Origin of the sequence: Henriciella litoralis (assembly GCF_002088935.1) — a bacterium.
Taxonomy (GTDB): Bacteria; Pseudomonadota; Alphaproteobacteria; order Caulobacterales; family Hyphomonadaceae; genus Henriciella; species Henriciella litoralis.
Genome location: NZ_NCSS01000006.1, coordinates 112,757 through 167,732 on the forward strand (window position 1 = coordinate 112,757; position 54,976 = coordinate 167,732).

Annotated in this window: 60 protein-coding genes (2 of these 60 cut by a window edge); 26 read left to right on the forward strand and 34 right to left on the reverse strand. The window is 59.3% G+C overall.

From position 1 onward, the window contains the following. From B8783_RS04170 to B8783_RS04190, 5 genes are all read right to left on the reverse strand, one after another. A protein-coding gene (locus B8783_RS04170; protein WP_084418527.1) for a replicative DNA helicase crosses the window boundary here: on the reverse strand, positions 1-1,318 show its 5' portion. Its footprint begins 170 nt before the window's first position; 1,318 of the gene's 1,488 nt are visible here — the first part of the coding sequence; the start codon lies at positions 1,316-1,318; its stop codon lies beyond the left edge, outside the window. Between the two features lie 196 nt (positions 1,319-1,514). Continuing rightward, positions 1,515-2,102 (reverse strand): 50S ribosomal protein L9, encoded by a 588-nt coding sequence (gene rplI / locus B8783_RS04175; RefSeq protein ID WP_084418528.1) that lies wholly within the window; start codon positions 2,100-2,102, stop codon positions 1,515-1,517. Positions 2,103-2,113: 11 nt separating this feature from the next. After that, the gene (gene rpsR / locus B8783_RS04180; RefSeq protein WP_084418529.1) at positions 2,114-2,386 is read right to left on the reverse strand and encodes a 30S ribosomal protein S18; all 273 of its coding nucleotides are present in this window, start codon (positions 2,384-2,386) and stop codon (positions 2,114-2,116) included. Positions 2,387-2,397: 11 nt separating this feature from the next. Then, a complete protein-coding gene (rpsF, locus tag B8783_RS04185) occupies positions 2,398-2,742 on the reverse strand; it encodes a 30S ribosomal protein S6 (RefSeq protein WP_084418530.1) in 345 nt (114 codons plus the stop codon). A gap of 160 nt (positions 2,743-2,902) precedes the next feature. Further along, positions 2,903-3,733: an isocitrate lyase/PEP mutase family protein gene (locus B8783_RS04190; protein WP_084418531.1), complete on the reverse strand. Its 831-nt coding sequence runs from the start codon at positions 3,731-3,733 to the stop codon at positions 2,903-2,905. A 141-nt stretch (positions 3,734-3,874) separates the two neighbouring features. Between B8783_RS04190 and fabD the strand changes: the two genes are divergently transcribed. From fabD to B8783_RS04230, 8 genes are all read left to right on the forward strand, one after another. Beyond that, positions 3,875-4,819, forward strand: coding sequence for an ACP S-malonyltransferase (fabD, locus tag B8783_RS04195; RefSeq protein ID WP_084418532.1), 945 nt, complete (start codon positions 3,875-3,877; stop codon positions 4,817-4,819). Between the two features lie 52 nt (positions 4,820-4,871). Then, positions 4,872-5,609: a 3-oxoacyl-[acyl-carrier-protein] reductase gene (fabG, locus tag B8783_RS04200; protein WP_084418533.1), complete on the forward strand. Its 738-nt coding sequence runs from the start codon at positions 4,872-4,874 to the stop codon at positions 5,607-5,609. 110 nt (positions 5,610-5,719) lie between these two features. Continuing rightward, a complete protein-coding gene (locus tag B8783_RS04205; protein WP_084418534.1) occupies positions 5,720-5,956 on the forward strand; it encodes an acyl carrier protein in 237 nt (78 codons plus the stop codon). An 11-nt stretch (positions 5,957-5,967) separates the two neighbouring features. Further along, positions 5,968-7,251, forward strand: coding sequence for a beta-ketoacyl-ACP synthase II (gene fabF / locus B8783_RS04210; protein WP_084418535.1), 1,284 nt, complete (start codon positions 5,968-5,970; stop codon positions 7,249-7,251). Between the two features lie 60 nt (positions 7,252-7,311). Continuing rightward, positions 7,312-8,355: an endolytic transglycosylase MltG gene (gene mltG / locus B8783_RS04215; protein WP_084418536.1), complete on the forward strand. Its 1,044-nt coding sequence runs from the start codon at positions 7,312-7,314 to the stop codon at positions 8,353-8,355. After that, a complete protein-coding gene (locus B8783_RS04220) occupies positions 8,352-9,242 on the forward strand; it encodes a YicC/YloC family endoribonuclease (RefSeq protein ID WP_084418537.1) in 891 nt (296 codons plus the stop codon). Before mltG ends, B8783_RS04220 begins: the two co-directional genes overlap by 4 nt. Further along, a complete protein-coding gene (gene gmk, locus B8783_RS04225) occupies positions 9,232-9,885 on the forward strand; it encodes a guanylate kinase (protein ID WP_084418538.1) in 654 nt (217 codons plus the stop codon). The genes B8783_RS04220 and gmk overlap by 11 nt, the downstream gene beginning before the upstream one ends. A gap of 79 nt (positions 9,886-9,964) precedes the next feature. Further along, positions 9,965-10,201 (forward strand): hypothetical protein, encoded by a 237-nt coding sequence (locus B8783_RS04230; protein WP_084418539.1) that lies wholly within the window; start codon positions 9,965-9,967, stop codon positions 10,199-10,201. Between the two features lie 13 nt (positions 10,202-10,214). Here the strand turns inward: B8783_RS04230 and rsmA are convergent, their stop codons facing one another. The 6 genes from rsmA to plsY all read right to left on the reverse strand — a co-directional run bounded on the left by rsmA (position 10,215) and on the right by plsY (position 17,498). After that, on the reverse strand, positions 10,215-11,048 hold the full coding sequence (rsmA, locus tag B8783_RS04235) for a 16S rRNA (adenine(1518)-N(6)/adenine(1519)-N(6))-dimethyltransferase RsmA (RefSeq protein WP_084418540.1): 834 nt from the start codon (positions 11,046-11,048) through the stop codon (positions 10,215-10,217). Further along, entirely contained in the window at positions 11,045-12,049 is a 1,005-nt protein-coding gene (gene pdxA, locus B8783_RS04240; protein ID WP_084418541.1) for a 4-hydroxythreonine-4-phosphate dehydrogenase PdxA, read from the reverse strand. The genes rsmA and pdxA overlap by 4 nt, the downstream gene beginning before the upstream one ends. 52 nt (positions 12,050-12,101) lie before the next feature. Beyond that, on the reverse strand, positions 12,102-13,358 hold the full coding sequence (locus tag B8783_RS04245; protein ID WP_084418542.1) for a peptidylprolyl isomerase: 1,257 nt from the start codon (positions 13,356-13,358) through the stop codon (positions 12,102-12,104). Positions 13,359-13,481: 123 nt separating this feature from the next. Continuing rightward, positions 13,482-15,683, reverse strand: a complete 2,202-nt coding sequence (locus tag B8783_RS04250; protein ID WP_084418543.1) for an LPS-assembly protein LptD — start codon at positions 15,681-15,683, stop codon at positions 13,482-13,484. Positions 15,684-15,816: 133 nt separating this feature from the next. After that, positions 15,817-16,890, reverse strand: coding sequence for a DNA-processing protein DprA (dprA, locus tag B8783_RS04255; RefSeq protein ID WP_084418544.1), 1,074 nt, complete (start codon positions 16,888-16,890; stop codon positions 15,817-15,819). Beyond that, a complete protein-coding gene (gene plsY, locus B8783_RS04260; protein WP_139792241.1) occupies positions 16,887-17,498 on the reverse strand; it encodes a glycerol-3-phosphate 1-O-acyltransferase PlsY in 612 nt (203 codons plus the stop codon). Before plsY ends, dprA begins: the two co-directional genes overlap by 4 nt. 170 nt (positions 17,499-17,668) lie before the next feature. Here plsY and B8783_RS04265 point away from each other — a divergent pair, with 170 nt between their 5' ends. Next, positions 17,669-18,250: a TetR/AcrR family transcriptional regulator gene (locus B8783_RS04265; protein ID WP_139792242.1), complete on the forward strand. Its 582-nt coding sequence runs from the start codon at positions 17,669-17,671 to the stop codon at positions 18,248-18,250. On the opposite strand, the gene pyrC is transcribed toward B8783_RS04265, so the two are convergent. The 4 genes from pyrC to ruvX form a co-directional block, all read right to left on the reverse strand. After that, positions 18,247-19,518 carry a dihydroorotase gene (pyrC, locus tag B8783_RS04270; protein ID WP_084418546.1) on the reverse strand — a complete coding sequence of 424 codons (1,272 nt, stop codon included), beginning with the start codon at positions 19,516-19,518 and terminating at the stop codon, positions 18,247-18,249. The two genes, B8783_RS04265 and pyrC, sit on opposite strands and share 4 nt — an antisense overlap. Continuing rightward, the gene (locus tag B8783_RS04275) at positions 19,515-20,462 is read right to left on the reverse strand and encodes an aspartate carbamoyltransferase catalytic subunit (protein WP_084418547.1); all 948 of its coding nucleotides are present in this window, start codon (positions 20,460-20,462) and stop codon (positions 19,515-19,517) included. The genes pyrC and B8783_RS04275 overlap by 4 nt, the downstream gene beginning before the upstream one ends. 67 nt (positions 20,463-20,529) lie before the next feature. Next, entirely contained in the window at positions 20,530-21,456 is a 927-nt protein-coding gene (locus tag B8783_RS04280) for an AEC family transporter (protein WP_084418548.1), read from the reverse strand. Then, entirely contained in the window at positions 21,453-21,911 is a 459-nt protein-coding gene (ruvX, locus tag B8783_RS04285) for a Holliday junction resolvase RuvX (RefSeq protein WP_084418549.1), read from the reverse strand. The genes B8783_RS04280 and ruvX overlap by 4 nt, the downstream gene beginning before the upstream one ends. Positions 21,912-21,988: 77 nt before the next feature. Between ruvX and gatC the strand changes: the two genes are divergently transcribed. Continuing rightward, a complete protein-coding gene (gatC, locus tag B8783_RS04290; RefSeq protein WP_084418550.1) occupies positions 21,989-22,276 on the forward strand; it encodes an Asp-tRNA(Asn)/Glu-tRNA(Gln) amidotransferase subunit GatC in 288 nt (95 codons plus the stop codon). A gap of 28 nt (positions 22,277-22,304) precedes the next feature. Here the strand turns inward: gatC and B8783_RS04295 are convergent, their stop codons facing one another. Then, on the reverse strand, positions 22,305-22,748 hold the full coding sequence (locus tag B8783_RS04295; protein ID WP_084418551.1) for a DUF6491 family protein: 444 nt from the start codon (positions 22,746-22,748) through the stop codon (positions 22,305-22,307). A 171-nt stretch (positions 22,749-22,919) separates the two neighbouring features. Between B8783_RS04295 and gatA the strand changes: the two genes are divergently transcribed. The 6 genes from gatA (at position 22,920) to B8783_RS04325 (ending at position 27,911) form a co-directional block, all read left to right on the forward strand. Beyond that, entirely contained in the window at positions 22,920-24,392 is a 1,473-nt protein-coding gene (gene gatA, locus B8783_RS04300) for an Asp-tRNA(Asn)/Glu-tRNA(Gln) amidotransferase subunit GatA (protein ID WP_084418552.1), read from the forward strand. A 9-nt stretch (positions 24,393-24,401) separates the two neighbouring features. Then, positions 24,402-24,671 (forward strand): hypothetical protein, encoded by a 270-nt coding sequence (locus B8783_RS04305; protein ID WP_084418553.1) that lies wholly within the window; start codon positions 24,402-24,404, stop codon positions 24,669-24,671. 48 nt (positions 24,672-24,719) lie between these two features. Beyond that, on the forward strand, positions 24,720-25,043 hold the full coding sequence (locus B8783_RS04310) for a hypothetical protein (protein WP_084418554.1): 324 nt from the start codon (positions 24,720-24,722) through the stop codon (positions 25,041-25,043). Positions 25,044-25,134: 91 nt separating this feature from the next. Continuing rightward, complete coding sequence (gene gatB / locus B8783_RS04315) at positions 25,135-26,646, forward strand: Asp-tRNA(Asn)/Glu-tRNA(Gln) amidotransferase subunit GatB (RefSeq protein WP_084418555.1); 1,512 nt, start codon at positions 25,135-25,137, stop codon at positions 26,644-26,646. Positions 26,647-26,736: 90 nt separating this feature from the next. Next, positions 26,737-27,384, forward strand: coding sequence for a carboxymuconolactone decarboxylase family protein (locus B8783_RS04320; protein ID WP_084418556.1), 648 nt, complete (start codon positions 26,737-26,739; stop codon positions 27,382-27,384). Further along, entirely contained in the window at positions 27,381-27,911 is a 531-nt protein-coding gene (locus B8783_RS04325) for a VOC family protein (protein ID WP_084418557.1), read from the forward strand. Before B8783_RS04320 ends, B8783_RS04325 begins: the two co-directional genes overlap by 4 nt. Here the strand turns inward: B8783_RS04325 and B8783_RS04330 are convergent. The 6 genes from B8783_RS04330 to B8783_RS04355 all read right to left on the reverse strand — a co-directional run bounded on the left by B8783_RS04330 (position 27,908) and on the right by B8783_RS04355 (position 32,647). Continuing rightward, the gene (locus tag B8783_RS04330; RefSeq protein ID WP_084418558.1) at positions 27,908-28,342 is read right to left on the reverse strand and encodes an HIT family protein; all 435 of its coding nucleotides are present in this window, start codon (positions 28,340-28,342) and stop codon (positions 27,908-27,910) included. The two genes, B8783_RS04325 and B8783_RS04330, sit on opposite strands and share 4 nt — an antisense overlap. Next, entirely contained in the window at positions 28,339-28,917 is a 579-nt protein-coding gene (locus tag B8783_RS04335) for a putative signal transducing protein (protein ID WP_084418559.1), read from the reverse strand. Before B8783_RS04335 ends, B8783_RS04330 begins: the two co-directional genes overlap by 4 nt. Further along, positions 28,914-30,080, reverse strand: a complete 1,167-nt coding sequence (locus tag B8783_RS04340) for a GNAT family N-acetyltransferase (protein WP_084418560.1) — start codon at positions 30,078-30,080, stop codon at positions 28,914-28,916. Before B8783_RS04340 ends, B8783_RS04335 begins: the two co-directional genes overlap by 4 nt. A gap of 15 nt (positions 30,081-30,095) precedes the next feature. Continuing rightward, positions 30,096-30,821 (reverse strand): glycerophosphodiester phosphodiesterase family protein, encoded by a 726-nt coding sequence (locus B8783_RS04345; protein WP_169711703.1) that lies wholly within the window; start codon positions 30,819-30,821, stop codon positions 30,096-30,098. 8 nt (positions 30,822-30,829) lie between these two features. After that, on the reverse strand, positions 30,830-31,291 hold the full coding sequence (locus B8783_RS04350) for a RidA family protein (RefSeq protein WP_084418562.1): 462 nt from the start codon (positions 31,289-31,291) through the stop codon (positions 30,830-30,832). Between the two features lie 81 nt (positions 31,292-31,372). Continuing rightward, positions 31,373-32,647 (reverse strand): DNA polymerase IV, encoded by a 1,275-nt coding sequence (locus B8783_RS04355; RefSeq protein WP_084418563.1) that lies wholly within the window; start codon positions 32,645-32,647, stop codon positions 31,373-31,375. A gap of 124 nt (positions 32,648-32,771) precedes the next feature. On the opposite strand from B8783_RS04355, the gene B8783_RS04360 reads away from it, so the two are divergent. Both B8783_RS04360 and B8783_RS04365 read left to right on the forward strand, forming a co-directional pair. Continuing rightward, complete coding sequence (locus tag B8783_RS04360) at positions 32,772-33,164, forward strand: response regulator (protein ID WP_084418564.1); 393 nt, start codon at positions 32,772-32,774, stop codon at positions 33,162-33,164. Continuing rightward, entirely contained in the window at positions 33,161-34,531 is a 1,371-nt protein-coding gene (locus tag B8783_RS04365; protein WP_084418565.1) for a PleD family two-component system response regulator, read from the forward strand. Before B8783_RS04360 ends, B8783_RS04365 begins: the two co-directional genes overlap by 4 nt. Here the strand turns inward: B8783_RS04365 and B8783_RS04370 are convergent. From B8783_RS04370 to B8783_RS04400, 8 genes are all read right to left on the reverse strand, one after another. Further along, positions 34,528-34,995: a universal stress protein gene (locus B8783_RS04370; protein ID WP_084418566.1), complete on the reverse strand. Its 468-nt coding sequence runs from the start codon at positions 34,993-34,995 to the stop codon at positions 34,528-34,530. The two genes, B8783_RS04365 and B8783_RS04370, sit on opposite strands and share 4 nt — an antisense overlap. A 133-nt stretch (positions 34,996-35,128) precedes the next feature. Then, positions 35,129-35,296 (reverse strand): 50S ribosomal protein L33, encoded by a 168-nt coding sequence (rpmG, locus tag B8783_RS04375; protein WP_084418567.1) that lies wholly within the window; start codon positions 35,294-35,296, stop codon positions 35,129-35,131. 96 nt (positions 35,297-35,392) lie between these two features. Further along, entirely contained in the window at positions 35,393-36,121 is a 729-nt protein-coding gene (locus B8783_RS04380; RefSeq protein ID WP_084418568.1) for an NUDIX hydrolase, read from the reverse strand. After that, positions 36,121-38,373: a ribonuclease R gene (gene rnr, locus B8783_RS04385; protein ID WP_084418569.1), complete on the reverse strand. Its 2,253-nt coding sequence runs from the start codon at positions 38,371-38,373 to the stop codon at positions 36,121-36,123. The genes B8783_RS04380 and rnr overlap by 1 nt, the downstream gene beginning before the upstream one ends. A 66-nt stretch (positions 38,374-38,439) precedes the next feature. Further along, the gene (locus tag B8783_RS18700; protein ID WP_267889644.1) at positions 38,440-38,574 is read right to left on the reverse strand and encodes a hypothetical protein; all 135 of its coding nucleotides are present in this window, start codon (positions 38,572-38,574) and stop codon (positions 38,440-38,442) included. A gap of 112 nt (positions 38,575-38,686) precedes the next feature. Beyond that, the gene (gene topA / locus B8783_RS04390) at positions 38,687-41,263 is read right to left on the reverse strand and encodes a type I DNA topoisomerase (RefSeq protein WP_084418570.1); all 2,577 of its coding nucleotides are present in this window, start codon (positions 41,261-41,263) and stop codon (positions 38,687-38,689) included. A 66-nt stretch (positions 41,264-41,329) separates the two neighbouring features. Next, a complete protein-coding gene (locus B8783_RS04395; RefSeq protein WP_084418571.1) occupies positions 41,330-42,448 on the reverse strand; it encodes an LptF/LptG family permease in 1,119 nt (372 codons plus the stop codon). Next, positions 42,448-43,554, reverse strand: a complete 1,107-nt coding sequence (locus tag B8783_RS04400) for an LptF/LptG family permease (protein ID WP_084418572.1) — start codon at positions 43,552-43,554, stop codon at positions 42,448-42,450. Before B8783_RS04400 ends, B8783_RS04395 begins: the two co-directional genes overlap by 1 nt. Before the next feature lie 94 nt (positions 43,555-43,648). On the opposite strand from B8783_RS04400, the gene B8783_RS04405 reads away from it, so the two are divergent. After that, positions 43,649-45,115 carry a leucyl aminopeptidase gene (locus B8783_RS04405; protein WP_084418573.1) on the forward strand — a complete coding sequence of 489 codons (1,467 nt, stop codon included), beginning with the start codon at positions 43,649-43,651 and terminating at the stop codon, positions 45,113-45,115. Between the two features lie 2 nt (positions 45,116-45,117). Further along, complete coding sequence (locus tag B8783_RS04410; protein ID WP_084418574.1) at positions 45,118-45,588, forward strand: DNA polymerase III subunit chi; 471 nt, start codon at positions 45,118-45,120, stop codon at positions 45,586-45,588. 1 nt (position 45,589) lies between these two features. Here the strand turns inward: B8783_RS04410 and B8783_RS04415 are convergent, their stop codons facing one another. After that, positions 45,590-45,775 carry a hypothetical protein gene (locus B8783_RS04415; protein WP_084418575.1) on the reverse strand — a complete coding sequence of 62 codons (186 nt, stop codon included), beginning with the start codon at positions 45,773-45,775 and terminating at the stop codon, positions 45,590-45,592. A gap of 131 nt (positions 45,776-45,906) precedes the next feature. Here B8783_RS04415 and ndk point away from each other — a divergent pair, with 131 nt between their 5' ends. Together ndk and B8783_RS04425 are read left to right on the forward strand one after the other, a co-directional pair. Continuing rightward, positions 45,907-46,329, forward strand: coding sequence for a nucleoside-diphosphate kinase (ndk, locus tag B8783_RS04420; protein ID WP_084418576.1), 423 nt, complete (start codon positions 45,907-45,909; stop codon positions 46,327-46,329). Positions 46,330-46,457: 128 nt separating this feature from the next. Beyond that, positions 46,458-46,898: a BLUF domain-containing protein gene (locus B8783_RS04425; RefSeq protein WP_084418577.1), complete on the forward strand. Its 441-nt coding sequence runs from the start codon at positions 46,458-46,460 to the stop codon at positions 46,896-46,898. Here B8783_RS04425 and purN read toward each other — a convergent pair. After that, a complete protein-coding gene (purN, locus tag B8783_RS04430; protein WP_084418578.1) occupies positions 46,876-47,469 on the reverse strand; it encodes a phosphoribosylglycinamide formyltransferase in 594 nt (197 codons plus the stop codon). The genes B8783_RS04425 and purN overlap by 23 nt on opposite strands. After that, positions 47,466-48,491, reverse strand: coding sequence for a phosphoribosylformylglycinamidine cyclo-ligase (gene purM / locus B8783_RS04435; RefSeq protein ID WP_084418579.1), 1,026 nt, complete (start codon positions 48,489-48,491; stop codon positions 47,466-47,468). Before purM ends, purN begins: the two co-directional genes overlap by 4 nt. Positions 48,492-48,602: 111 nt before the next feature. On the opposite strand from purM, the gene B8783_RS04440 reads away from it, so the two are divergent. From B8783_RS04440 to B8783_RS04455, 4 genes are read left to right on the forward strand one after another with little or no spacing between them, the layout of a single operon-like run. Then, positions 48,603-49,616, forward strand: a complete 1,014-nt coding sequence (locus B8783_RS04440) for a hypothetical protein (RefSeq protein ID WP_084418580.1) — start codon at positions 48,603-48,605, stop codon at positions 49,614-49,616. 11 nt (positions 49,617-49,627) lie between these two features. After that, the gene (locus B8783_RS04445; RefSeq protein ID WP_139792243.1) at positions 49,628-50,350 is read left to right on the forward strand and encodes an HdaA/DnaA family protein; all 723 of its coding nucleotides are present in this window, start codon (positions 49,628-49,630) and stop codon (positions 50,348-50,350) included. Beyond that, a complete protein-coding gene (locus B8783_RS04450) occupies positions 50,347-52,542 on the forward strand; it encodes an RNA degradosome polyphosphate kinase (protein WP_084418582.1) in 2,196 nt (731 codons plus the stop codon). Before B8783_RS04445 ends, B8783_RS04450 begins: the two co-directional genes overlap by 4 nt. Continuing rightward, positions 52,539-54,038: a Ppx/GppA phosphatase family protein gene (locus B8783_RS04455; RefSeq protein ID WP_084418583.1), complete on the forward strand. Its 1,500-nt coding sequence runs from the start codon at positions 52,539-52,541 to the stop codon at positions 54,036-54,038. The genes B8783_RS04450 and B8783_RS04455 overlap by 4 nt, the downstream gene beginning before the upstream one ends. 10 nt (positions 54,039-54,048) lie before the next feature. Here the strand turns inward: B8783_RS04455 and rnd are convergent, their stop codons facing one another. Then, positions 54,049-54,976: the 3' portion of a ribonuclease D gene (gene rnd, locus B8783_RS04460; RefSeq protein ID WP_084418584.1), read on the reverse strand. Its footprint extends 245 nt past the window's final position; only the last 928 of its 1,173 coding nucleotides appear in the window; the start codon falls outside the window, past its right edge; the stop codon is at positions 54,049-54,051.

Below are 54,976 nucleotides of genomic sequence, written 5' to 3' on the forward strand. Positions count from 1 at the left end.
CGGCTGATTGCGGGTCATCGCCGCCAGCCTGTGGCTCTGTCCGCTCCAGATAATAGGACTCGCGGTAGACGAACATGACGACGTCGGCGTCCTGCTCGATCGAGCCGGATTCACGAAGGTCAGAGAGCTGTGGGCGTTTGTCTTCGCGCTGCTCAACGGCCCGTGAGAGCTGCGACAGGGCGATGACCGGGACGTTGAGGTCCTTTGCGAGGGCTTTTAGCGCCATGGTGATCTGCGTGATCTCTTGCACGCGGCTGTCCGAGGACTTGCCGAGCGTGGAGGTGAGCAGCTGCAGATAGTCGATCACGATCATATCGAGGCCAACCGTGCGCTTCAGCCGGCGCGCGCGGGCCGAGAGCTGGCTGACCGAGATGCCGCCCTGATCATCAATGTAGAGCGGCAGGTTCTGTAGCTCTTCCGTCGCCTGGCGGATCTTCTCGAAGTCATGCTTGTCGAGATCACCCTGACGGATGCGGTGAGCGTTGATGCCGGTGCGCTCAGCGATGATCCGGGTAGCAAGCTGTTCGCACGACATTTCCAGCGAGAAGAAGGCCACAACGGCGCCGTCGACGGTTTTCTTCGAGCCGTCTTCCTGTACCTCGCGCTTGCAGGCATTCGCCGCGTTGAAGGCAATATTGGTGGCGAGCGTGGTCTTACCCATGGATGGGCGGCCAGCGAGAATGACGAGGTCTGACTTGTGAAAGCCGCCGAGTTTCTCGTCCAGCGCGTCGAGGTGCGCGGCGACGCCGGCGATCTTTCCATCCCGTTGATAGGCGGCCTCGGCCATCTGCAGCGACTCTTTGAGGGCCGCTGAGAAGCTGTGAAAGCCGCGCGAGGATGAGCCGCGGTCGGCAAGGTCAAAGAGCTGGCGCTCGGCAAGCTCAAGCTGGCGATCACCGCCTTCATCGGGCCCCGGCTTGAAGGCGCGTTGCTGCACGGTCGCGCCGATATCAATCAGCTCGCGGCGCATCGCGAAATCACGGATCATGTGGGCGTAGTCAGTGACCTCAGGGCCGAAGGCGGCTGAGTCCAGAAGCTCGGCGAGATAGGAGGCGCCACCGATCTCCTGCAGCTTGTCGGCCTTCTCGAAGTGCTCGCGCAGCGTGATCCCGTCGGCGACGCGGCCAGACTGGATCATGTTCGAGCAGACTTCGTAGATTTCCTGATGCGGGATCGAGTAGAAATCGGTCGGGCGCAGGAATTCAGCGACACGCTGGAACGCATTATTGTCGTAGAGAATCGCGCCCAGCACGCCAGCTTCTGCGGACAGGTTATGCGGGACCTCGACCGTGACCGGAGGATTGGACATGTCGTTCATGAGCGTCAAACCATTTTCTCTGAGCGGCCAAGCATACTCGCCTGATTCGCGAGATTGCAGGCTTGACTCTCAGTCTAGGTGAATTGGTCCACAGCTCAGTGGAGTTCTGTGGATAAACAGCAGGATCAGTGAACAGAAAAAGGCCGCACCCTTGCGAGTGCGGCCTTTTCAATTGTCTGCGATTGCAGGATGCGACCTAGTAGTCGCTGTCTCGCATTGCATCCATGGTTTCGGCATTGGCTTCAGCCAGTTCAGACGCCTGTTCGGCGGCTGCGCCTTGCTGTTCGGCCTGGATCGTCTCGATGACGTCCTCACCAGCAGCCTGACGTTCAGCTTCTTCCATTGAACGGGCAACGTTGACGGAGATGTTCACGAGAACTTCTGCGTGCAGACGAACGCCCATTTCGTAGACGCCGAGCGTCTTGATTGGCTGGTCGAGCTTGATCTGGCCGCGGCGGACCTTGAAGCCCTTTTCGGCCAGCGCATCAACGATGTCACGGGTCGAGACCGAACCATAAAGGTTGCCGACGTCGGAAGACTGACGGATGAGCGTCAGTTGAGCGCCGTCGAGATCGGATCCGCTTTGCTCTGCCTCACTACGGGCATCGGCGTTGCGCTTTTCGATCAGATCACGCTCAGCTGCGAAGCGGGCGCGATTGGTTTCGTTGGCGATCAGGGCCTTGCCGCGTGGCAGCAGGAAGTTACGGGCAAAGCCGTTCTTTACCGTGACTTCTTCGCCCAGCTCGCCAAGGTTTTCGACGCGTTCAAGAAGGATGATATCCATGTGGGTGTCTCCTACTTAACGGTGAATGGCAGAAGCGCGAGCATGCGGGCGCGTTTGATGGCGCGGGCAAGCTTACGCTGGTTCTTGACGTTCACAGCGGTGATCCGCGACGGGACAATCTTGCCCTTCTCGGAAATGTAGCGCTGCAGGAGTTTCACGTCCTTGTAATCAATCGCTGGCGCGCCTTCGCCCGAAAACGGGTCGACCTTGCGGCGGCGGTTGAAAGTCCGGCGGGCCGGAATGTTGGTGATGTTGATATCACCTGAGTTGTTTTCTGAAGACATCGTGTTTCCCCTTAGTCCTTACGCGGTCCGCGATCCTTGCGACCCATCACTGGCGATGGCTCTTCGTCGAGCTCATCAACCTTGACCGTGAGGTAGCGGATCACATCGTCGGAGATGCGGTGGCGACGCTCAAGCTCGTGGACGGCAGCTGCCGGTCCGTCGATGTTGAGAAGGGAGTAGTGTCCCTTGCGCTGCTTGTTGATAGGGTAGGAGAGGTTGCGAAGGCCCCAGTACTCGGTCTTGCCGATTTTGGCGCCTTGGCTCTTCAGCCATTCTGCGAGTTCCTCGATCTGGCTCTCCACCTGTGCAGGCGAGATGTCCGGCCGAGAAATCAGCACGTGTTCGTAAAATGCCATGTTTTTCGTTCCCTTGAGTTCCAGACTGCGGCGCTGGATTGGCGGGGAACCGATCCGGCGATGGCCCCTGACATGTGCAGCTCATTCCGCACCGCAGGACCGCAGCCCATAGAAGAGCGCGCTTAAACCTCAAACTGTGGAAAGAATCAAGCAGGCAGCGTCAGCCCGCCTGAGGCGTTCCCTTGTCCAGAAGGTCGACCAGACGGGCGCCAGGCAGATCGCCCATGAAATCGAACGTACCTGGCCCGTGCAGTTCCTCGGCGGCCTTGATCATCGCGCCATAGGCGAGATTGGCAAACACGGCGCCGACGGAGACGCGGCGAACACCAACTTCAGCCAATGCCGCGATCGGCACGTGTCCGCTGGAAGGGCCAAGCAGGACATTCACCGGCTTGTTGACCGAGGTCACGACAGAGCGGATATCCTCCAGCGTTTTTAGCCCGGGCGCGTAGAGACAATCTGCCCCGGCATCCTGATAGGCCTGAAGGCGCGCAATCGCGTCTGTAAGGTCAGGTGTGCCGGTAAAGAAGTTTTCTGCACGCGCCGTCAGGATGAAAGGGAAGGGCAGGTTTTTCCTCGCCTCGACAGCGGCGGCGACACGCTCCTTGGCGAGGCCGATGTCATACAGCTTGCCCGGCTCACCAGTGAAATCCTCAATCGAGCCGCCCACAAGGCCCGCCTCAGCCGCTTGTCTGATGGTCTCAGCGCAGTCTTCCGGCGTGTGGCCGAAGCCGTTCTCCAGATCGGCGGACATTGGCAGGTCTGTCGCTGAGCAGAGCTCTCGTGCATGGCTCATGACCATGTCGCGGGTAACATTATAGTCGTCCACGCCTGTCGAACGCGCAAAGCCTGCACTGGTCGTGGCGAGCGCCTTGTAGCCGATACCAGCGAGAATGCGGGCCGACCCTCTGTCCCAGGGGTTGGGAAGAACGAAGCAGCCTGACTGATGCAGTGCCTCGAACGCTTTTGCCTTGTCTTCCTGTGAGATCATTGTCTGCCTTCTCCAAAGTGCGCTGGCACTCTGCCCGCATCACCCATGCGCGGCCACCTGATACTTGCGCATCAGGGTGGACCCTTCTAGGCAGTCCGCCAATTGATAAAACGATTCAGGTAGGTTGAAGGGCAGGACATCATGACAAAGTTCGCTTTCATATTCCCGGGACAGGGAAGCCAGTTCATCGGCATGGGCAAAGATCTCGCAGACGCTTTTCCAGAGGCGCGAGAGGTTTTTGACGAAGTCGATGCTGCGCTCGGCCAGAAGCTTTCAGAGCTGATGTGGTCCGGCGAAGAGGACCAGCTAAAGCTCACCGCGAATACCCAGCCGGCACTTATGGCCGTGAGCGTGGCCGCGATGCGGGCGCTTCAGTCCAAAGGCATTGAGGTCCAAGCGGCAGCTTTCGTGGCGGGCCATTCGCTGGGTGAGTATTCGGCGCTTGCGGCCAGCGGCGCGATCAGCGTGGCAGATGCGGCGCGCGTGCTGCGTATTCGCGGTAACGCCATGCAGGCAGCTGTTCCAGCGGGCGAGGGCGCCATGGCGGCTTTGCTCGGGGCGGACCCGGATCAGGCGATCGCTCTTTGTGAGCTGGCGCAGGCCGAAGGCGGCGTCTGCGAGATCGCCAATGATAACTCCCCGGGCCAGATCGTGATTTCTGGCTCCAAGGCCGCCATCGAATTCGCGGCATCGAAAACCGGGGATGTTGGAATCAAGAAGGCCATGATGCTGCCGGTCAGCGCGCCGTTCCACTGCTCGATGATGCAGCCGGCCGCCGACGCCATGATGAAAGCGCTCGCTGGTATCGACATCAAAGCGCCTGTCACGCCGCTGGTGGCAAATGTCAGCGCGGCGCCGACCAGCGACCCGGCACAGATCCGCCGTCAGCTGATCGAACAGGTCACAGGACAGGTGCGCTGGCGTGAAAGCGTTGAGTATATGGCCTCGCAAGGCATTGAGCTTTTTGTCGAAGCTGGCGCCGGAAAAGTGCTGACCGTGATGAACCGGCGGACGGTCAAAGGGGTCGATGGACTGACATTGGGTACACCTGAAGACGTCGAATCGGTTGCACAACGCCTCTCCTAGGGCGACAAGGTCTCCAGACGGGCGATAGTCCCGAATGCAGGAAGGACGAACCATGTTTGATTTGTCAGGCCGCACAGCGCTTGTAACGGGCGCGTCGGGCGGCATCGGAAGCGCGATTGCAAAAGCTCTGTCTGACGCAGGCGCGAAAGTGGCGCTGTCAGGCACGCGTGAGAATGTACTGGAAGAGGTCAAGGCGACCCTGTCCGGCGAAGCTGCGGTCGTTACCGCCAATCTTTCAGACCCAGAGTCGGTCGATGGTCTTGTTGGCCGCGCCGAAGAAGCCATCGGTCCGCTGGACATTCTCGTCGCGAATGCGGGTATCACGCGCGACAAGCTGCTGATGCAGATGAAGCCAGAAGACTGGGACGCCGTTCTCGACGTGAATCTTGGCTCCTATTACCGGCTGACCAAGTCGGTTGTGCGCGGGATGATGAAACGCCGTCACGGCCGGATTATCGGCATCACGTCGATTGTGGGTGTGACGGGTAATCCCGGCCAGGCCAATTATTGCGCCTCCAAGGCGGGCATGATCGGCTTCACCAAATCCTTTGCGCAGGAAGTCGCTAGCCGCGGGATCACCGCGAATTGCGTCGCGCCCGGATTTATCGAATCACCGATGACGGATGTTTTGCCGGAGGCGCAAAAAGAAGCACTTCTGGGCCAGATTCCGTCCGGAAAACTTGGCCAGGGGAGCGATATCGCTGGCGCCGTTGTGTATTTGTCGTCGGACGAAGCGGCCTATGTCACAGGACAGACGCTGCACGTGAATGGCGGCATGGCGATGATCTAGGCGAGAAGAGCCAAACAGTTACAGCCCTTGGCGTTCAGACAATCTGTATGCTAACGGGCTTATCCAAGACCTTATGGGTCTTCCCATCAGACATTATGAGAGAGGTTTCCATGTCTGACGTTTTCGAGCGTGTAAAAAAGATCGTAGTCGAGAATCTGGACGTTGAAGGTGACAAGGTCACTGAGACGGCAAGCTTCATCGATGACCTCGGCGCCGACTCCCTCGACCTGGTCGAGCTGGTCATGGCTTTCGAAGAAGAGTTCAACATCGAGATCCCGGACGACGTCCAGGAAAACATCCGTACCGTCGGTGACGCTGTCACCCACATCAAGGCCCACGTTTCTTAAGGGGTTAGCTGATGCGCCGTGTCGTCATTACCGGAATTGGAATGGTTTCTCCGCTCGCAAACGGGCGTGAGGCAACCTGGGAGAGGCTGATTGCCGGCAAGTCCGGAGCAGGTCCTATCGACCTGTTCGATACAAAGGACGTGCCGTGCAAGATCGCCTTTCAGGTTCCGTGGAATGACGGCCGCGGCGGCGGCAGTGCGGATGATCCGCACTCCTTCGACCCGGACAAGGCGGCGAGTGCTAAAGAGCGCCGTCGCATTGACGAATTCATCCTGTATGCGCTGGCCGCATCTGATGAAGCGGTCGAAGACTCAGGCTGGAAGCCAGAGACTGATGAAGAAAAAGAGCGCAGCGGCGTTCTCATCGGGTCTGGCATTGGCGGCCTGAAATCCATCTATGATACGTCGATCACCCTGCACACGCAGGGCGCGCGACGTGTCAGCCCATTCTTTATTCCGTCAGCGCTGATCAATCTGGCGTCTGGCCAGGTGTCGATCCGTCACGGTTTCAAAGGCCCGAACCATGCTGTGGTGACGGCTTGCGCAACCGGCGCTCACGCGATTGGCGACTCAGCCCGTCTGATCAAATATGGCGATGCTGACATCATGCTGGCTGGCGGTGCGGAAGCCGTGATCTGCGAAATCGGTATTGCCGGTTTCTGCTCAGCCAAGGCGATGTCCACTAATTTCAACGATACGCCTGAGAAGGCTTCGCGCCCTTATGACAAGGACCGCGATGGTTTCGTCATGGGCGAGGGCGCGGCGATTGTCGTTCTCGAAGAGTATGAGCACGCCAAGGCGCGCGGCGCGAAGATCTATGCAGAAGTCGCAGGCTATGGCCTGACGGGCGATGCGTACCACATCACAGCGCCTGCTGAAGGCTCTGAGGGCGGCTATCGCGCAATGAAAATGGCGCTCGGCCATTCAGGCCTCGATGCCTCAGACATCGATTATGTCAACACGCACGGCACCTCGACGCCGAAGGGCGATGAAGGCGAGATCGGTGCGGTTGAACGGCTGTTCGGCGACCATGCGAAGAATCTGTCGCTGTCGTCAACGAAGTCAGCTGTTGGTCATTTGCTCGGTGCAGCGGGCGCCATTGAGAGTGCGTTCTGCGCGCTTGCGATCCGCGACCAGGTGATGCCGCCAACGCTCAATCTCGACAATCCGAGCATTGAGACAGACATCGACCTCATTCCGCATAATGCGAAAACGGCACCCGTCCGCGCGGCAATGTCCAACTCGTTCGGATTTGGCGGCACCAATGCCTGCCTCATCCTCAAACAGGTTGACTAGTCTGGTTTCAGGCCCGTTCGGTGTAGAGTGGGGACTGGGTCATTTTGTGAGTCGTCTCCCATGCGTTTTCTGAAAGCTCTCATAGCGCTCGGTTTCATGATTGCCGTGATCGGCGCAGCCGCAGCTGGCGCTGGCTGGTTGTGGCTGGAGAATGAAGTCGCCAAACCTGGGCCGGTCGTTGAAGAGACGGTCATCAAGGTTGAGCCCGGAGAGCATGTCGGCGCCGTGGCGCGGCGGCTGGAAAATGAGGGCATCATCTCCAGCGCCCGGGCCATGCGGCTTCATGCGCGCTTCAGCGGTCAGCAGGCGGCTATGAAGGTTGGCGAATACGCTATCCCGCCGCGTGCCAGCATTGAAGGCATTCTGGAGCTGCTCGTCTCAGGCGATGTGATCGAGTATCGCATCACAATCCCTGAGGGGCGCACAACGGCGCAGGCGCTTCGTATTATCGAGGCCCATCCGGATCTCGTCGGCGCCATGCCTGACCGCGAAATTGCTGAAGGGACCCTTCTGCCAGATACCTATATCTTCAACTCAGACACTTCGCGCACGGCAATCATTGAGCGGATGGAAAAGGCGCAGGACGATCTTCTCGCAGACCTCTGGCCTGAGCGGCAGGAAGACTTGCCAGTTTCCACGCCCGAAGAGGCGATCATCCTGGCGTCTGTCGTCGAGAAGGAAACGGCTGTCGCCGAAGAGCGCCCGCAAGTGGCCGGTCTGTTCACGACACGCCTGAAGCGCGGCATGCGCCTGGAAAGCGACCCCACGGTTATATACGGCGTCTCTCAAGGCGAGCCGCTATATCGAACCCTGAATGGCAAAAAGGTCCGCCGGACCCTTTATCGCTCTGAGCTCGACAAGGTTACTGACTGGAACACCTACCAGATCGACGGTTTGCCTAAGACACCGATCTGCAATCCGGGCCGCGAGGCGATTGCCGCGGTGCTGAACCCGCCAGAGACCGAGTATTTGTTCTTCGTCGCTGACGGGAAGGGCGGTCATGTCTTCGCCGAAACGCTGGCAGAGCATAATCGCAATGTGGCGGCCTATCGTCAGTTTGAGCGCGATGAAATCGCACGTGAACGTGCAGAGGATTCAGAATGAGCGGCAAGGTTTCTTCCATGACGGGGTTTGCCCGCACGTCCGGCGAAGCGGACTGGGGCGCCTGGGCGTGGGAAGCGAAAAGCGTCAATGGCCGCTCCATGGATGTGCGTGTGAATGTGCCGAGCGGATTTGAAGCGCTTGACCGTCACATCAAGCAGCAAGCGTCCAAAGTGTTCTCACGGGGCAATTTGCAAGTAGGATTACGAATCGAACTGGCCGGCGGAAGCGATGCGCTGTCGGTCAATCAGGATGCGCTGAAATCCCTCGTGCGGGCGTACGAAGTGGCTGCTCAGGGGCATGCTCCAGACAGCGCCGCCCTCGCCACGCTGATGACAGTGAAGGGCGTTATCGAGACAGGAAGCGCGTCAACGCGCGACATTGCGGATGAGGCAGCGATTCAGGTGCTCATGGCCGCCGGTACTGCAGTTCTTGAGGAGCTGTCCGTGGCCCGCCAGGCCGAGGGGGCGGCTCTTTTAGAGCTGATGTCCGGACACTTGTCCGACATGGAAGCGCACGTCGCGTCGGCGACAGAGCTTGCGGCGGAGCAGCCAAAGCTTTTGAAGGCGCGGCTCGAGAAACAGCTGACTGAACTGGAAGCGACCGAGAAGGTCGACGCTGAGCGGATGGCGGCGGAGATCGCGCTGTCGGCGGCCAAGGCCGATGTGCGCGAGGAGCTGGACCGGCTGACGGCGCACATTGCGACGGGGCGATTGCTGCTCGCAGAGGGCGGTGCGATTGGCAGAAAGCTCGACTTCCTGTCGCAAGAGTTTAACCGCGAGGCCAATACGCTTTGCTCAAAATCGGTGAGCATGGATTTGACGAATGCGGGTCTCGCCCTCAAAGGACTGATAGACCAGTTCAAGGAGCAGGCAGCCAATGTCGAATAGCGGACACCCAAAGGATCATGGCGACCGGCGCGGCTTGATGCTGGTGATTTCCTCGCCATCGGGCGCTGGCAAGACGACGCTCGCGCGAAAGCTGATGGATGAGTTCGACGACATCAAATTGTCCGTGTCTGCCACCACGCGCGATCCACGTCCGGGAGAGATCGACGGCAAGGATTATCATTTCAAGTCGCGCCAGGATTTCCGTGAAATGATTTCCCGCCGGGAGTTTCTGGAGTGGGCGCTTGTTTTCGACAATCTCTACGGCACGCCGCGGGCGGACACAGAACGCTTGCTGGAGGCCGGGCATGATGTCCTGTTCGACGTCGACTGGCAGGGCGCTGATGCCTTGCACGATCAGATGCCGCGTGATGTCGTGTCGGTGTTTGTGCTGCCACCTAGCATTGAGGCACTCAAGGCGCGGCTGGCGGCCCGCCCTGGCTCGACTGACGAGATTGTCGAGCGTCGTATGCGTGATGCCAAGGCCGAAATGCGCCATTGGCGGCGCTATGACTACGCCATCGTGAACGATGATTTGGACGTCGCCTATCAGCGGCTAAAGCGCATTCTGCTGGTCGAACGGCTGAAGCGTCTGCGCCAGCTCAGTCTTGAAGATCATGTGCGCGAACTCATGGGTGAAGCGTGAGCAGCAGATCGCCTGTAGACATTCTTCAATAATTTATAATAAAAACATCATGACGCACTAAAGTCTGGGGGGACTGCGCATGAAACTCACCATATCTGATGGCAACGACGTTCTAATTCACGTTGAGGATCATCATGTAAAGTTGCCGGAAACGGATCGCGCGCGTGCCACCTGTATGATGGTTCTGAGCGAGGCGCTCGTCTATCTGGCAGAAGAATGCAAAGCTGAGCAGATCGTCGAGGCCGCAACCACGATGAGTGATTCAGTGCGGACCGGGCTGGACCGACAGCTTCGAAGCGTCGCCGCCCAAAGCTGATATCTGATCTATCTTATTGAGCGTCCGCGAAGGTCGTCGCGAGCGCACGGAAATGGTCCTGCGTCAGCGTTTCGGCGCGAGCAGTTGGGTCGATCCCGCAACTCTCGATCCACGCGGTTGCGTCGAGCCCTGCCTGTTTTGCCAATTGTTTGAGGCTGGCGCGCAGCATCTTCCGGCGTTGGCCAAACGCTGCGGCCGCGACTTTCTCCAGCGTCGCCAGATCCTGAAAGCGCTGATCTGATTGAAGCGGTGTCAGAACTGCCACGGCGCTATCGACTTTGGGCGGTGGGCTAAAAGCACCGGGGGGAAGCGTAAACGCCATGAAGGTGTCGCAGACGGCATGCGTCAGCACGGCGAGCCGTCCGTAATGCGGTGTGGATGGCCCGGCGACGATCCGCTCTGCGACTTCTTTCTGGAACATCAGCGCCATTTCCCCGCGCCAGACGCCAGCCTTCAGCCAGTCGATCAGCAGAGGCGTGCCGACATTATAGGGCAGGTTCGCCACGATCATGGCAGGCGTGTCGCCGCCACACGCTTCGATCAGGGCTTCCCAATCAGCTTTACGCGCGTCGCCCTGATGAACATGGAGACGGCCTTCAGCATGTTCCGGCCAGGTCTCCAGTCCGCTAGCAAACCGGTCGTCTGCCTCGACAGCGATGACCTTGCGTGCGCCCTCGTTCAGAAGCGCGCGTGTGAGCCCGCCGGGGCCGGGGCCGACTTCTATGACGGTGCGACCTTCGACTGGCCCGCCTGCCAGCGCTGTGCGGCGCAGAATGTCGGGATCGAACAAGAAATGTTGGCCCAGTGCCTTGCGGGCACGCCCTGGTGTGAACTCGGGATCTGTCATGCCCGCGCCCGATTGGCAGCCATTTGCGAGGCAAGCCGGATCGCCGCGATCAGGCTGTCTGGTCTGGCGACACCGTCTCGCGCCGCGTCATAGGCCGTGCCGTGATCCGGGCTGGTGCGGATGATGGGAAGCCCAAGCGTCGTGTTGACGCCGCCCCACATATCGAGTGTCTTGACCGGGATAAGGCCCTGATCATGCGTCATGGCAACAACGGCATCGAAGCGGCCATCCAACATCTCGGCAAAGACGGTATCGGCCGGACGCGCATCCGTGACGTCGAGCCCATCCGCGCGCAAGCTGAGAGCGGCTGGATTGATGATGTCGCGCTCCTCTGTGCCGATTGTGCCGCTTTCGCCGGCATGGGGGTTTAGCCCTGTGAGCGCGATACGGGGGCGCGTCAGGCCGAAATCTCGTTGCAGAGCGCTGGCCGTTGTCTCGACGACGCTCCGGATGAGGTCTTCAGTCAGCAGCGCAGGAATGGCGAGCAATGGAATGTGGATGGTGACGAGAGAGACCCTGAGGCCGCCGCCGACGAGCATCATCACCGGTGGGCTTGCCTCACCGGTCGCCCGTTCGCATAGCGCGGCCAGGAATTCTGTATGGCCCGGATACGCGAAACCAGCCGAATAGAGAACGGCTTTCGAGATCGGGTTGGTCACGACGCCGCCCGCTTTGCCTTCGAGCGCGTGCGTCGTAGCAAGCTCGATGCTTTCCAGAATGGCGGGCGCGGTCTTTGGGTCTGGCGTGCCGGTCTCAACAGGTCCTAGTCTTGTCGACGTATCAAGAACCGGCAGGGAGTTGGTAAAAGCTGCAGCAGCTTCGGACGGATCGCTGATCTTCGTGACAGGGCCAGTAAATAGTGATGGATTTCCAATCACATAGAAAGGAGCCACGTCCGAGGCACGCAAAGCCTGCCAGGCAAGCGATGTGATCTGCGGACCGCAACCTGCCGGGTCACCCATGGTGACGGCGAGGGGGAGCAGGGGAGGTTGGTCTGTCATTACGGCTTCTGTGCGCGATCAGACCCGAGGTTTCAAGCGCTCTTGCCTGGACCTAGCTGCCGCGCTGAATGATCGTTGCATCCCGGCGCAGATTGCGCAGGCTGCGTTCTGCGATCATCGACAGCTGACGGCCAAACAGGCGGTCCTCAATCTGTTCGCGCGTCGGCAGACTTGCGCCGGATTCTTCACGCTTGCAGACATAGAGAACCGCAATCGTGCCGGATGTGGCGAAGATCTGCGTTGCCTCTCCTTCGGAGACAGCGTTGATCATTTGCTGACTTTCTTCTCCGAGATCCTTCAGGCGGATATCGTTGAGATCGGCGGCCTCAAGATTGGGATCATCGCTCGCCAGTTTGCGGGCGCTGGCACAGCCATCGGCCTTGTCGACTGCGGCCTGAAGCGCCGTATCAGAGCCGTCTTTCACAGACAGGCGCACCATATCTACGCGTGTCTCGGTTTCGGATGGGTCACGCTTGCCTCTGAAGGCGATGAGATAAACGCCATTGTCGACCGTGATCGGTTCGGCAAAGCCGGGTTCAGTCATGGCCTGTACAGCTGAGGCGACTTCTGGCTCAAGGTCAGAGGCCGAAACCCAGCCCATATCGCCGCCAGCTGCGGACGTCGGCGCAGAGGAGAACCGCTGGGCGGCGAGCTCAAACGGTGCGCCGGCTTTCAATTGGTCGAGGATGGTCTTGGCGCCCTGCAGAGCTTGTTCTTTTTCTTCCGGCGTTGGCGCGTAGAGAAAGATCTCTGAGACGTTGTACCGGGTCTTGGTCATCGCGATGCGCTGCTGGGCGAGCGCTTCGTCGATCTGGTTCTCTGAAATCCGGATTCTCGATCCGTAGAGGCCGCCCATGATCCGGCGCCAGGCGATCTCAGCGCGCATCTGGTCTTCCAGGCTGCTTGGATTGACGCCTGAAGAAAGTAGGACCTGAATTAGGTTTTCGCGGGTCATCCCTGACTGGCTTGCCATTTCCGAAATGGACTGCTGGATGTCAGCGTCAGAGACTTCGACCTCATATTCCTGCGCTTCCTGAAGCTGTAGCTTTTCCTCAACCAGCGCATCGAGTGCCTGGGAGGTGATCTGCTGAACCTGCTCCTGCGTTGGCTGCTCTGCGCCAAGGGTCAGAAGCAGAAGGCTCGCGCGCTCGCGTACGTCGCTATAGGAAATCGGCTGGTCATTCACGATGACGACGATGCCTTCAATCGTGCGGGTTTCTGGTGCTTGCGTCTGCGCCTGTGCGGCAAGCGGGACGACTGAAGCGCCAGACATTGCCAGCGCGGCTGAAGCGAGTGCGTATCTGATCATGACTTACCTCCACAGTGTCGACTGACACGACAAACCGTCCGAATTATGGCGAACCATACTGTTGACTGCAATCGAGGCAACGCCTGGAAGTCAGTCGTCGTCAGGTGACATTGGACTGGATATCTAATCGAAATCTTTGGACCCGAACTTGCCGATGGTTTTGAGAGCGAACCTGAATACGATTGAGTCAGACGGCCCAAGTTCACGGTCTCTCTTCTCAGATCGCTCATATAGTATTTCAAACCGCGAGCAGTCGTCCTGATAGCCAAAGCCGAGCGACTGCCTGATGTCGCGATTTTGCTCGATGTCACGCGATAAGTTATAGATCACAAAATAATTGTCAGTGACCTCGACTTCCGATTGCAGGATCACACCTTCCTGTCGCTGGCCTGACACCGTTACATCTTCGGTCAACATATAATAGCCGATGTCCGCCCGAACCCGATCAAGGTTGAGAGTCAACTTGGTATCAATCCGGTTCACGTCCAACGTATCATCGTCCAGCCTGACCTGCGCACTGGCGTCAAATACCCGCCCCATGTCGAGGCCCAGCTCCGCAACCCAGTCGCTGACCGTGCCGTCGAGGTTGGTCGGTTCTGTAAAGGCATTGTCAGAAACGCTGCGCCATCGCCGACCACCTTTAGCGTATAGCTCCAGTCCATTTTTCCAACGCGCGGTCGCTGAAAGGCCTACTGCAAGTTTGTCGTCGCCTTCATAAAGGTCGTAGCCTGAGGCCCCATTGGGTTCGAACAGGGATGTCTGGTTCAGTTCGAAGTAATTGGAGTCCTCGTTCGGCAGGGGGTCGTCATTGGGACTGGAGGTTCCAACCGAAGCCATAACGATCGGCTCCAGCAGGATATCCACCGTCTTGCCGGGCCTGTAGAACGGCATGGACAATCTCGCACCTACATTGCCTACAGTGCGTTCTACCGTGTCGCTGTCTCCAGCGGTTGGGAAGTCGTTGAAGTCGTAATAGTCGAACCGGGCCTCGGCGAAGGGTTCAGCCAGAATGCCGCCTGGCAGGACCTTCTGGGCAGTCCAGTTGGCGCCGATCGATGTTCTCTGGCTGTCTGTGCCGGTTCCTCGATCAAGATAGGCTGCCGAAGCCCGCACATCTGCATAGCCGAAGGCGCCGAGATCGAAATCGTACCGCAAATGGGCGAGAGGCAGCACATCCGCGATCGCGTCTTCGCGGCTCCCCGTCAGTCTGAGGTTGTCGAACGTAAGAACAGATCCGTCCGCATACCAGTTTGTCGACTGACCCTGAGTATATAGCTGGGTTAGCAGCACGCGCGGTTGGTTGACGTACAGCCCGCGATCATTGTTCTCGCCCTGGATATCGTAACGTTTGATATAGAGATCGTCCGAGGTTTCCTCGATGCCGAAACCCCAGAGCCAGTTCTCATTGATCGCAAACTTGCCGTCCGCGAATACATGGCCTCGCCATTCGGACTCGCCAAACTTTTCGCCATCGCTGTCAAATAGCTTTTCATTGGTGAAGCTGATGTTGGCGTTCACGTCACCTGAATAAAAACGCTTGCGATAGTCGAGTTCGACCAGCGGATTGACCTTGGAGTAGAGCGTCGGTGCAATCACGAGGTCCTGATAGGGTGAGATTGACCAGATATAGGGTTGTTTATAGTTGAGGCCGGTCTTCGACGAACTGCCCACGGTTGGAATCAGAAAGCCTGAGCGTCGCTCAGCCTTTGGGTCCGGATGCGCGAACCATGGCAGATAGAAAATAGGGATGCCGGCGAGTTCGAACACAGCGTCGCGGTAGCTGTACATGCCGCTTTCGTCGTTCAGAACGGCTTTGCGGGCCCGTATGGCCCAAGTTGGCGTAGACTCGCCCTCACAGAGTTCGCAAGAGGTGAAAATGGCCCGGTCCAGCGCATTATAGGTGTCGTTGCTGCGGACGGCAGAATTGGCGGCGGCCGTATCTCCATCAGGCGTCCGCAGCGAGAAGTTGACAGCGTACCCATTGGTAAGATCGGCGTCTGTTTCAACTTCTTCGGCAAAGCGTTGCGTGCCATCCGGTTCCAGGATCGTGACATTGCCACGGGCCCTTACCCTTGCCGTGTTGCGATTATAGGTCAGGCTGTCTGCGGTCAGAACACGGCCTTCATACTCGACCATGACATTGCCTTCGGCGACCACGGTGTTTTCATCGTCAAGCACGTAGGCATTGTCAGCCGTCAGAACGACGCGATCTTCAGCCGCTGCGCGCGTGGCTACCGCTGCGCTGGTGTCATCGCCCTGTGCGGCTGCGACAGGCAGAAAAGTACCGACCAAAGCGGTCGCGATCGTGGTTTTCCAGACGGACATTCCTCATCCCTGACTTTGTCGAGTCTCAGTATTTCGCATAAGCGTCCAGTTTCGCGGCGTCTATAACAAGTCGGCATGATTTCAGGGAATTCACCGAGCCATGTTGCCTAGATATCATCCATCGGCCTGCACATCAGGCTCTGGACGCCAGCCCGCCAGCATGTGTCAGAGCGACCCCGTCAAGCTCAAGCTCCATCAGCCTTGCCGCGCATTCGCGCGCCGAACACCCGCTGGCACGTGCGATTTCTGCAATAGGCATTGGGGTTGGCGACAGGGCTTCGAGAATTCGGGCCACCATTTGGTCGTCGTCTTGTGTCTCGACCGGCGTGCCATCAAGTGGCAAAGTCTGTTGCACAAAGACATCGGCGCGATCGATTTGCGTCGATACGGCCTCAATGATGTCCGCAGCGTCGCGAACCAGTGTTGCGCCATTGCGCAGCAGGCGATTCGTTCCGGCGGCGCGCGCGTCCAGCGGTGACCCCGGAACGGCCATGACCTCGCGGCCCTGTTCCCCCGCCATCCGAGCGGAGATCAGCGAGCCGGAGCGTTCAGCCGCTTCGATCACGACCGTGCCGATGGCCAGCCCGGTGATGATGCGGTTGCGGCGCGGGAAGTCTCTTGCCGTTGCGCGGTGCCCGAGGGCGCGTTCCGAAACGATGAGGCCCTGGGCGCAGATCTCGTGATAGAGTTCGGCATGTTGCGGCGGATATATCTGGTCTACGCCGCCCGCCAGGACAGCGATTGTGCCGGTCTCGAGGCTAGCTGCGTGGACTTCGCCGTCTATGCCGCGCGCCATTCCTGATGCTGTGACGAGGCCGCCGGCGCCGAGATCACGCGCGATCATCCGGGCAAGCTTGCGACCAGCGGCGGATGCGTCCCTTGCGCCGACGAGGGCGATTGTGGGCCGCTCAAACAGCTCAGCGTTGCCCTTGATGGAAATGACGGGAGGCGGCGGCGACAATTCGTTGAGCAACTCCGGATAGATGTCTTCGCCGGCGCAGATGATGTCTGCGCCGAGAGCACGGCTTTCATCCAGTTCTGTTGCGGCGCTATCGCGATCAGCTGAAAGGCCCGGCATTGCCTTGATAGCGCGGCCGGGGTCTCCGAATTTAGCGATTAGCTGGAAGAACGTAACCGGACCGACTTTCGGGGCGCGCGCCAGAGCGATCCAGTCGCAGCGCGCCGCATCGTCAAGCCGGCCCGTCATTCGGCGTCAGCCTGCTTCTTCTGCCCAAACCTCGGCTCTGTGCCTTTCAACAGGCGGGAGAGGTTTGCCCTGTGCGTCCAGAACACCAGAAGGCTCAGCGCGAACAGGACCAGGACAGCAAAGTGAGTTTCGCCAAGCAGGAGCGCGCCGATCGGGACGAGCGCGGCAGCGCAGAGCGCGGCGAGCGATGAAATCCGGAACAGGAGAAACACGATGATCCAGACCGGGAAGGCAATGATGAGGCCTTTTAACGACGCAAACACAAGCAGACCGACATAGGTCGCAACGCCCTTGCCGCCCTTGAAGCCGAGCCAGACTGGATAGCAATGTCCGATAAACGCGGCGAAGCCAGCGATCAGGCCGACATTCCGGCCGAAGATCATCCAGAAAAGCAGAACGGCCAGCCCGGCCTTGAAGCTGTCGAGCAGCAAAGTGGCGAGCGCGAGATCCTTCCGACCGGTCCGAAGCACATTGGTCGCGCCGATATTGCCTGACCCGACCTGGCGGATGTCGCCCAGTCCGGCGGCCCGCGTAATGAACAGGCCAAAGGGTATGGACCCGAACAGATAGCCGACAATCGCCGCGAGCGAGAAGTGCAAGTATTCCATTCTGTGAAGTCCTCGAAACAGATGACCGGCAACCGGAACGCCGCGTCTTGTTGTGTTCGCCGCACCTGTCTGCGTCAAGCTCGGTCGGCTCAGCGCTAACATTCTGACCGGTTTCGCGCAGCAGGAGAGACTACTCGCTTGCTGCGCGTATTCGCTCTAATGTGTTGGCCATGACAGCAGAAACCGACCCTATGGAAGAGATGCCGGCGCGCGAGAAAATCCTGCGAACGACGATTGACCTCGTCCCGTCGCACGGAAGTGACCGCATTACCCATCGATTGGTTGCAGATGCCGCGAGCGTCTCACCGGGCACGGTGACTTATCATTTCGATTCGATTGATACTTTGGTCCGCGAAGCCTTCCGCCTGTACATGGACGACTACAAAGCCGGGCTCGACGCTGCACTGGAAGCCCGTCCCCTGATGAGCGCGGAGGATGTTGCGCGTTTTCTTGTGACGCTGGCGACAACATCCCCTGAAACGTCAGAGCTCGCCCGCCTTGAATATGCGATGGTCAGCCATGCGCAACGCGATGCCGCCTTGCTGGATGAGGTTGGCTCATGGTCGAGATTGCTCGAGCGCCGGGTTGAGGAAGCGCTGACCGATATGCAGGCGAAGACACCGCGCGCGACCGCAAACCTCTTGCTCACTGTGTGCCGCGGGACAGAATTCGATGTGATGACGCGCCAGGTAACGATCGACAGGACGGCGCTGCATCAGCGCTTTCTGTCTCTCATTGGCGAAACCGGTTAGCGACTAAAAACCTGCTCTCCGCCGACATAGGTCTGCATTACGCGGCCAACCATGCGGCGCCCGTCAAACGGCGAGTTGAGGGAGCGCGATACAAGGTTTTCACGCTCGCACAGCCAGGGCTTCTCCGGGTCGAACAGGATGAAGTCGGCTGGCGCGCCTTCTGCAAGGCGTCCTTGTGGCTGGCCGATAATGTGAGCCGGTGAGCTTGTGACCGGGCGCAGGGCATCCAGCAGGCTGAGGCGGTCATCCTGAACAAGGGCCAGAAGCGCCGAGAGGACCGTCTCGAGACCAGCCGCACCAAAGGCCGCTTCGCCGAATGGCAGGCGCTTTTCTTCCGGCGGCTGAGGGTCGTGCGCTGAAACAACGGCGTCGATTTCGCCATCGGCCAATGCCTCGATCAACGCTTGACGGTCATTCTCGGTCCGGAAGGGCGGATTGACCTTACAATAGGTGAGGTAGTCGCCGACATCGAGTTCGTTGAAGAAGAGGTGGTGAGCGGCGACGCTGACATAAGCTTTGACGCCCCGGTCGCGGGCCGACTTGATCATCTCGATGCTGCGCGCGGTAGAGACCTGATCGACTAGCAGAGTGCATCCTGTCGCTTCCGCGAGCAGTAGATCCCGTGACAGGCCGATCCATTCGGCCTCGCGGGGCAGGCCACCAAGACCCATGCGGGCCGCAACGGCGCCGGCGTTCATAACGCCGGACTGGCCGAGCGCGTGATCATTCGCCCGGCTCGAGACGATGGCATCACAGCTCGCCGCATAGCCCATTGTCCGTCGCAGCATGGAAGCATTCTCAACCGGCATGTCACCATTGGTGAAGAAGACAGCGCCGGAGCCCCGCATCATCCCGATCTCGGCCATCGCATCGCCCGCAAGACCCTTGGTCAAAGCACCCGCAGGATAAACACGTGTGCGTGCGGTTTCCCGTCCGCGATTGGCGATAAACTGGACGAGGGCGACATCATCGATCACCGGGTTTGTATCCGGCATGACGACCATACTGGTTACACCGCCCGCGAGGGCCGACCTGGAGGCGGTCGCGAGCGTCTCTTTCTGCTCGGAGCCAGGTTCACCGGTCTTTACGCGCAGATCAATCAGGCCTGGCGCAAGGCAGAGGCCATTGGCATCTATCGTCTGGTCAGCATTCGTGGCCGCTTTGCCGACAGACAGGATCATGCCGTCTTCGATGACCAGTGTGCCTATCGTGTCGATATTGCCCGCAGGGCAGAGCAGGCGCGCATTCGTAATCGCGGTGCGGGTCATACGCGTCTCCCGGCCAGTAGCTTCAGGACAGCTTCGCGCACCGCGACCCCCATCTCGACCTGTTCGGTGATCACAGACCGGTCGCCATCGGCAACAGCGCTTTCAATCTCGACGCCCCGGTTCATCGGGCCGGGATGCATTACGATGGCGTCGGGCGCGGCCGTTTTCAGGCGCTCCTGCGTCAGGCCGAAATTGCGGAAATACTCGCGCTGGCTCGGCAGGTACGCTCCGTTCATCCGTTCAAGTTGTAGGCGAAGCATCATGACAACGTCAGCGCCCTTTATGGCCGCATCGAAGTCATTCATGGCGCGCGCGGCGCCCCAGGTTTCAGTGCCCGACGGCATGAGCGTTGCGGGACCGCACAGGGTGACTTCCGCGCCGAGTAAATGCAGCGCCAGCGTGGTTGAGCGGGCGACGCGCGAGTGGAGGATGTCACCGCAAATGGTGACCTTGAGGCCCTCAATCCGGCCCTTGGCGCGCCTGATGGTGAGCGTATCGAGCAGACCTTGTGTCGGATGCTGGTGAGTGCCGTCGCCAGCATTGATAACGGCGCAATCGACCTTGCGGGAAAGCAGCTTCACGCCGCCCGAGGCCGAGTGCCGAATGACGATGGCGTCCGGGGCCATGGCGTTCAGCGTCATGGCGGTGTCGATCAGGGTTTCACCCTTTTTGACGCTGGATTGTGCAACAGGCATGGCGATCACGTCCGCGCCGAGCCGTTTGGCTGCGATCTCGAAGCTGGACATGGTGCGGGTGGAATTCTCGAAGAAGAGATTGATCACCGTCATGTTCTTTAGATGCGGTTCTGGCCGACGACCGGCGCGGGTCGCTTCGGCAAACTCTTCGGAAAGATCGAGAATATGTTCGATGTCGAGCCGGGACAAATCCTCAATGCTCAACAGATGGTCGTGACTGAACTCGTAGCTGTAGCCTGGAATGGCCATGTCCTGCCTTTCGATTTTTGGCGGTTTAAGCGCGATTCAGGCAGGGAGCAAGAGGTGCAACGACCGCTTAGATCAGTCCAGCTGCGATACAGGCAAACCAGATCGCGGGCATGGTGAAAACCGAGAGGACGGTCTGTACCGCAATCAGATTGGCAGCAAGCGGCGCGTCACCCCCCAGCTGGCGGGCCAGAATGTAGCAATTGGTCGCCGTTGGTACGGACGCGCAGATAATTGCGATGGCGAGCGGGACGCCGGTGAGCCCGATCAGCAGTGCGCCGACAATTGCGAGCGCGGGAAGAAGGAGCAGGCGTACCAGAGACCAGGTCAGTGTTCTGACGCGAGCTCGTTTCAGGGCGCCAATGTCCATGCCTGCGCCCGCGCTGAGCAGGCCGAGCGCGATGGTGCCCTGCGCCAGAAGCTGCATGGACGTGTCGATCAAGGGCGGGATCGGAAGCTTCGTCACCGCGAGAATACCACCAATGACGCAAGCGATGATCAGCGGGTTGCGCACAAGTTCAGCCACCGGATTGCGCTTGGGCACGTCGGTGCGGTCGGCATGCGTCGTCAGCGCAGTGACGCTGAGGATGTTAGCGGTAGGGATCATGGCGGCGGCAGCGATGGTCACGAGGGCAAGACCTTCATCCCCGAACATCGCGCTGCCGAGTGAGAGCGCGACGAAGGTGTTCCAGCGGACATTGGACTGGATGATGCTGCCGATGGCCGGGCGGGAAATCTCCGGCCAGAATCGGGCGAGCAGACCAATTGCGCCAAGCAGGCATTGCGCGCCGATGAGAACAACCGCGAGTTTCCACGGCGCGGTCTCAAACGGCGCATTGGCCAGCGCTCGAATAATCAGGGCAGGGAAGAGCAGCACATAGGCCAGCCGTTCAATCGATCGCCAGCCTTCATCCGGGATAATGTTTCGCCAGCTCAGAAACCGGCCAATGGCAACGACCAGAATAACGGGGATGAGCGCGGCGAGAAAACTGCTCATGAGGCGTTGGCCAGCCGATCGATGGCGGTCTGTAGAATGATCGCAGCGGCCGACGCGTCAATAAGCTCGGCCCGGCGCGCGCGCGACAGGTCTGCGGCGATCATGGCCCGCTCGGCTTCAGAACTTGTCAGCCGCTCGTCCTGAAAGGCGATGGGCAAGTCGCGGCGTTCTAGAATATTGCGGGCGAGGGCCTTAGCCGACTGAACGCGCGGGCCTGCTGTACCGTCCATGTTAAGTGGCAGGCCAATCACAAGGCCGACCGCGCGGCGCTCGTCGATGATAGCGACTAGCCGGTCGAGGCTCGGACCAAGCTTACGGCCCTTTTTTATGGTCTCGACGGGAGAGGCGATGAGGCGCGATGCATCGCAGGCGGCAATGCCGAGCGTTTTCGAGCCGGGATCAATGCCGACAAGCGTGCCGTAGGTGGGCAGGGCGAAGAGATCTATAACGGACATGGCAGCCAGTGTGGCCCTCACTTGAATTTGGCTTGCCTAGCGCGTATCCGGTCCACTTGTCGATTGGAGACGAGCCCATGAGTGTTACAAAGGATGATGTCCGCAAGGTTGCGCGCCTGTCGCGTATCGCCGTTTCGGAAGACCGTCTTGAGCCGCTGGCCAGCGAGCTGACCGCCATTATGGGATGGATCGAACAGCTGAACGAAGTCGATGTCGAAGGCATTGAGCCTATGACATCAGTCGTCGATGCGACATTGCCGCTTCGCGACGATGTCGTCACCGACGGTGATATTCGCGATCAGGTTCTCGCCAATGCGCCGAAGAGCGAAGATGGTTTCTTCGTGGTCCCTCGGTCAGTCGAGTAGCAGATCGCGGTCTGGCGTTTGTCGGACGCTATTCTGAGGCATCCTCTTCGACGGCGTCCTCATCCCATTTGTAGATGGCCCGAATAGGGCACTGGATGGACGGAATGCTTGTTTCGTCCGGGCCGAACACACTGTCATAAGCGTAGAGACTGTCGCCTGTGGTCACACAGCCTGACCCCGGGAAACTGTCGAATGACAGCGACAGGGCATTCTTGAGATCACGGCAGTAACCCGATGTCTCAATGAGATAGGTGTCGTTGACGCCTCGCTCGACGACAACGCTATTGCGGGTTGTTTGGCCAAAATTGTCGATGCTTGAGCGAAAGCAGATACGATCTACGCGTTCACCAAGACGCGCATCGCTTCGCCACTCATCGGCCTTTTCGTCAGCGGCGGGCGCTGTAGAGCAGGCACCAAGAATTGCTACCGTCGCAGTCGCGAGCATTATGGGTTTCAGAAGATTGGTCATCATTTCTCCGATCTGTAGGTCCCCTAAAGTGTCCCCCACATAACGAGTGATACTACCACGTCGCACCGCCCAACCGTTACATTCATTCCGGTGTCTTCAGTCATCGGGACTTGAACTTTGCGGCTGGCGCTGCATACGAAGGCGCAATGCTATTAGCGGACAGATGAACGCAACATGACTGACCTTACTAAACTGACGCTCGCCGCTGCTCTGGATGGCCTCAACTCCAAGGCTTTTTCCTCGGTGGAGATCACACAGGCTTTCGTCGACGCCATTGAAGCGTCGAATGACACGATCAACGCCTATGTGGTGAAGACGCCGGAGAAGGCGCTTGAGATGGCGGCTGCCTCCGACAAGCGGATCGCGGCAGGCGAGGGCGGCGTGCTTGAAGGCGCGCCCCTCGGTATCAAGGATCTTTACTGCACCAAGGGCGTGCGCACGACCGCGTGTTCGGAAATCCTTGGCGAGTTCACGCCGACCTACGAATCGAGCGTGACGCAGCAGCTCTGGGATCGCGGCGCTGTCATGCTGGGCAAGCTCAACATGGACGAGTTCGCCATGGGCTCGTCGAACGAGACCTCGCGCTTTGGCCCGCCTGCCAATCCATGGCGGCGTGACGGCTCCAATCAGACGCTGACGCCTGGCGGCTCGTCTGGTGGGTCTGCGGCAGCAGTTGCGGCTGACCTCTGCCTTGGCGCAACTGCTTCGGACACCGGTGGCTCTATCCGCCAGCCAGCGAGCTTTACCGGTACGGTCGGCATCAAGCCAACTTATGGCCGTGCCAGCCGCTATGGCATGGTCGCCTTTGCCTCGTCGCTCGATCAGGCCGGGCCGATTGCGAAGACGGTCGAAGATAGCGCCATCCTGCTGGAAGCGATGTGCGGACATGACCCGAAGGATTCTACATCCCTGCCAGAGCCTGTGCCGGCCTGGCGTGACAGCGTCAAGCAGGGCGTGAAAGGCATGAAGATTGGTATTCCGAAAGAGTACCGCGTCGACAATATGCCTGAAGAGATTGAAGCGCTCTGGAGCCAGGGGATCGACTGGCTGAAGGCGCAAGGCGCAGAGATCGTCGACGTCTCACTGCCGCATACGAAATACGCGCTGCCCGCCTATTACATCGTGGCGCCTGCAGAGGCTTCATCCAACCTCGCGCGTTATGACGGCATGCGTTACGGCGCGCGCGTCGACGCCGACAATCTGGTCAACACCTATGAGGGCACGCGGTCTCAAGGGTTTGGCACTGAAGTGCAGCGCCGCCTGATGATCGGCACCTATGTGCTCTCGTCCGGCTATTACGACGCCTACTATCTGCGCGCGCAGAAAGTCAGAACGAAAATCTTGAATGACTTCAAGGAAGTATTCAAGACTTGTGATGCGCTTCTGACGCCAACTTGTCCGTCCGCCGCCTTTGCCTATGGCGAGAAGGCAGACCCGGTTCAGATGTATCTGAATGACATCTTCACCGTGACGGCGAACCTTGCCGGCCTGCCGGGCATTTCGGTGCCCGCCGCGCTCGACAAGCAGGGCCTGCCGCTTGGTCTACAGGTGTTGGGCAAGGCGCTGGATGAGGCGACCTGTCTGCGTGTGGCCGGGGCGATTGAGACGGCGGCGGGCTTTGTCGCGAAGCCGGAGAAGTGGTGGTAGGCTGCGGCCATGTCTGGTCGCGGTCATCGCAGCTTTCCTGAGCGCATCGTCTTAGCCGTTTTTGGACTGCCTATTTTCCGAGAGCGCTGGATCAGGTGGCCGCTGGCTGTGCTGATTGGTGGGCTGGCAATTCAGCTCATCTACGCCGAGACGGGGGGCGAACAGGGGGCTGGCCGGTTTGTTCTGCCGACTCTTCTGTTCCTGTTCGCGCTATTTCTCGTGCTGTTCCCGCTTCTTCCCATCGCTGATGACGGGGAAGACAAGAAGGACAGCCTCTAACGCATCTGTGATCGTGACGAGCTGACGCCGCCGCGCTAGAGTTGGAACATGTCCAGAAAAGCCAGAACCTTTGTCTACATCGCCATCTCCTTCGTCTGCATGCTGTTGCTGATCTTAACGATGGCCTGGTCGCAGGGTGTTGACCCGTTCCACCCGCGCACGCGGATGTACTGGCTCGCGGCCGTTCTGGCAGGGCTCTACATTTCGATTCGCGGCGCGGTGTTCATTGAGCGCATCCAATACCGGCGCGAACGCAAGGCGGAAGAGGCTGAAACGCCGAGCCGTCTCAGCAATAATATCAAGGACCGCATGGCGGCTCGTAAGGCGCGGGTTGCGGCGGCTCAGAAGAAAGCGCAACAGCGCGGCGAGTAGACCGCGCGCTATTGCGCATGCCAGCCTATGGCAAGCCCGTTGAAGCTATGCTTAAACGCCCCACGAACTGATTTGATTGCGGGAACGAACTATGTCCGAACGTGCCACCTATACGCTGAAAGGCGAGACCGGAGACTGGGAACTTGTGATGGGCCTCGAAGTCCATGCGCAGGTGGCGTCGAACGCCAAGCTGTTCTCAGGTGCGTCGACGGAGTTTGGCGCTGATCCCAACTGCAATGTGTCGCTGGTCGACGCTGCCATGCCGGGCATGCTGCCGGTGATCAACCGCAAATGCGTCGAGCAAGCGGTTCGCACCGGGCTTGGCCTCAAGGCGCAGATCAACAAATTCTCGCGGTTCGACCGGAAGAACTATTTTTATCCTGACCTGCCTCAGGGCTATCAGATCAGCCAGTTCGAATTCCCGATTGTCGGCGAAGGCGAGATCGAAGTGGACGTTGAGCCGGCGCATGGCGACCCGGCCTACACCTTCCCGGTCCGCATTGAGCGGCTTCACCTGGAGCAGGATGCCGGCAAGTCGATCCACGACATGGCGCCTGACGCGACCTATGTGGACCTCAACCGCTCTGGTGTGGCGCTGATGGAGATCGTGTCGAAGCCGGATGTGCGCACACCTCTGGAAGCGGCCGCCTATGTGAAGAAGCTCAAATCCATCGTGGTCGCGCTCGGTACGTGTGACGGCGACATGGAAAAGGGCAATCTGCGCGCGGATGTGAACGTTTCGGTCTGCCGGCCGGGCGGGTACGACAAGTTCCGCGAGACGGGCGACTTCGGCCATCTCGGCACGCGCTGCGAGCTGAAGAACATGAATTCGTTCCGCTTCATCCAGCAGGCCATCGAATATGAAGCGCGTCGCCAGATCGAAATTATCGAAGGCGGCGGCACGGTGGATCAGGAAACCCGTCTGTTTGACCCGAACAAGGGCGAGACCCGGAGCATGCGGTCCAAGGAAGACGCGCATGACTATCGCTACTTCCCGGACCCCGACCTGCTGCCGCTGGAGATCGATGACGAATTCATCGAGAACATCCGCAAGAATCTGCCGGAACTGCCGGACGAGAAACGTGCGCGCTTTGAGAGCGAGTACGGCCTGTCGCGCTATGATGCCGGCGTGCTGACAGCAGATGCCGAACGCGCGGCCTTCTTTGAAGCCGTTGCCAAGGGGCGCGATGCGAAGCTGGCCGCCAACTGGGTGAGCCAGGAGCTGTTCGGCTATCTCAACCGCGAAGACCTTGAGCTGTCCGACAGCCCAGTCTCAGCGGCGCAGCTCGGCGAACTGGTCGATCTGATTTCGGACGACACGATTTCCGGCAAAATCGCCAAGGACGTGTTCGCGCGCATGATCGATGGCGAAGGTGCCCCGGGCGAGATCGTCGAGAAGCATGGCCTGAAGCAGGTGACAGATACCGGCGCGATCGAGGCGATTGTCGACCAGATCATCGCTGACAATCCAGAGCAGGCGGCGTCTGTGAAGGAAAAGCCGAAAGCGATGGGCTGGTTTGTCGGGCAGGTCATGAAGGCGTCTGGCGGCAAGGCCAATCCCGCCGCCGTGAACCAGATTCTACGCCAGAAGCTCGGGCTTTAAGTCCGGGCGGGCGGCCAGCCTCCCGCACCGTCAGGCATTGCCAACCCCCTGGACCATCGCTTTTGTGATGGCAAAGGGAGATATAAGAAAATGCCGAGACTGAAAGAGGCCGGGCGGAGCGAAGGCAGCCCCATGGCGGACAAGATCTTCGACCTGCTATTTGGTGACCGAGACCCGTTGACAGAACCGGGCACCGCAACGGGCACGCCGGGCAATTGGTGGACCGTGTTTAACATCGTCCCGGATGCGTTCGAGCATACGACCAAAGGGTTTCAGTTCTATCGGTCCGAGGCCCGTAAGCTGGATCCGAAATTGCGCGAGCTGGGACAGACTCGAGCAGGGTACACCGTTGGCTCCCAGTTCGTCTTCTCACAGCATTGCAAGGCGAGCCGCGATGTCGGCCTCAGCGAAGAGCAGATTGCGGCGATCCCGTCCTGGGGCGTGGCAGACTGTTTCAGCCAGCTGGAACGCGCCGTTCTGGCTTATACGGACGCCTTGGTGTTAGAGCATGGCCGCGTCCCGGACGGCGTCTTCAAGACGCTGAAAGGCGGGCTGTCGGACGAGGAAATCCTCGAGCTGACCTATGTCACCTCTACCTATATGATGCATGCCGTCATGAGCCGGGCGCTGCGCCTCGAATATGATGATGTGGATGACCGCGTGGTCGAGATCGCGGCCCCGGGTGACGGCAATAATGATGTGATGTCCATGGTCGACAGGGAGGAAACCAAGTTATGAGTTATCATCATCTCGCCCTTGCGGCGAAAGACATGAAGGCCATGCATGAATTCTATGAGACCATCATGGAGTTCGAGCTCGTCAAGGTGGAGGTCGCGCCGATCCGCGAGGGCGGTTGGGGCAAGCACTTCTTCTACCGGATGAATGGCGACAATTCGAAGTTCATCGCCTTCTGGGAGTTGCACGACACGCCGATGCAGGACCGGCACCAGCATGATCTGAACAAGGCCGCCAATCTGCCCGCTGGCACCAATCACATTTCATTTGAAGCGCGGTCGATGGACGAGCTGATGGCTTGGAAGGACAAGTGGACGGGGGCAGGGCTCGATGCACTTGAGATCGACCATAACTGGTGTCACTCGGTTTATACGCGCGACCCGAACGGCAATATGGTCGAATTCTGCCTGACAACTGGTAGCTTCGATGCCGCCGACCGTGAGCGCGCCTTGGCTGCGCTTGATGAGACAGAGTTCAAGCCAAGCCCGCCGCCGGCCAAAATCCAGCCATGGCCGGCCAGCGCGGCCTAGATGTAGGCCGCGATCCTGTCAGCGAGCGCTTTCAGCGCTTCTGTGTCAGCCGGTTCGCCGCTGGCATGGCTGCGCATCGACTGGCCTTCACCGACCGGAATGATGTGGAAGTGCAGGTGGTAGACGGTCTGGCCTGATGGCGCGCCGTTGAACTGCATGACACGGATGCCGTCAGGCTTCAGGGCCTTGTCGATGGCTTTTGCGACTTTCTGAACGCGCTCCATATAGGCGCCGAGCTTCTTCTTCGGCATCTCCAGCAAATTGCGCGCCTCAACGTCCTTGGGAATGACGAGCGTATGACCTTCGGCCTGCGGAAAGATGTCCATAAAGGCCAGCGCGACATCGTCCTCGAAGACTTTCACGCAGGGAATATCGCCGCGAAGCATTTTGGCGAAGATGTTGTCCGGATCGTATTTGCCGTGAAGGGTCATGCCGTATCGTCCTTGATCTCTTCCCTTGGGTTTATCAGTCGGTCTGCCAGGAAGACAAGGATAACCAGAATAAGGAAGAAAAGCCCTTCAGGCTCGAGTGTGGTATTAGTTACCGTATAACGGCCACCCACTCCGATATCAGGAATCCAGGATCCGCCGTTGTTTGCATCACTTGGTTTCCACCAGCTTTGAGGGATGAAGGGTGCAATCAAAAGGACGATGCTGCCCAAAAGAACGCTCAGCAGCATGGTTGGAATCTGCAATGTGTAATCAAGCAGCATGAACCAGATGGCGAAAACGCCATATCGGCGCGGCTCTTCGTAAGGACCGTCGATTTCCTCGATCAGCTCAGGTCCCATCGCGGCGTGATCAATGATCAACTGACGGGCTTCATCGAAATTCGCTTGTGGCACACTGACAGCCACGCCGCCGAGCGCCGGGATGTACCACCATTGGTTTGTCGCGTGATAATAGTTGTCGATGGAGCTCGGGATGCCGTGCGCCTGCAGCAAGCCGTTCACGATCACCGCTTCTGGAAGGCTGGCACAGCGCCGAATCGTGACGGATGAACTCATCCGTCCTTCTTAAACGGTGTCCGCTGTCGTAGAAAGCCTGCTTCCTGTTCTACCATAAGGCGCTCGCGCTCCAGATATTCCTCAACGGCGGAGGCGAGGCCTTCATGGCCGATCCAGTGGGCGGAATAGGTCGTCTCAGGCACATAGCCGCGCGCCAGCTTGTGGCCGCCTTGCGCGCCCGCCTCGACCGTCTTTAGGCCCCGTTCAATCGCGAAATCGATGGCCTGATAATAGCAGGTCTCGAAGTGCAACATTGGCCGTGGATCGATCGTGCCCCAGTAACGCCCAAGTAGCCGGTTGCCACCGATCATGTTGAGCGCGCCTGCAATCGGCTCGCCATCTTCCATGGCAAATATCAGCAGAAGATGCTCGGACATGCGCTCGCCCAGCAGCGAGAAAGTCTCGCGGTTGAGGTAGGGCGTTCCCCATTTGCGAGACCCTGTGTCAACGTAGAATTCGTAGAAGGCGTCCCAGTGAGCCTCTGTGATGTCAGCGCCCGTAATGTGCTCAAAGGTCAGGCCTTCCTGCGCCTTCGCGCGCTCCTTGCGCAGATTCTTGCGCTTGGAAGAGGAAAGCACGGCAAGGAAGTCATCGAAGCTTTCATAGCCGTCATTGTGCCAGTGAAACTGCTGGTCTGTCCGGATAAGCAGGCCCGCCTCATCCATGTCGGCGGCGTCTTCGCGCTCGATAAAATTGATGTGCAGCGATGAAATGTCGTTCTGCTGCGCGATCTGTATGGCGCCTGCGAGCAGGGCGTTGGAGATCCGCGCGTCATCCGGTGCCCCGGGCCGCACCAGACGCCGTCGACCTGTGACCGGCGTGAAGGGGACGGCCGAGAGCAGCTTTGGATAGTAATGACCGCCAGCGCGCTCATAGGCATCGGCCCAGCTATGATCGAAGACGAACTCGCCTTGCGAATGGGTCTTCAGATAGAGCGGCATGGCGCCGACGAGGCCCTGATCGGCCCATTCAATGAGCAGATGATGCGGGCTCCAGCCGGTGTGCGGCGTGGCCGCACCGGATGATTCCATCGCCTCCAGAAATTCCCAGCTCAGAAAAGGGTCGAACTCCAGGCCGGGCGGATTGGCGAGCGCATTCCATGCGTCCGGGTCAACCTCATTGAGCCCGTGCACCAGTCTGATCTTGAAGTGGGCGTCATCCATGAGGAGGATGGTAAGTCAGCGTGCGTGTCCGGCAAAGGCCGGATCGAAGCCTTCGAAGATCTGGGCCACAGGAAGGGCGCTGAGCTGCTCTGCCATTTCGGCATTGCTCACCGTGTATATCGCGACAGGCAGACCATAGTCGCTGGCATTTGTGACGACGGCCTGCGCATCTGACGTGTGCGCGCCAATATAGTCTGGCCGCAGCGCTGCAGAGGTGCTGACGAGGGCCTGCAGAGTAATATCCTCAGACAATTCACTCGGCAGAATGAGCGCGCCCTTCATGATGTCATCGGGAATGGCTGAGAGCGCCCGGCGGCTGAAGCTCATCATCGCCGCCTTGCCTTGAAACCGCTCGACCAGCTCTGCGCAGAGCGCTGTAAAGCCCTCCGCATCGGTTTCGCCGTCGATCTTCAGTTCGATCAGGATGGGTGTGTCGAACGTCCAGGCATCCAGCACCTGTTCCAGTGTCGGGATTGTGCCGCCGCCCTTAAGCGGCAACGACGTAATCTCTTCGGCAGACAGGCCTGCGACAAGGCCAGACGTATCCGTCATCCGGTCGAGTTTGGCGTCATGGAAGACGACCGGCGTGCCACAGGCGGCAGGCCGCACATCCAGTTCGCACCCAAGCCCGGCACCGCCCGCGGCAAGAATCGCTTCCAGGCTGTTTTCAGGGTGAGTGTCTTTCGCCCACAGCCCGCGATGGGCGTAGACATGATCTCTAAGTCGGAATCTGGTTGCCAAAACGGACCTCAGTTTTCGATTTCGAAGACGCCGTCAATTTCAACAGCCACGCCAAGTGGCAAGGTCGGGCAGGCGACGGCAGAACGGGCATGCCGACCATTTTCGCCAAATACTTCCACCATCAGATCAGAACAGCCATTGATGACCTGTGGGATGTCAGTGAACAGGCCATGCGCATTCACGAATCCGCCAAGTTTCACGACACGCTTGATTTTCGACAGATCGCCGACGGCAGCCTTGCACTGGGCGAGCAGATTGATTCCGCAACGACGGGCCGCCTGTTGTGCGGCCGGCAAGTCCATCGTCTCTCCGACACGGCCGGTGATCAGGCCATCCGGCGTCGTGCTGACCTGGCCAGACACATAGAGATGCTGACCGGATATGACGAAGGGCACGTAATTGGCGACCGCTTTCATGGGTTCAGGCAGGGTGATTCCGAGTTTGACCAGATTGGCTTCGGGCGTGCTCATGAAGGGGGGGCGCTCCAGCTTGTAAGTGACGCTACACGTCTTAGACGCACCGGCAAGCTGCGGGCAAGGTGATTGCTGGGGTCAATTGCGTTTTCGGTGATCAAGCCGCATGGCGCGGCCCGTCTGTACGGCGCTGGCACCGAATTTTCCGCGCGCTTTATCCACCGCTCTTTCAGCGGCCGCGCGTTTGGCGACGCCGGGATCAATCAGGTCGACATGGTCATCGCCAGCCGGGTGAAGATCAGAAATGCCAATGCCTATTAGGCGGTAGGGTGTGCGCGAAGCCGTTTCGCGCGCCAGGACTGGCCGCATGGTGCGAAACAGGGTCTGCGCCAGCTGAGTCGGATCAGACAGTGTCACGCTGCGGGTGAGTGAGCGGAAGTCTTTTGTCTTGAGCTTGAGCGTCACGACATATCCGGCAACGCCATGCTCCTTGGCCCGCGTCGCGGTTTCCTCACAAACCGACCAGAGCCGGTCTTCCAGCAGATCTGGGTCTGAGATGTCTTCATTGAAGGTGCGCTCGGCCGAGACCGATTTGCGCTCACGGTCTGGTGAGACGCGGCGATTGTCGATGCCGTGTGCCCGGTCCCACAGGTGCTGTCCGCTTTCGCCAAAGCGGCGCATCAGATCGGTTCGGCTGCGTTGGTGCACATCGCTGATCAGCCGCAAGCCCTCCTGGGCAAGCCGTTTGGCGAAGGCTGGTCCGACGCCGTGGATCGCATTGATTGGCATCGGCCCGAGAATCGCTTCGGCATCTTCAGGAGCGATCACGGCAAAGCCGCGGGGCTTGTCGAGTTCGCTCGCCATCTTGGCGAGGAACCGGTTGGCTGACAGGCCGATTGAAATTGTGATTCCGACCTCCGACTCGATCTCCCGGGCGAGGGTCGCAAGAAGTGACGCCGGCGCGTGTTCATGAAGGCGCGCTGTCCCGGAGAGATCGATATAGCCTTCATCGATACTGACCATCTGAACCAGCGGCGACAGATCCTGCAGTTTGGCCCGAATTTCTCTGGACGCTTGCGAATACTTCCGAAAATCCGGCTTGATGACGATGGCGTCCGGGCAGGCATTCAAGGCCTTGAACATGGGCATGGCCGATCGAACACCGTTGAGCCGCGCAATATAGCAGCATGTCGCGACGACACCCCGTGTCCCGCCTCCGACGATGACGGGCTTGTCGCGCAGGTCAGGATTGTCTCGTTTTTCGATGGCGGCATAGAAGGCGTCGCAATCGATATGCGCCACCGACAGTTCCGGCAGGCGCGCGTGTGCCACGAGACGCGAACTGCCGCAATTGCTGCAGTTTGCACGATCGCTATCTATGATAGTTGAGCAGTCCCGGCACAGGCTTGGCATGTTTGTTCATCTCATGTTCCGCGCTTTCCGGCAAGTTCGCGGCGTGAATTCAAACAAAGCTTAAGACTCTATCGGGTAAGTATAAGATCGTAGAAGGTAACTGGATCCGGGTGAGACGATCGACATGACGTCAGGCGCAAGAAAAAAGGTCCTCGTTGTCGAGGACAATGAGCTGAACATGCGCCTGTTCTGCGACCTCCTCGATGCGTTTGGTTTTGACACGCTGCAATGCCGCGATGGGGCGAGGGCGGTTGAGCTTGCGCGCACGCATCAGCCGGCATTGATCGTCATGGATATTCAGCTGCCCGAAGTTTCTGGTCTCGATATCACCCGGTGGCTCAAAGATGACGAAACAACGCGCCATATCCCGGTCCTGGCTGTGACAGCTTTCGCCATGCGCTCTGACGAGCAGCGGGTCCGCGAGGCAGGTTGCGAAGGCTATCTCTCAAAGCCGATCCAGATGCGATCGTTCCGCTCGACCGTTGAAGAGCTGACAACCGACAGGAAAGCTGCATGAGTGCGCGTATCCTTGTGGTCGATGACATCCTCGCCAACCGGCGTTTGATGAAGGCGAAGCTTGAGGCGAAGTATTATTCGGTGCTGCTGGCTGAAAACGGCCATCAGGCGCTGGAGATGGCCCAGAGCGAAATGCCCGACATCATCCTCCTCGATGTCATGATGCCCGGCATGGATGGATATGAAGTCTGCCGGCGCCTGAAAGAAAATAACGACACCGCCCACATTCCCATCGTCATGCTGACCGCGCTCAGCGAAGCATCTGACCGTGTCCGGGGGCTGAATGCCGGGGCTGATGACTTCCTGACCAAGCCGGTGGATGATTTCGCTCTGATGGCCCGCCTGAGCGCGCTCAGCAGATACAACGCCGTCACCAGTGAGCTGCGCCAGCGCGAAGCCAGCGGCGTTCGATCCGGGGCTTTCAACGATGACGAAATCGATTCGCTTCGGCGCGAGGTCAATGTGTTGGTGGTCGATACGAACCCACACAACATCAAACGCATGCGCGGACCGCTCGAAGCAGCCGGCCACAGTGTTTTTACGCTGGAAGAGGCCGAAGAATTGCGAGCGAGGGGTGATAAGCGCCTCGATATCGTCGTTCTTGGCCTAAGCCATCAAAGTTACGACCCGCTGCGGCTCTGCGCGCATCTGCGCACAAGCGAAGCCACGCGCGCCCTGTCGATTATTGTGTCGGTAGATCAGAACGACCGGGAAATCGCTGCACGCGCGCTGGAGCTCGGGGCGAGTGATGTGATTCAGCAGCCCATGTTCGAAGAAGAGCTACTTGCCAGGATCAACACACAGACAAAGCGCGCGCGCTATGTCGAGATTCTGCGCAACCGGGTGGACCGCGGTCTTGAACTGTCGGTGATCGACCAGCTCACGGGCCTCTACAATCGCCGCTATATGAACAATCAGCTGGCGCAATGGATGAAGCGATCGGCTGTCGGCGGGACGCCTATGTCCGTCGTCGCATGCGATATCGACCACTTTAAACGGGTCAATGACGAGTATGGGCATGATGCGGGCGATTTGGTCCTGCAGGAATTTGCCGAACGTCTGCTCGCGAATGTGCGCCCGAAGGACATTGTCTGCCGCCCTGGCGGCGAAGAGTTTCTTGTGATCATGCCGGAGACTACGGGTGATCTGGCGTGCAGCGCAGGTGAACGCATCCGCCGCGCAATTGCAGCCGATCCGTTCGTCGTTGATCCCCGTCAGGGCGCGATGATCGATGTCACGGTCAGCGCGGGCGTCGCAACCTTTGCGGGCGAAAACGATACGGCTGCAGATATGCTCAAACGCGCAGATGACGCGCTTTACCGGGCAAAGTCGTCTGGTCGCAACCAGGTCATGAGCATCGCCGCCTAGGCTTTTCCGGCCCGGCGTCTGTGGGCTTCTGTCACGACAAAAACGGCACAGGGCGCCTCGCGCAGCATGTCTGAACTCTCAGAGCCGACAAGCAAGCGCTTCCACCAGGCTTTCTGATGTGACCCGATAACGATCAGATCGGCATCAATTTTCTTTGCATAGCTAGCGGCGTCGCGGGATGGATTGCCGTCCAACACTGCGACGTGTGCGCCCGGGCCGTGCGTAGCTGCGAGCGCGTCCATATCCTCCTTGCGCCGCGTGGCATCTGCCTCATGAGCCTGCGCGTCGGCTTCGATGGCGCCTGCGGCATAAGGCGATTCAAACGTCGTGATGAACGGGTTTGAATCGATGGCATGCAACTCGCCATCTGGCGCTGTCATTCGTCGCGCAACGTCCATGATGAGAGGCGCAAGGCCGTCATCAATATCAATTACGGCCACAACCTTGTTGAACTCCAGTGCCATTGGAACCTCCTTAGCTTTTCAGGAATAACAACCGACCGCACCTGTTTGCTCCATAGGTAATCCTACTAGGACCAAAGAAAAAAGCCGGACCCTGAGGGCCCGGCTTTCTCGAAAACTGTTTGGTAGCAAGACTTTACTTGATCTTGCCTTCCTTGAATTCGACATGCTTTTTGACGACAGGGTCGTACTTTTTCATCACCATCTTTTCGGTGATGTTGCGCGGGTTCTTTTTCGTGACATAGAAAAAGCCAGTCCCGGCGGTCGAGTTCAGGCGAATCTTGATTGTGGTCGGCTTGGCCATGACGGGTGCTCTTTACAGATGTTCTTTGAATTCGAAGGGCGCTTAATGAAGGTCGTGCCTGCCAAAGTCAAGCACTGCAACACATTCAGCTGAAGTCTAAATGCGGTCCTGCAAATGACCGCCCGGCGTCCAGCGCAGGAATGGTGGATCAAGCGATTCCGGATCGCCCGCTTTCAGGCGCTCATCAATCTCGCCGATCATGAAGCGTGTGACGTTGGGCAGGTCGAGCCCCATGGCATCTTTCAGCGTGACCCATTGCAGATCATGGAGCTCCGCGCCGTCGACTGCCGGGCGCTCGTCAATCAGGACGTCTTCTGCCTCAGCCATGAAAAAGCGAGCATCGAAACGCTTTGGCCGGTAGGGCGGGGTAATGGCGCGGCCGATGAATGTCAGATTTTCGAGGCATGGCGCAGCGCCCTGAGCGGCATACTTTGCCCAGTCGGGGGCGGGTTGGCCTGGAAACTCTGCAGAGCGGCCAGCGATCAGCCCAGTTTCCTCAAACATCTCACGAATGGCCGTCATCCCGAAAGCGCGCGGCTTGCGGCGCGTCTTGTGGACCAGCTTGGCTTCGACGGTGGGGCGGAACTCACTGAGGCTCGGAACACGCCCATCAGCGGTGTCTACACGGCCGCCAGGAAAGACGTATTTATCCGGCATGAAGGTGTGGCGACCGGAGCGTTTGCCCATGAGCAGGCGCGGCTGGGCCTGATCGCGCCGGACGAGGATAAGGGTGGCGGCGTCTTTGGGGCGGGGCGTCGGGCGATCCTTCTGGATAACGTCGCCGTCGCCTTCCTTGTCGTAAGCGGTGCCGAGTTTGACAGGCATCAGCGCTTTCCTCCCTTATTCTTGCCTTTCCCCTTATGACGGGACTTGCCCGTACGAATGCCACGTGGGCGCCCGGGTTTGCCAGCCCTGCCGCTGCGCGAAGCCGGAACTTTCTGTCCGGGACGCTTCGGCTTCGGGTCGGAGATAACGTTCAATAACAGGCCGCCTTGAAGCGGTGTAACTTCCGCCAGTTCAACGCGAACGATCTGGCCCATTTCAAACCGCTTGCCTGATCCACGCGCGATCAGCGACATGGAGGCCTCGTCGTACACCCAGAAGTCACTGGAGAGTTTTGAGATCGGCGCAAACCCGTCTGCACCTGTCCCGGCAAGTCTGATGAAGAGGCCGGCTGTCGTGACGCCTGTGATCCGTCCCTCGAACTCTGCACCGACCTTGTCGGACAGATAGAGCGCGAGATAACGGTCGGTCGCCTCACGTTCGGCGGCCATGGAGCGGCGCTCGGTCGAGACCAGATGGCTCGCAAGATCTTCAAGGCCTGCGGCCATTTCCTTGGTCAGCCCGTCATCACCGAGGCCCAGCGACGAGATCAGTGCGCGGTGAACGACAAGGTCGCTGTAGCGACGGATCGGCGAGGTAAAGTGCGCATATCGCAGGAGGTTCAGACCGAAGTGGCCATTATTCTCTGATGCATAGACGGCCTGGGCCTGCGAGCGCAGGACAACTTCCGAAATCGTGCCAGCATGTTCGGTATCAATTGCATCCGCCAGAAGGCGGTTGAACCGGCCTGTCTGTGGTTTCTCGCCAAGCGGCCATTTGATGTCGAGCGTTTGCAGGAAGTCAGCGAGCGCGGCAAGCTTGGCATCCGATGGCTGATCGTGGACGCGGTAGAGCAGGGGCGAGCCTTCCTTCTCCAGCGTCTCGGCTGCAGCGACGTTCGCCTGGATCATGAATTCTTCGATCAGCTTGTGCGCGTCGAAGCGTTCTTTCTCGATGATCCCGGCGACCTTGCCATCCTCGCCGATCTCGACGCGCTTTTCCGGCAGGTCGAGTTCCAGAGGCGCGCGTTTTGCCCGCGCCTTGCCCAAAGCGGCGTAGGCGCCCCAGAGCGGCTTCAGGACAGGCTCAAGGAAAGCTTCGCCCTTGCCTCCGGGCTTACCGTCGATCGCGGCCTGAGCCTCCTCATAGGAGAGTTTAGCAGCAGACTTCATCGTGCCGCGGATAAAGCGGTGCTTTCGCTTCGTGCCCGATTTGTCGAAGATCATTTCCACGGCCATGCACGGACGGTCTTCAAGCTCGACGAGCGAACAGGCGTCAGCCGACAGCTCAAAGGGCAGCATCGGCACGACACGGTCGGGGAAATAGGTTGAGTTGCCACGCTTCTGCGCTTCGCGGTCGAGCGCGGTGCCAGGGCGGACATAGGCGGCAACGTCGGCAATCGCGACGATCACCTTCCAGCCGTCTTTCAGCTCTTCGGCATAGACCGCATCATCATGATCGCGGGCATCGTGGGGGTCGATGGTGATCAGCGGGATGCCGGTCAGGTCTTCGCGCTTGGCTGGAAGTGGTTTGATCGATTTGGCTTCGTTGAGAACGTCTGCCGGGAATTCGACCGGAATATCGTGCGCATGGATCGCCAGCAGCGATGCAGCACGTGGATCATCGATCCGGCCGAGCACTTCGGTGACGATGCCAAAGGCGGGGCCGTTTGGCTTGCCGGGCTTCGGCATGGCCGTGACGAGGTCATTATCTTCTGCGCCATTGCGGTCAGCTTCACTGATCAGCAGGGAGCGCTTGTCACGTCTGTTCGCCGGAACGATCCGTCCACCGCGCGGCGTACGCTCATAGCGCCCGGTCATTGGCTGTTCTTCATCACGCTTTTCAAACAGCTTGATCAGCTTTGCGCGATATTCGCCGCCGGTTTCCTTGACGCTTGCGAGGCCTCGGTCTCCCACGCCCGGCGCAGGACCGCGGTTTTTGCCCTGATAGCCAGTAAAGTGTATGGGAGGGCCGAATGTCCCTTCCTTACCAACGGCGCGGGCAACAAGGTCGCCATTTTCGTCAATGGCTTCAAACTCAATGACGCCGGTTGGCGGCGGTGTGTCGGCCTTTGCCCAGGCGCGTTTGCCGGTCCGCTCCAGCGTCCCGTCGGCTTCCAGCTCTTTCAGGATTTGGCGCAGGGCCTGTCGCTCGCGGCCTTTAACGTGAAGGCCACGGGCGATCTCCTGCTTTGTTGTCAGGTTTGGATTTTTGTCGATGAAGTCGAGAACAGTCTCGCGGTCGGGAAAACTCATGTTTTCGATATAGTGGATTCTGTTCCCGTTTGCTCGAATTCATTCAGATGCGCCGGGAAAGCCATATCAGCCTGACAGCACCCCGAACAGCAATCCGATGGCAACAATGGCTGCAACCACCGAAATGATAAGCACCCACCGCATTCCAAATCCGGTTTCGCCCTGACGGGCTTCTTCTTTGTCGAGTTTCGGGTCAGTCATCCGTATTCCTTTCGCGTGCTGGGCGACAGGTTATTCAACCGGTCGCAGCTATTATGTATCCAACGCGTGAACTGGAACGATTGTTTCGAAAGTAAAGCACCAATCTCGATACTTAGGTCTTTGGTTTTGGGGCGGCCTTCTTCTTGGCTGGCGCCTTTTTCTTTGCGGCTGGCTTCTTTGCGGCCGCTTTCTTTTTAGCCGGTTTCTTCGCTTTTGCGTCGACCAGCTCAATGGCCTGCTCAAGCGTGACGGTTTCTGGCGTCAGATCCTTGGGCAGTGTCGCATTGGTCTTGCCGTGCTTGACATAAGGGCCGTACCGGCCAGCGAAGACATGGATCGGTTCATCATCGCCGGGATGCTTGCCGAGCTCTTTCAGTGGCTCAGCCTTGCCGCGACCGCCGCCTCGGCTGGCTTTCTTGTCCTCAATCAGCGTGACCGCCCGGTTGAGACCAATATCGAACAATTCTTCGACCGTCGGGACATTCGCGAAGGTACGCAGATGTTGCACATACGGCCCGTAGCGGCCGAGATTGGCGACGATTTTCTCGCCATCTTCGGGGTGCACACCCACCTCGCGCGGGAGCGACAGGAGCAGCAGGGCGCGTTCGAGATTGATCGATTGCGGTTCCCAGCCTTTCGGCAGGCTTGTCCGGCGCGGCTTTTCCTCGGCTTGCGTAGTCTCGACATAGGGGCCGAAACGTCCCGTTTTCAGGAGGACCGGCTCGCCCGTATCGGGGTGAACGCCAAGTTCCTCGCCGTCAGGGCTGATCGAGCCATCCTGCTCGGCGTCAGCAGAGAAGGGGCGCGTGAACTTGCAGTCTGGATAGCGCGAGCAGCCAACGAAAGCGCCGTGGCGGCCAAGCTTCAGTGACAGTTCGCCTTCCTTGCAGAGCGGACACTCGCGCGGGTTTTCCTTCGGATTGCCGTTCTCATCCTTTTTCGGGAAGACGTACGGCCCGAGCGCGATGTTGAGCGCGTCGAGAACATCCGAGACCCGCAATTCCTTGGTTTCGGCGATGGAGGCCTGGAACTGGGTCCAGAAGTCTTTCAGGAAGGCTTTCCAGTCGAGTTTGCCGTCAGAGATGACGTCCAGCTGCTCTTCCAGCTGTGCGGTGAAGTCATATTCGACATATCGCGCGAAGAAGTTTTCGAGGAAGGCGGTGACCAGGCGGCCCTTATCCTCTGGAATCAGTTGCTTCTTCTCAAGCCGGACATAATCCCGGTCCTCAAGTGTCGACAGCGTCGAGGCATAGGTCGACGGACGTCCGATGCCGAGTTCCTCGAGCCGTTTGACAAGCGAGGCTTCGGTGAAGCGCGGCGGCGGCTGCGTGAAGTGCTGTTCGGACTTTGCCTCTTTCAGGTCGGCATGGTCGCCTTCCTGCATTTTTGGCAGACGGCCTTCGGCGTTTTCATCATCGTCGCCATCATCGCGGCCTTCGGTATAGAGCTTGATGAAGCCATCAAACACGACGACCTGTCCGCTTGCCCGCAACTGGGCGCGCTTGTCCTTGGATATGAAGTCCAGCGTGGTCCGCTCAAAGACAGCAGCTTCCATCTGGGATGCGACAGCGCGGCGCCAGATCAGCGTGTAGAGCTTTTTCAGGTCTCCATCGCCGCGATAGTCTTCCGGGCGCAGGCTGAAATCGGTTGGGCGAATCGCTTCGTGTGCTTCCTGAGCATTCTTGGCCTTGGAAGAGTAACGGCGTGTCTTTTCTGGCAGATACCGCGCGCCGTAATCGCTCTCGATCTGTTTGCGGGCGGCGACATGGGCCTCTTCGGCCATGTTGACGCCGTCGGTCCGCATATAGGTGATGCGGCCATCTTCGTAGAGCTTCTGGGCGGCGCCCATGGTCCGCTTGGCGGTAAAGCCGAGCTTGCGGGAGGCTTCCTGCTGCAGGGTTGAGGTAATGAAGGGCGGCGGCGGGTTCCGGCGGACAGGCTTGGATTCAACCGAGCTGACTTCATAGCCGCCCACTTTCACCGCGTTCAGCGCTTCGGTTGCCGACTTTTCGTCAGGCAGGGAGAATTTCTTGAGGTTTTCGCCGTCCAGCGCGTGAAGGCGGGCTTTGAAGTCCGTGCCATCCTTGGCGCGCAGGTCCGCTTCAACCGTCCAGTATTCCTGCGCCTGGAACGTTTCGATCTCCAGCTCGCGCTGACAGATGATGCGCAGCGCAACAGATTGCACACGGCCGGCTGAGCGGGAGCCGGGAAGCTTGCGCCAGAGGACCGGCGACAGATTGAAACCGACGAGGTAGTCCAGCGCCCGGCGGGCGAGGTACGCATCAACCAGTTCCTGGTCGATCTCGCGTGGTTCCTGCATCGCCTTCGTGACGGCAGACTTGGTGATCGCGTTGAAGACGACCCGCTCAACCGGAATGCCCTTCAGGGCCTTGCGCTTTTCCAGCACTTCCAGAAGGTGCCAGGAAATCGCTTCCCCTTCGCGGTCGGGGTCAGTCGCGAGGATAAGTTTGTCAGCGCCCTTGGTCGCGTCTGCGATGTCACGGATGCGACCGGCCGACTTGCTGTCGGCCTGCCAGATCATCTCGAAATCGTTTTCCGGATCAACAGAGCCATCCTTGGACGGCAGATCCCGCACGTGACCATAGGAGGCGAGCACCTTGTAATCACTTCCAAGATACTTGTTGATCGTCTTGGCTTTGGCCGGCGATTCAACAATAACAACTTTCATAGGGGGACCTCCAGAGAGCGCCGGAACTTGGTGGGGACGCTGTTGGCTGTCAACCCGGCGTCAGCGCTAGCCATCCTCGCGGTAAGCCAGAACGGCAAGACTTGCAAAGAGTGCGAACAGGGCAGGCGACCAGGCGGCGATAATCGGGGGCAGGGCCCCGGACGCGCCAAGGCTGGACGAGAACTGCATGATGAAAAACACACCGATGGCGGAGATCGTGCCGATTGCGACGAGCCGGCTCGTCCCTCCGAGACGCGATAGCCGCAAACAGACCAGTGCGCCGATCAGGCCCATGGCGGTGTAGAATACCGGCATGGCCGTCAGGCCGAAAAGCCGCACGGAGAAGCGCGAGGAGTCGAGGCCAGCACGGCTTGTCTGCGCAATAAAGCCGGGCAGCTTCCAGAAGCCGATCGTGTTGGGAGACGTGAACCGGTCAAGCAATCTGTCCGGGTCGAGATCGGTCGGAATGGCGAGATTGTCCATTCTCTGCGGCGGTTGGCCGGGGACGTTTTCGACGAGATTCTCGATCTGCCAGAAGCCATCCACGATGCGCGCACGTTCGGCATCGATGCGCCGTACAAACTCATATCGGTCGATCGGGCGGCCATCGGCAAAGACGCGGCCCTCCTCGAGCATTTTTACGCCTTCGAACACCTGGCCCGTGGCATCTACACTGTCGGCGCGGATCACAATTTGCGAATTGCCATCGCCCTGCCGGAGCCAGACATCGCTTTTGCTCGAATCAACGCGAACGCCGCCGGCAATCAGGAGGGTGTTACGTGATTGTTCAAACCTGCTGGCGAGGTCTGCGCCGACCGGATTTAGAACAAACATCGAGAACAGGCCAAGTGCCACTGACAACTGCATGAGCGGGGCCAGGAACTGCCAGACCGAAAGGCCGCTGGCGCGGATCACGGACAGCTCTGAGCGGGCATTGAGGCGGCTATACGCAATCATTGCGGCCACAAGGATCGAGAATGGCAATGTCTGCTCGACCAGGCTCGGTAGCTTCATAAAGGACAGCTGGACAGCCTCAAGCGGTGACAATTCAACGTCGCCGCCCACGGTCCGCAATTGCTCGACCACATCGACGAGAAGGATCGTCGCGGTGAAAATGGCCAGCACCAGAATGAGCCCGGTGACGCACTGCCAGAGGATGTAGCGCTGGATACGATTGAGGAACATTAGCGCCGCGCCCCCATGATCCGCTTCTGCTTACCGGTTCGCCAGTTGAAGAAGATAAGTGAGATAGCGAGAATCGCCCCCAGCGGTACAATCCATTGCGCCACGTTCACGGCCACGCTTCCTGCGCTCGCCGATTGCACAGCGAGTTGGACAATCACGAGCAGCATCGCGCCCACAGTGGCGTAGGTTATCCGCCGGGAATAGCCGCGCCGGTTAAAGTCGCCGCCAAGTACCGCCATTATGGCAATGAGGGCCATGGCAATCGAAACGAGCGGCGTCGTCAGGCGCGAATTTGCCTCGGCGATGAATTTTTCTTCGTCCTGCAATTCCTGGTAGTTGGTGCGGTCAATGTTGACGAGTTCGTGCAGGTATCTGTCTGACGCTTTCAGGACCACAGCTCCAGCATCAGTCAGAAATGGTGTGAGATCGAAAGTGGACTGATCGAAATTAAGGATGCTCAGCGCGCCATTGGCATCCGTCTGATGAATTTGGCCTTCCCACATCACGATGCTGGGGGCGCCATCAACTTCAACGAAACGGCCGCGTTGGGCGAGATAATCGCGGGCGTCCTCGCGATTGTCGGAAATGAGGACACCGATCAGGTCGCCGCCACGCGATTCGCGCGCAAACACGGTGAGGTCCTCTCCCGCCGACGTGAACTGCCCCGGCCGTACGAGCGAGGATGCAAGATCAGCGCGCGCATCTTTCACGGTTTCTCGCAAAAGGCGTTGCGCGGTTGGCTGGACCCAGAGATTGACGGCCAGATGGACAAGCGCGGCCAGGACGGCGAGGCGGATAATAGGCGAGGCGATCTGCCAGCGTGTCATCCCGGCAGCGCCAGCAACCACGATTTCATTGTCTCTATGCAGCTGGTTCAGTGACCAGATGGTCGCAACGAAGATGGCCAGAGGGGTCAGCAGGGCGATGACCTGCGGTGCGCCAAGCGCGACAACATAAAAGAAAGTCAGCGCAGATTGCCGATTCTCGACGATCAGGTCTGTTTGCGACAGGCCCTGCGCGAGAATCGCCAGAAGCGTAAGCCCGCCAACAATGATGACAACAGAGCGGAAGACTTGTTGAAAGAGATAGCGCTGAATGCGTTTCATTACACTCTGGTGCAGTTTATATGTGTTGGGCCTTGCCTAGCGAGTTGATTGGCGCGCGTCGATGCTTAGTTACTGCATCAAACGGAGATAATTCATGAAGATTACATTTGCCGAGCAGGCTGACACCGAAATCGTTGCCTATGTTGTGGACGAAAATGGGGCGCTGCCTGATGCTGCGACATCGCTGGATGAAGAAACGGGTGGGTTGCTGACTGAAGCGCTCTCCCAGGAACGCTTCACCGGCAAGCATGGCCAGCAAGCCTACATTGTGCTGCCGAAATCCTGCAAAGCTCGCCGCGCTGTCCTGATCGGTGGCGGTAAGCCAGCCGACCGCGATGGCCGCGCGCAGGAAAAGATTGGTGCGCTTCTGGTGAAGACGCAGGCCGGCAGCGGCTTCAAGTCGATGGCGATCCACATCGATGACGCAGAGTTCGCAGCGCGCGCCGCCCAGGGCGCAGAGCTCGCCTCTTACCGGTTCGATGATTATTTCACCAAGCTGAAAGACGATCAGAAGCCAAGCCTCGAATCGATCACGGTCGTTGGCTCCAATTCTGACGCTGCGTCCAAGGCCTATGAGCCTCTGGCCGCTGCCGCTGCAGGCACCGCGCTTGCGCGCACGCTGATGAATTTGCCGCCAAACGATCTCTATCCGCAGACCTATGCTGATCGCATCAAGGAACTCGAGAAGTACGGTCTCGAAGTTCAGGTGCTGGGCGAAGCCGAGATGGAGAAGCTCGGCATGGGCGCGCTCCTCGGTGTTGGCCAGGGCAGCGTCAAGGAATCGAAAATGGCCATTATGAAATGGTCGGGCGGCAAGGAAGGCGAGGCACCTGTCGCGCTTGTCGGCAAAGGCGTCTGTTTCGATACAGGCGGTATCTCCCTGAAGCCCGGACCTGGCATGGAAGACATGCGCGGCGATATGGGCGGCTCAGCTGCCGTTGTCGGCACGATGTTGTCACTCGCCAAGCGCAAGGCAAAAGCCAATGTGGTCGGTCTTGTTGGCCTCGTTGAGAACATGCCGGACGGCAATGCGATCCGCCCCGGGGATATCCTGAAATCAGCTTCTGGTCAGACGATCGAAGTCCAGAACACCGATGCCGAAGGCCGGCTCGTGCTCTGTGACGTGCTCTGGTATGCGCAGGAGTACTTCAAGCCGAAGGAAATCGTGGACCTTGCCACGCTGACCGGCGCGATCGTTATCTCGCTCGGCCACCATCATGCGGGTCTTTTCACCAATGATGACGGCATGGCTGAAACGCTGACCAAGGCGGGCCTGACCGAAGGTGAGCGCGTCTGGCGTCTGCCACTCGGCAGTGAGTATGACAGCCTGCTGAAGTCGAAATTTGCCGATATGCGCAACATTGGTGGCCGTGCCGCCGGTTCGATCACCGCGGCGCAATTCCTCAAGCGCTTCATTCGTGACGGCCAGAAGTGGACGCACCTCGATATTGCGGGCGTTGCCTGGGTTGAAGGCGAGAAATCACCCATCGACCCAAGCTGGGCCTCCGGCTTCGGGCCACGTCTGCTCGACCGCTGGATCGCGGACAATCACGAGAGCTGAGCGTGAGCGAGCCCGGCCAACCTGAATGGTGGTTCTACCACCTCAAGCGCACAACGCTTGAGCAGGCGGCCGGGCCACTTCTTGAAAAATGTCTGGAGCGGGGCTGGCGCGTGCTTGCGGTCAGCCCCGACATCCGCCGCCGGGGCGCACTCGATGCTGCGCTCTGGACCTATAATGATCAAAGCTTCCTGCCGCATGGCCAGGCCGAAGCGGCCGGTCTCGACGCGTCGAAGCAGCCCGTGTTGATCACTGAGGCCCCCGAAAATGTGAACAAGGCCGCGGTGGCGCTGCTTATGGATGGGGCGGATATGCCGATCCATGCTGAGTTTGAGCGGTGCATGGTGATGTTTGATGACGGTGATGCGCCCGTGCGGGGCAAAGCCCGCTCACTCTACAAGGCCGCCAGCGATGCCGGGCTGACGACCCGCTATTTTCAGCAGACCGAGCAGGGCGGCTGGAAAGAGGCCGGCTAGACTATTGCTTGGAGCCAGCTGGTTTCGACAGCAAAAGAATGGCGAGCGAGACAATCGTGATGATGCCCAGCGTGCCCATGATCTCAGCGCCATAGGCCGGGAGGGTGCCGGTCCATAACCAGATCGTCGCGTAAGCCGCTGATACGAGCAAGGCCAGCGTCACCATCAATTTGAGAATTCCGGTCATTCGTTTCCCCATCCTTCAGTTGTGGGCAGCTTAGCGCGACAGTGCCCGCGTGTCAGTAGCGGTTGCCCGTTTGAACCTGCGCCGCTATAGGCCGCGCCAAGAGTTTCACACGACTAACCAAGGAGCCAATCATGGCGACCCAACGTACTTTTTCTATCATCAAGCCAGACGCCACCGAGCGTAACCTCACCGGCGCCGTCAACGCTGTTATCGAGAAAGCTGGCCTGCGCATTATCGGCCAGCGCCGCATCAAGATGACCCGTGAGCAAGCCGAGCGCTTCTACGGCGTTCACAGCGAGCGTCCATTCTTTGGTGAACTCGTTGATTTCATGACGTCCGGCCCTGTCGTTGTTCAGGTTCTGGAAGGCGACAATGCCGTGAAAGCCTATCGCGACGTGATGGGCGCAACCAACCCAGCCGAAGCCGCAGACGGCACGATCCGCAAGCTCTACGCCAAGTCGATCGGCGAGAACTCGGTGCACGGTTCCGACAGCGAAGAGAACGCTGCGCTGGAAATCAGCCAGTTCTTCTCTGAGGCCGATATCGTCGGCTAGTCTGACACCTATCCAGACACGATAATTGAGGGCTCCTCCGCATTTGCCGGGGAGCCCTTTTTATTTGGTAGGAGAGCATTAACCGGGAGCGGGCAGATTGCGCCAAAATCTGCTGCGGGGACTGCACAATGAAACGCCTTATCTATATCAGCCGGCCACGTCACACGCTGACGCCTGACAGCGTTCAGGATATTCTGGCATCGGCGCGCAATGCCAATCGTGAAGCCCGGGTGACGGGCCTTCTTGTCCATGTAGAGGGCATGTTTCTGCAGGTCCTCGAAGGGCAGCCTGAAGCGCTGGCCGCCGCTTTCGCACGTGTGCGACGGGATTGGCGTCACGCTGACTGTCAGGTCCTGTTTCACGAAACGGTTCCACAGCGCCTCTTCGAAGGTTGGCCGCTGGCCTATCGTGCTGAAAGAGATCTGGAGCTGAAGCAGACCCGGCAAATCCGCGACATCCGCGAGATTGCGGCCATGCATGATAGCGAAGCAACGGCGTTTGAAGATCCGGCGCTGGACCTCGTCCTGCGGGCATTTCTGGACAGCTTTAGCGCGCTGGCCGTTCACTGATTATTCGGCAGGCCTTGGCCAGGGCGCGCGGGTAAAGCTCGTGCTCAGCCAATAAGACGCGATCCGCCAAAGTTTCAGGTGTGTCGCCGGCTTTGACGGGGACGCGGGCCTGCTCGATCACGCCGCCTTCATCCACGCCTTCTGTGACCCAGTGGACAGAACACCCGGCCTCTGCGTCTCCTGCCTCGATGGCGCGGGCGTGCGTCTTGAGGCCCGGATACTTCGGCAAAAGCGAGGGATGGATGTTGATCATCCGGCTCTGCCAGCGTCTGACGAACCAAGGCGTCAGCACCCGCATGAAACCTGCCAGCGCAATGATCTCGACGCCGTGCGCTTGCAAGGCGGTATCTACCGCATGCTCGAACGCTTCGCGCGTTTCGAAATTTGCATGCGGAACAGCCATGCCCTCCACGCCATGCGCTTTGGCCGTTTCCAGACCTTCGGCATCTATCCGATTGGACAGTACGATAACCGGCTTTGCCGGAAAGTCTGGCTCAGAAGACGCATCCAGCAAACGCTGCATGTTCGAGCCGCGTCCGGAGATCAGGATACCAAGCCGCAGCCGGGTCATGCCGAAACAACATCACCAATGATGACGGGGGCCTCTCCAAGCGCTTCAAGATCGGCGATCACCATGTCTGCCTGGTCTGGAGCGACCGCGAAGACGAGGCCGATTCCCATATTGAAGGTGCGGTGCATCTCGTCTTCGGCGACATGTCCTTCAGACTGCAGCCATCTGAACACTTCTGGGATATCCCAGCTTGCCCGGTTGAACCTCGCCGCGGTGCCTTCAGGCAGCATGCGCGGCACATTCTCGGTCAGGCCGCCGCCCGTAATGTGGGCAAGACCTTTGATCCGGCCTTTGCGGATGAGGGGCAGGGCGGCTTTCGAATAGAGCCGGGTTGGTGTCAGAAGCCCTTCGCCAAGCGTGCCTTCACCGAAGGGCGAAGGTGAATGCCACTTCAACTGGCTGCGCCCGACAATTCGCCTGATAAGCGAGTAGCCGTTGGAATGCGGCCCGGATGAGGAAATACCGATAAGAACGTCGCCTGCGGCGATATCATCCAGTCGCGGCAGAATCTGCTCGCGCTCGACCGCGCCAACAACAAAGCCTGCCAGATCATAATGTCCGGAAGGGTACATGCCGGGCATTTCGGCCGTCTCACCACCAACCAGCGCGCAGCCGGCTTGTTTGCAGCCCTCTGCGATGCCTGAAACCACGGCTTCTGCGATCCCGCCTTCGAGTTTGCCGCAGGCAAAATAGTCGAGGAAGAAGAGCGGCTCTGCGCCTTGGGCGAGGACGTCATTGGCGCACATGGCGACAAGATCGATCCCGACCGTATTGTGAATGCCCGTCTCAAAGGCCAGCATCAGCTTGGTGCCGACGCCATCGGTGCCTGAAACAAGGACCGGATCTTTCCAGCCTTCCTTCTTCAGGTCGAATAGGGCGCCGAAGCCGCCAAGCCCGCCCATAACACCGGCGCGGCGGGTCGCTTTCGCCATCGGAGAAATTGCATCAACAAGTCGCTCGCCTGCGTCAATATCGACACCGGCATCCTTGTAGGAAAGTGGAGTTTTGTCTTTGGACGTCATGGGTCAAGCGCGTTAGCATGTGGATCGATGTTCTGCTAGCCAGTCGAGCGGTTTGCACCCCTGCGACGGCCTGCTAGGACGATAGAAACCGGGATTCAGAAAGGCGATCAAATGATTCGACATATCCTGCTGACATTGGGTGTCCTCGTCATGTCGAGCGGTATCGCCTCGGCGCAGCTGCGAGAAATCTACACAATTCAGGAGATTGAGGTTGAGGAAAGCGCCTCCAGCGTGATTCAGGCCCAGCAGCAGGCCTTCACCTCTGCGCGCATCAAAGGCGCGTACGAATTGTTTGAGCGCCTCACTTTGCCACAGGACCTTTCCGGTAAGATTTCGCCCGGCTCGATCAGTGCGGCGACGGCTAACCGTCTCGCGGCGGCTGTCGATGTCGAAGAAGAAGAGCGCGGTGGCGGCCGTTATGTCGGCAAGCTCGCCATCGTGTACAACCCGGCCACGGTTCGTGCCTATCTGGAAGAGCGGAGCATTCCCTACATTGATCGCACTGCGCCGAAATCCGTCGTCTTCCCGGTGACGAGCCAAGGCGGCGCATATGCGTGGAATTCGGCCTGGCCTGACAAATCCTTTGGGCGGCTCGCGCCATTCGTGACATCGCGCGGTACGCGCGTGACCGCTTCCTCTGGTTGGGCTGACATGGGCGGCGACGTCAATGCGGCGGGCGCCCGGCGTGGCATCAAGGCCGAGTTGCTTGGTGATGCTGGCAACTACCGTGTCCGTCTCAGCAGCACGACGGCCGCAGGCGAGACCGGTCTCGGCACAACGGGCTCGGCCGCGACCATGGAAGAGGCCGCTGATCTGGCTGCGACCTTGCTGGACAGGGTGTGGAAAGAACAATCAATCGTTCGCTCTGGAGAGCGCACGGAGGCGAGCTCGACCGTTCTGTTTACGTCACTGGTCGAGTGGAACTCGCTGCGAAATGCGCTCGCGCGCTCGCCGATTGTCTTCAATTTCTCGATTGATGGCCTGTCCAAGCGCGGCGCCGTCGTTCATTTCGCCTATGCTGGTGATGAGCAACGCCTGATCAGCAATCTTCGTGAGCGGGGGGTAACACTCGAAACCGATGATATGGGGTGGGTCATGACCTCCGCTATCACATCGGTGCGCTGATAGAGATACCATTGACGCGAGACGACCCGGCCCCCCGAAAAAGCCGCCAGCTGAAGTTCGAATTCCCGGAATCCGGCCACACGCTGGATACGTTGGCGGTCACCGATTCCAACCGGACAGCGATTGCTGTCCTGAAGCGCTGGCCTGACTGGCGCACAGCTCACTTCTGTCTGGTCGGCGCGCCGCAGTCGGGATTGTCGACGGCCGCGCAAGCCTGGTGCGATCTATCGGGTAGCGCATTGCTCAGCGCCAAGGCATTCGACAAGCTATCGCACAAGAAGATCGATGCGCTGGCCAATGGCCCGGTCGCGATTGAGCTGGCCGAGAATGTGTCGAATGAGAGCAATTTGCTGTCTCTGCTGAACCTTTCGGTTCGCTCAGGCGGCACAGTCTTGCTGACATCGCATGTTTCACCGGCGCGCTGGCGCGTCAGCCAGCCCGATCTCCTGTCGCGCCTCAAGGCAATGACACTGATTGAACTCGGCCCGCCGGATGATGAGATGCTCTCAATCCGTCTTCAGGCTGCCATGAAACGTCGCTATCTGAAATTGCCAGGTGATGTGGAGACCTATCTGCTGGCGAGAATTCAGAGAAATTATGCCGTCATTGAGAGTTTTGTGCAAAACCTCCACGAAATGAGCGATGGCCGGGAAGTCACGGTGCCCCTGGCGCGGGAAGTCCTTGATGATATGGATGGAACCCGGTCGCTCTTCGATGAGAGTGATGAAGTATGAGTACCACCAAGGACACGTCCGACATGCCGACCGTAAAAGACGGCGCGGCGCTTATGAAGCGCCCCGAACGGTTCCTCAATCGGGAGCTTTCCTGGCTGAAGTTCAATGAGCGGGTGCTGGAAGAAGCTCACAATGTCACCCATCCCTTACTTGAGCGGCTTCGCTTCCTGTCGATTTCGGCAAATAATCTCGATGAGTTTTTCATGGTCCGCTATGCGGGTCTGCGAGAGCAGCTTCGCGCCGGGGTTACCCGCCGCAGCCAGGAAGGCATGACGCCGGCACAGCAAGTCGAGGCGATCGAGAAACAGTCCGCCAAGCTGATGGAAGCTCAACAGGCCTGCTGGCGAGAGCTTCGCAGCGCGATGGCCGATGAGAAAATGGAAGTCGCGCGCCTGTCAGACCTGTCGAAGGCCGACATGACCTGGCTTGCGGAACACTTCGAGAGCCATATTTTCCCGATCCTGACGCCGCAGGCGGTCGATCCGGCCTATCCGTTTCCTTTCATTCCAAATCTCGGCTTCGCGGTCGCCTTTCAGCTGGTCCCAGAGCACATTGGCGAAGCGATGGTCGGCCTGGTGCCGATGCCGGCGTTCTCGCCGCGCTTCATTCGCCTTCCGACCCGCCGCAACTCTGTCATCCGGTTTGTCCGGCTTGAGAGCGTCATCGCGACCTTTATGGACATGCTCTTCCCTGGCTACAGCTCCATCGGCCACTGCGTCTTCCGCATTGTTCGCGACAGCGACATCGAGATCGAGGAAGAAGCCGAAGATCTTATCCACGAATTCGAAATCCTGCTGAAACAGCGCCGCCGCGGCCGCATCGTCCGGATCCATATCGACGGGGATGCGCCTGAAGAGCTGAAGGGGTTCATCACGCGCGAAATCGGATCAGAGCCACGGGACATCGTTATCATCAACGGCCTGCTTGGGATGAAGAACCTTTCCGAGCTCATCATCGATGACCGGATGGACCTTCAGTTCAAGCCTTACGAGCCTCGTTATCCGGAACGCATCCGCGAAATGGGTGGCGATTGCTTCGCCGCTGTGCGCGCCAAGGACTTCGTGGTGCATCACCCGTACGAGTCGTTCGACGTTGTGGTGCAGTTCGTCCGTCAGGCGGCGATCGACCCTGATGTGGTCGCCATCAAGCAGACCCTCTACCGCACAACGCTGACCTCTCCCATTGTCGCTGCGCTGATGGAAGCGGCCGAGATGGGCAAGAACGTTACAGCCCTTGTTGAGATCAAAGCGCGTTTTGACGAGGAAACGAACCTTCGCCTTGCGCGAGACCTGGAGCGTGCCGGCGTGCAAGTCGTCTACGGCTTCATTGATTACAAGACGCATGCGAAAGTTTCGCTCGTCGTTCGGCGCGAAAAGGGCAAACTGCAGACCTATACCCACTTCGGGACGGGCAATTATCACCCGTTCACCGCGCGCATTTACACAGACCTCTCGCTGTTCACCGCCGACCCAGCGCTCGGGCGCGATGCGAACAAGCTGTTCAACTATATCACCGCCTATCGAGAGCCGCCTGAGAAGGCGCCAGACTTCGAGAAGATCTCCATGTCCCCGCGCACGCTGGAGAGCAAACTGATCGAATTGATCGACAATGAAGCCAGCAACGCCAAGGCAGGTAAGCCGAGCGGCGTCTGGGCGAAGATGAATTCGCTTGTCGATCCGGACGTCATCGACGCGCTTTATCGGGCCAGCCAGGCCGGCGTGCCGATCGTGCTGGTGGTGAGAGGCATATGCGGTCTGCGCCCCGGCGTGCCGGGCCTCTCTGACAATATTCAGGTCAAAAGCCTGATCGGAAGGTTCCTCGAACATTCCCGCATTGTCTGCTTTGCCAATGGCGAGAATTTGCCGTCGGCCCGGGCGAAGGTCTTCATCTCGTCTGCAGACTGGATGCAGCGGAATTTGAAGCGGCGCGTTGAAGCCCTTGTGCCCATAGAAAACCCCACCGTTCACCGTCAGGTCCTCAACCAGATCATGACTGCCAATCTCAATGATGACGAGCAGAGCTGGGAGATGGATGGCGATGGCAATTTCTTCCGCCTGCGTCCTCCAGAGCGCGGCGAAGGGTTCAGCGCGCACCGCTATTTCATGGAAAATCCGAGCCTCTCAGGCCGGGGCAATGCGCTGGTGGTCTCCATTCCGCCGCGGCTCGCACCCAAGAAGCGGAGCAGTAAATGACGCCAGCGCTCCGGCCGGAAAAATCTGCTGTTGTCGACATCGGGTCAAACTCCGTCCGTTTGGTGATTTATGAAGTCACCCGCGCTGCCGCCTTGCCATACTTCAACGAAAAAGTGCTGGCCGGCTTGGGCCGCGGCCTACCTGAAACCGGGCATCTTTCGCCGTCTGGCGTAGAGCAGGCCATTGCCGCTCTCAGACGCTATCGGGCCATCCTTACGGGGCTTGGCGTGACGCAGGTCATCGCAGTCGCCACGGCGGCCGTCCGTGATGCCAGCGACGGCGCCGAGTTTGCGCGGCGGGCAGCCGCTGAACTTGGCGCGAAGCTGCATATTCTGTCCGGCTCGGATGAGGGTCGGCTATCGGCGCTTGGTGTGCGGGTCGGGTTCGATCATCCAGATGGCATTGTCGGAGACCTTGGCGGCTCCAGCCTCGAATTCCATCGGATCACGCCCGCCGGTCAGGACGGCATGGGCGAGACCCACAAGCTTGGCCCATTTGCCATGTCGCACATGGAAAACGCCAAACCGTCCGAGCGCCGCAAGGCCATTCGCAAGGTGCTCAAGCAATCAGAGCTTCTGACCTCAGGGGCGCGCCGCCTCTATGCCGTGGGCGGCTCATGGCGCGCGCTTGCGAGCGTGCATATGGAGATCAAATCCTATCCGCTTGCCATCCTGCACGGCTATCGCATGAACGGACAGGCGATCCGCACCGTCACGCGCGAGGTCCTCGCGACGCAACGTGACAAGGAGTTGGCGAGCCGCATCTCATCGCTGGTGGGGCGTCGCTTCGATACCATCATCCACGCCGCGCTCGTCCTCGATGAAGCGTTTGATATTGGCGCGTTCAAGGAAGTCGTCATTTCAGCCAATGGCCTGCGTGAGGGCGTCCTGTTCGATCATGGCGAACGACTGTTGTTCGAATCGGTCCGCGAGCCGCATGGTGACGCCCTGATTGATGGAACCATTGCTTTCCTTCGACTGGACGAGTCGCAACTTGAGTTTGGCCATGCGCTCTATGAGTTCATCAAGCCCGTGCTACCGAAAACCCATTCGCGCCAGCGCGTTTTCCGCGCGGCCTGCATGATGGCCGATTGCGGCGGCCGGTTTCACCCCGATCACCGTGCCGACATGGCCTATTATCTCATTCTGCGTGCGCCGGTACGCAGCGTCTCTCATGAAGACCGTGTGCTGCTCGCCCATACTATTGGCGCGCGCTACACGCACAAATTCCAGAGGCCGGGGGAGTTCGCCCGTCTAGGCCGCGATTCCGACGATCAGCTGGCGCGCGTGATGGGCGCAGCCATGCGGCTTGGTGCGGTTTATTCAGGCCGCACCGCGCCGCTGTTAAAACAGGTTCAGCTGAAAGTGTCGAAGTCCCGACTGTCGCTGGAAGTGCGCGAAGGATGTGAGGACATGGTGTCAGCGACCGTCCGCAAACGGCTCGATCAGCTGGCAACCTTCATGGATCTTGATGCCCACGTGCCGCTGAACGACTAAGTGTGCCGCATCAGGCGTTCTGTTCAAACAGGCGAACCTGCCCATCTTCGAAGGCCAGAGCGAGCTTGCCCGTCAGCAGGGACCGCGCCTTCTTGCCGAAGACATCATATCTCCAGCCTGTCAGCGCCGGAATGTCGTCAGACGTCTCACCACGCGCTATCCGTTCAATATCGGATGCATTCGCGATCAGGCGTGGGACGACATTGATGTCGTCGCTCACGGCCTTCAGCAGCACTTTCAGCATTTCCGGCGCGCCAGCGGGCGTCTGCGGATTGTGCTGACGCTTCGGGGCAGGCGGGGCGTAGGCATCTGGATCAGCAAGAGCCGCTTCCACCGTCTCGATTAATCCATCGGCATTGCGCGAGCGGATAAAGCCCTTCGGGACGGCGCGAAGCCGGTCGAAATGCTCCTGGGTCTTTGGCTTCTGATCGGCGATTTCCTGGATTGCATCATCCTTTAGGATACGCCGGCGCGGACGGTCCAGCGCCTGGGCTTGACGTTCGCGCCATTCCGCAACCGCGGCGAAGACGGCCAGGTAATCCTTGTGCGTCTTGCGCAATTTTAAACGCTGCCAGGCATTCTTCGGATTGGTGTCGTACAGCGCCGGATCGGATAGCTGTGCCATTTCGTCGGCGACCCATTTCATACGGCCTTGCGACTCAAGCTGTTCGCGCATCTGGAGGTAGGCATCGCGCAGATGGGTCACATCGCCGAGCGCATAGGTCAGCTGTTTGTCCGAAAGAGGACGCCGCTTCCAGTCGGTAAACTGGCTCGACTTGTCGATCTGCCGGCGAAGCGTGCGCTGGATCAGATTGTCATACGAAATCGAATCACCAAGGCCGAGCGCCATCGCAGCGATCTGGGTGTCGAAGATCGGGGCAGGTGGCGTCCCGATTAGCCGGTTGAAGATTTCCATGTCCTGCCGGGCGGCATGGAAC

Excerpts from the sequence above, each read along its gene's own strand:
- rplI (WP_084418528.1), bottom strand. The coding sequence starts at position 2,102 with ATGGATATCATCCTTCTTGAACGCGTCGAAAACCTTGGCGAGCTGGGC.
- rpsR (WP_084418529.1), bottom strand. The coding sequence starts at position 2,386 with ATGTCTTCAGAAAACAACTCAGGTGATATCAACATCACCAACATTCCG.
- rpsF (WP_084418530.1), bottom strand. The coding sequence starts at position 2,742 with ATGGCATTTTACGAACACGTGCTGATTTCTCGGCCGGACATCTCGCCT.
- B8783_RS04190 (WP_084418531.1), bottom strand. The coding sequence starts at position 3,733 with ATGATCTCACAGGAAGACAAGGCAAAAGCGTTCGAGGCACTGCATCAG.
- fabD (WP_084418532.1), top strand. The coding sequence starts at position 3,875 with ATGACAAAGTTCGCTTTCATATTCCCGGGACAGGGAAGCCAGTTCATC.
- fabG (WP_084418533.1), top strand. The coding sequence starts at position 4,872 with ATGTTTGATTTGTCAGGCCGCACAGCGCTTGTAACGGGCGCGTCGGGC.
- B8783_RS04205 (WP_084418534.1), top strand. The coding sequence starts at position 5,720 with ATGTCTGACGTTTTCGAGCGTGTAAAAAAGATCGTAGTCGAGAATCTG.
- fabF (WP_084418535.1), top strand. The coding sequence starts at position 5,968 with ATGCGCCGTGTCGTCATTACCGGAATTGGAATGGTTTCTCCGCTCGCA.
- mltG (WP_084418536.1), top strand. The coding sequence starts at position 7,312 with ATGCGTTTTCTGAAAGCTCTCATAGCGCTCGGTTTCATGATTGCCGTG.
- B8783_RS04220 (WP_084418537.1), top strand. The coding sequence starts at position 8,352 with ATGAGCGGCAAGGTTTCTTCCATGACGGGGTTTGCCCGCACGTCCGGC.
- gmk (WP_084418538.1), top strand. The coding sequence starts at position 9,232 with ATGTCGAATAGCGGACACCCAAAGGATCATGGCGACCGGCGCGGCTTG.
- B8783_RS04230 (WP_084418539.1), top strand. The coding sequence starts at position 9,965 with ATGAAACTCACCATATCTGATGGCAACGACGTTCTAATTCACGTTGAG.
- rsmA (WP_084418540.1), bottom strand. The coding sequence starts at position 11,048 with ATGACAGATCCCGAGTTCACACCAGGGCGTGCCCGCAAGGCACTGGGC.
- pdxA (WP_084418541.1), bottom strand. The coding sequence starts at position 12,049 with ATGACAGACCAACCTCCCCTGCTCCCCCTCGCCGTCACCATGGGTGAC.
- B8783_RS04245 (WP_084418542.1), bottom strand. The coding sequence starts at position 13,358 with ATGATCAGATACGCACTCGCTTCAGCCGCGCTGGCAATGTCTGGCGCT.
- B8783_RS04250 (WP_084418543.1), bottom strand. The coding sequence starts at position 15,683 with ATGTCCGTCTGGAAAACCACGATCGCGACCGCTTTGGTCGGTACTTTT.
- dprA (WP_084418544.1), bottom strand. The coding sequence starts at position 16,890 with ATGACGGGCCGGCTTGACGATGCGGCGCGCTGCGACTGGATCGCTCTG.
- plsY (WP_139792241.1), bottom strand. The coding sequence starts at position 17,498 with ATGGAATACTTGCACTTCTCGCTCGCGGCGATTGTCGGCTATCTGTTC.
- B8783_RS04265 (WP_139792242.1), top strand. The coding sequence starts at position 17,669 with ATGACAGCAGAAACCGACCCTATGGAAGAGATGCCGGCGCGCGAGAAA.
- pyrC (WP_084418546.1), bottom strand. The coding sequence starts at position 19,518 with ATGACCCGCACCGCGATTACGAATGCGCGCCTGCTCTGCCCTGCGGGC.
- B8783_RS04275 (WP_084418547.1), bottom strand. The coding sequence starts at position 20,462 with ATGGCCATTCCAGGCTACAGCTACGAGTTCAGTCACGACCATCTGTTG.
- B8783_RS04280 (WP_084418548.1), bottom strand. The coding sequence starts at position 21,456 with ATGAGCAGTTTTCTCGCCGCGCTCATCCCCGTTATTCTGGTCGTTGCC.
- ruvX (WP_084418549.1), bottom strand. The coding sequence starts at position 21,911 with ATGTCCGTTATAGATCTCTTCGCCCTGCCCACCTACGGCACGCTTGTC.
- gatC (WP_084418550.1), top strand. The coding sequence starts at position 21,989 with ATGAGTGTTACAAAGGATGATGTCCGCAAGGTTGCGCGCCTGTCGCGT.
- B8783_RS04295 (WP_084418551.1), bottom strand. The coding sequence starts at position 22,748 with ATGATGACCAATCTTCTGAAACCCATAATGCTCGCGACTGCGACGGTA.
- gatA (WP_084418552.1), top strand. The coding sequence starts at position 22,920 with ATGACTGACCTTACTAAACTGACGCTCGCCGCTGCTCTGGATGGCCTC.
- B8783_RS04305 (WP_084418553.1), top strand. The coding sequence starts at position 24,402 with ATGTCTGGTCGCGGTCATCGCAGCTTTCCTGAGCGCATCGTCTTAGCC.
- B8783_RS04310 (WP_084418554.1), top strand. The coding sequence starts at position 24,720 with ATGTCCAGAAAAGCCAGAACCTTTGTCTACATCGCCATCTCCTTCGTC.
- gatB (WP_084418555.1), top strand. The coding sequence starts at position 25,135 with ATGTCCGAACGTGCCACCTATACGCTGAAAGGCGAGACCGGAGACTGG.
- B8783_RS04320 (WP_084418556.1), top strand. The coding sequence starts at position 26,737 with ATGCCGAGACTGAAAGAGGCCGGGCGGAGCGAAGGCAGCCCCATGGCG.
- B8783_RS04325 (WP_084418557.1), top strand. The coding sequence starts at position 27,381 with ATGAGTTATCATCATCTCGCCCTTGCGGCGAAAGACATGAAGGCCATG.
- B8783_RS04330 (WP_084418558.1), bottom strand. The coding sequence starts at position 28,342 with ATGACCCTTCACGGCAAATACGATCCGGACAACATCTTCGCCAAAATG.
- B8783_RS04335 (WP_084418559.1), bottom strand. The coding sequence starts at position 28,917 with ATGAGTTCATCCGTCACGATTCGGCGCTGTGCCAGCCTTCCAGAAGCG.
- B8783_RS04340 (WP_084418560.1), bottom strand. The coding sequence starts at position 30,080 with ATGGATGACGCCCACTTCAAGATCAGACTGGTGCACGGGCTCAATGAG.
- B8783_RS04350 (WP_084418562.1), bottom strand. The coding sequence starts at position 31,291 with ATGAGCACGCCCGAAGCCAATCTGGTCAAACTCGGAATCACCCTGCCT.
- B8783_RS04355 (WP_084418563.1), bottom strand. The coding sequence starts at position 32,647 with ATGCCAAGCCTGTGCCGGGACTGCTCAACTATCATAGATAGCGATCGT.
- B8783_RS04360 (WP_084418564.1), top strand. The coding sequence starts at position 32,772 with ATGACGTCAGGCGCAAGAAAAAAGGTCCTCGTTGTCGAGGACAATGAG.
- B8783_RS04365 (WP_084418565.1), top strand. The coding sequence starts at position 33,161 with ATGAGTGCGCGTATCCTTGTGGTCGATGACATCCTCGCCAACCGGCGT.
- B8783_RS04370 (WP_084418566.1), bottom strand. The coding sequence starts at position 34,995 with ATGGCACTGGAGTTCAACAAGGTTGTGGCCGTAATTGATATTGATGAC.
- rpmG (WP_084418567.1), bottom strand. The coding sequence starts at position 35,296 with ATGGCCAAGCCGACCACAATCAAGATTCGCCTGAACTCGACCGCCGGG.
- B8783_RS04380 (WP_084418568.1), bottom strand. The coding sequence starts at position 36,121 with ATGCCTGTCAAACTCGGCACCGCTTACGACAAGGAAGGCGACGGCGAC.
- rnr (WP_084418569.1), bottom strand. The coding sequence starts at position 38,373 with ATGAGTTTTCCCGACCGCGAGACTGTTCTCGACTTCATCGACAAAAAT.
- B8783_RS18700 (WP_267889644.1), bottom strand. The coding sequence starts at position 38,574 with ATGACTGACCCGAAACTCGACAAAGAAGAAGCCCGTCAGGGCGAAACC.
- topA (WP_084418570.1), bottom strand. The coding sequence starts at position 41,263 with ATGAAAGTTGTTATTGTTGAATCGCCGGCCAAAGCCAAGACGATCAAC.
- B8783_RS04395 (WP_084418571.1), bottom strand. The coding sequence starts at position 42,448 with ATGTTCCTCAATCGTATCCAGCGCTACATCCTCTGGCAGTGCGTCACC.
- B8783_RS04400 (WP_084418572.1), bottom strand. The coding sequence starts at position 43,554 with ATGAAACGCATTCAGCGCTATCTCTTTCAACAAGTCTTCCGCTCTGTT.
- B8783_RS04405 (WP_084418573.1), top strand. The coding sequence starts at position 43,649 with ATGAAGATTACATTTGCCGAGCAGGCTGACACCGAAATCGTTGCCTAT.
- B8783_RS04415 (WP_084418575.1), bottom strand. The coding sequence starts at position 45,775 with ATGACCGGAATTCTCAAATTGATGGTGACGCTGGCCTTGCTCGTATCA.
- ndk (WP_084418576.1), top strand. The coding sequence starts at position 45,907 with ATGGCGACCCAACGTACTTTTTCTATCATCAAGCCAGACGCCACCGAG.
- B8783_RS04425 (WP_084418577.1), top strand. The coding sequence starts at position 46,458 with ATGAAACGCCTTATCTATATCAGCCGGCCACGTCACACGCTGACGCCT.
- purN (WP_084418578.1), bottom strand. The coding sequence starts at position 47,469 with ATGACCCGGCTGCGGCTTGGTATCCTGATCTCCGGACGCGGCTCGAAC.
- purM (WP_084418579.1), bottom strand. The coding sequence starts at position 48,491 with ATGACGTCCAAAGACAAAACTCCACTTTCCTACAAGGATGCCGGTGTC.
- B8783_RS04440 (WP_084418580.1), top strand. The coding sequence starts at position 48,603 with ATGATTCGACATATCCTGCTGACATTGGGTGTCCTCGTCATGTCGAGC.
- B8783_RS04450 (WP_084418582.1), top strand. The coding sequence starts at position 50,347 with ATGAGTACCACCAAGGACACGTCCGACATGCCGACCGTAAAAGACGGC.
- B8783_RS04455 (WP_084418583.1), top strand. The coding sequence starts at position 52,539 with ATGACGCCAGCGCTCCGGCCGGAAAAATCTGCTGTTGTCGACATCGGG.